Consider the following 57,671-nt stretch of genomic DNA (forward strand, 5'->3'; position numbering starts at 1 on the left):
CCGCTTCTCTGCTTTAAGCCATTGCGGAATAGGGAACTGAGGGGAACGCCGTTGGCGGTGGCCCCACAGGGAGTCTCAGGGTGAGATAAATACTGTAGGCACTGCCAGGTATCCAAACAAGTAGAAAGCCCCGTGCGTCAGCATGGGGCTTTTTGCTGTGTATGATAAAACAGTTATCGCTTCTCTGCTTCAAGCCATTGCGGAATAGGGAACTGAGGGTAATGCCGTTGACGGTGGCCCACAGGAAGTCTCAGGATGAGACGAATACAGTCAGGTATCCAAATAAGTAGAAAGCCCCGTACATAAGCATGGGGCTTTTTGTTATGAACAACTGTTATGCACAACAATGTTAGTGAGGTCTGCCCTGTAAAATGCCTACTCCGGTTTGTGATCGTACAAACTGAGAACGGAAACGCTCGCGCTCTTGCTTGCCGGTGACAGAATTATCAGTGACAGAGAACAACCAAGTGCCAATAAATGCAATGAAGATAGAGAATAGTGCAGGATATTCATAAGGATAGATTGGCTTAGCATGACCGAGGATTTGCACCCAAATCGTCGGGCCTAAAATCATCAGGATAACTGCCGTTAACAAACCTAGCCACCCACCAATCATTGCCCCTCGAGTAGTCAGACGTGACCAATACATGGAAAGAATGATGATAGGGAAATTACAGCTAGCAGCAATAGAGAAAGCGAGTCCTACCATGAAGGCAATATTCTGTTTCTCAAATAGGATCCCTAGCATAATGGCAATGATCCCAAGTAGGAGGACCGTGATTTTGGATACTTTAAGCTCATTACGTTCGGTTGCTTTACCGTCTTTAATCACGCAGGCATACAGATCATGAGAGACCGCTGAAGCCCCTGCCAACGTTAAGCCAGCGACTACCGCCAGAATAGTGGCAAATGCCACCGCTGAGATAAAGCCGAGGAAGAAACTTCCGCCGACGGCATCAGCCAGATGCACGGCTGCCATATTATTTCCACCAAGTAACGCTCCTGCCGCATCCTTGAATGTAGGATTTACACTGACGAGTAGGATGGCACCAAATCCGATAATAAACGTCAGAATATAGAAATAACCAATAAATCCAGTGGCATAAAACACGCTCTTGCGTGCCTCTTTGGCATCACTAACGGTAAAGAATCGCATCAGGATATGCGGCAATCCAGCGGTACCAAACATTAACGCCAGACCTAAAGAGAGTGCGGAGATCGGGTCGGATACCAAGCCCCCCGGGCTCATGATGGCAATCCCTTTGGGATGTACCTTTACGGCTTCAGCGAATAGAGTGTTAAAATCGAAATTCACCGTTTTCATGACCATAAGCGCCATAAAGCTGGCACCTGACAACAATAGTACGGCTTTAATGATTTGTACCCAAGTGGTCGCCAGCATGCCCCCGAATAACACATATAGAACCATCAATATACCAACCAATATTACGGCGACATGGTAATTGAGGCCAAAAAGCAACTGAATCAGTTTACCAGCCCCGACCATCTGGGCGATGAGATAGAGAGCGACTACCACTAAGGAGCCACAGGCGGAAAGGATACGAATGGGTTTTTGTTTTAATCGGTAAGAGGCTACGTCAGCGAAAGTATAGCGCCCGAGGTTACGTAACCGTTCGGCAATAAGAAAAAGGATGATTGGCCAGCCGATCAGGAAGCCAATAGAGTAAATCAGACCGTCATAACCCGAGGTATAGACCAATGCGGAGATACCGAGGAATGAAGCCGCAGACATAAAGTCACCAGCAATAGCCAAACCATTTTGTAACCCAGTAATACGCCCACCTGCCGTATAGTAATCGCCACGGGAACGTGTACGTTTGGAAGCCCAATAAGTAATGTAAAGCGTGGCTCCTACGAACAGGACAAACATGATGATGGCTTGAACATTCAGTGGCTGGCGTTGGACAGCCCCACCAATGGCATCGGCATAGGTTAGCGTGGGCAACATGAGCAGCGTGCTGAGTGATAACAATTTTTTCATTGCTGCACCTCGTTTAAAATCTCAGCATTGAGGCGATCAAATTCGGTGTTAGCACGGTAAGTGTAAATGCCGGTTAATATAAAAGAGAGCACAATTAAACCCATCCCGATGGGAATACCTCGGGTAATGGTTAAGCCAGCATAAAGGGGAGTTCCAAGCCATTGAGGGTCGAAAGCAATCAAAAAGATAAAACTGACATAGATAGTCAGTGTTATGACTGATAATAACCAGGCAAAGTGGCTACGTTTTTTCACCAATAATTTAAAGCGCGGATTATCTTCGATTTTTTGATAAAGCTCTTCATTCATCAGATGTTCTCCTCTGGGTATTAAATAATGGCATCGCTAATTACTTTTTTTCTATTGCCTCATTTGTTGAATTGTAGGCAGCCATTACCTACCCCAGCAGAATTCTCTGGGATGGATGATGGCTACTTTAGGAAACAATTAGCTCCACTTGGCGTTTTTTAAGCGACAAATGTTACTACGTGTCGTTATTCCGTTTGTGTCTGGTAAGCGCTAGTTTATATGCAGGCTGTTCAGCGGATAAAGACCAATGAACAGCCTGCTACGGCAAAAATCAGGATGGAACGCTCATGGATTGTTTCTCTTCTAGCAGCTTGTCTACGACAGCCGGATCTGCCAGTGTTGAGGTATCCCCCAAGTTACTGGTATCACCGGTGGCAATTTTGCGTAGAATGCGGCGCATGATTTTACCGGAACGTGTTTTCGGCAAAGAGTCAGTCCAATGAAGCACGTCAGGTGTGGCAATGGCTCCGATTTCTTTACGTACCCAATCACGCACCTCAGCATACAGTTCTGGCGTCGGCTCTTCCCCATGATTCAGCGTAATGTAGGCGTAAATGGCCTGACCTTTGATGCTATGTGGGATGCCCACCACAGCGGCTTCGGCAATTTTAGGATGGGCAACCAGGGCGGATTCAATTTCGGCGGTTCCCAAACGGTGTCCGGAAACGTTCAATACATCATCAACACGGCCAGTAATCCAATAATAGCCATCTTCGTCACGGCGTGCACCGTCACCACTGAAATACATCCCTTTAAAGGTGGAAAAGTAGGTTTGCTCGAAACGGTCATGATCACCAAATAGAGTACGAGCTTGTCCTGGCCAGGAGTCGGTAATGACCAGATTCCCTTCACAAATCCCCTCTTGCGGTGTTCCCATATTGTCCACCAGGGCGGGCTGTACCCCAAAGAACGGGCGCGTTGCCGAGCCAGCTTTTAACTCGGTAGCACCTGGCAGCGGGGTGATCAGGAAACCACCCGTTTCAGTTTGCCACCAAGTATCGACGATAGGGCACTTGGCGTTACCAATCTTGTTGTAGTACCACTCCCAGGCTTCCGGGTTGATGGGTTCACCCACCGAGCCCATGATGCGCAGTGAATCCCGCTTGGTATTTTCAATCGCCTTATCCCCTTCAGCCATCAAGGCACGTATAGCGGTGGGGGCGGTATACAGGATATTAACCTGATGTTTATCGACGACTTGTGATAAGCGGTTGACGCCTGGGTAGTTCGGCACCCCTTCGAACATCAGCGTGGTGGCACCACAAGCCAATGGGCCATATAACAGGTAGCTGTGACCCGTCACCCAGCCTACATCTGCGGTGCACCAATAAATATCCCCTTCATGATAATCGAAGACATATTTAAAGGTCAGAGCAGCATAGACCAGATAGCCCCCAGTGGTATGCAAGACGCCTTTGGGTTTACCGGTGGAACCCGAGGTATACAGGATAAACAGCGGATCTTCCGCATTAATCTCTTCCGCTGGGCAATCAGCAGTGACATCTTTAATCAGTTCGTGCCACCAAAGGTCGCGGCCTGCTTGCCAGGGACCTGCTTTACCCGTGCGTTGGAAAACCACCACATTGTTGATACTTTTCACCCCAGGATTTTTTAGTGCATCATCGACATTTTTTTTCAGGGGCACAGTGCGACCAGCACGCAGACCTTCATCAGCGGTGATCACCAGTTTTGCGTTGCAATCAATGATACGGCCTGCGATGGCTTCAGGGGAGAAACCGCCAAAGATCACGGAATGTATGGCACCAATGCGAGCACAAGCCAACATGGCGACTGCCGCTTCTGGCACCATTGGCATATAGATAGCGACCACATCGCCTTTTTTTACACCCAGTTTTTTTAATACATTAGCGAACTGGCAGACATCATGATGCAGTTGTTTATAACTCACTTTTTTCGACTGAGTGGGATCATCCCCTTCCCAAATAATGGCGGTCTGATCGCCACGCTCAGCCAAATGACGATCCAAACAGTTGGCAGAGAGGTTCAGAGTACCATCTTCAAACCAGCGGATACTGATATGACCAGGGTCGAAGGAGGTGTTCTTAACCACCGTATAGGGTTTGATCCAATCCAGGATCTTGCCTTGCTCACCCCAAAATGCTGCCGGGTCTTGTACTGATTGTTGATAATATTGTTGATATCGTGCTGGATTAATCAGGGCACGTTCTGCAATTGCAGACGGAATGGGGTGTTTATGCACTTGGCTCATGTTTTTCTCCTTATGTGTGTTAATGATATGTCAACAAATGGTTAATTGATCTTCTACCATGATGTTTTGTTTCTTTTTTGTGTGGCATATCACGTAATGAATGAGCTGATTTGCAGTAGCGATACCTAAATTCGTTCAGCTACTCTCTATCTGAAGTTTGAATTGATTTAAGTATCGGTTGCCAGTTTGTCAATCCGCGAGTTTTGACAGTGGTTATTGATGGGGAGGATGCTGCAGTAATTTTTGATATTCTTCTTGAGTATCAATGTCATAATGAATACCGTTTTCCTGCACCTCAAGAAATCGATAATCCCCCAGCTCAATGACCTGCTTCATTGATAATTTAGGGTCAGCCACATTAATGCGCTCAATGATGGAAGCTGGCAGCAGTACTGGGTGCCCTCTCTCTTTATGATAGCGGGGGACTAGCGCAAAGGGCCCTTTTTCTTGCCATAATGCGGCGTAAATCCCATGTCTGATGCAAGGTAGATCGCCTAAAGTCAGAAAGAAGTAGGGGCTACGTACCTGTTGGACACCAGTACGAATGGAAGATAACATTCCCTGCTGGTAATTGGCGTTATGCACCACCTCAATCTGTGGATGTTGGTGATAGTAAGCTGCTAACTCCTCACCACGAAAGCCGCTGACGACAATGACTCGTTGGCAAAACGCCAACGCATTGGCGATTGCGGTATCAAGAATAGTCCCGTTACCGTAAGGCAGCATCATTTTCCACTGCCCCATGCGTGTTGACATCCCGGCGGCTAGCATTACGCAATCAATATGGGTCATCGTTTACCTACCTGCTGGTACCCATTCATTACTGAATGTAAGGAATTGGAATTATTGACTGATACCCGTTGTCATTCAAGCAGCAGGGGTGCTTTCTTCGATTCTGTTGAAGCCGAGCACAGAGTTCGCATTATGTGGCACAGCCAGATGCGTCTTTGCCCTGCTGATAGGTATAATTCATACTTTTGCTCATTGGCCATTAACATTAAGGAACACTATGCCCTCCCCTGAGTTGAAGGAAAGCACCGCTCGCCAAATAGTTCAGCGTGCGATGAGCATCTTGAAACACTCCGTCAATGTGATGAACAACCGTGGCGTCATCGTTGCATCTGGGGATGCATCACGTTTGCACCAGCTTCACGAAGGTGCATTACTGGCGCTGGCCGAGAATCGCGTGGTGGAAATTAACGAAGCCTCGGCATTGCTATTAAAAGGGGTTCGTCCGGGAATCAATGTCCCCATCTTGTTTCGCCAGGAGCTGGTAGGGGTGATTGGGATATCAGGCCCACCGGATGAAGTCAGAGCTTATGCTGAATTGGTGGGAATGGCGGCAGAATTGGTTATCGAACAGGCTGAAATGTTAGAGCAGTCGCAGTGGGAGAAACGTTATCGCGAGGATTTAGTCCAACTCTTGATCCAGCCCGCCAGTGATCCGGTGATGGTCAGTTCAATTGCGACCTATCTCGGGTTGGATATGACACTCCCCCGTATTGCGGTGATTATTTCGTTAGATGAACGGGCTCATGATCAGTCACCGGCTCTGATTAATCGTCTGACGAGTTTAGGTAAAGAAAGCCTGGTTGCCATGAATGAGTTACATCGTTTCGTGTTGTTGCAACCGCTCAAACTCTCCCACAATACCGAGGTGAACAAGGCGATTGACCGGGTAATGCGGCGGATAAAACAGAATATTAGTGATGAGTTCGCAGTACGTATTGCGGTGGGTGGCTATTTCACCAGTGAGGATGGCCTTTATCGCTCCTATTTAAGTGCCAAGGCCATGTTTGAAACGGCGACGCTAATTCAGTCACGCAAAAGTATTACCAGTTATCAGGAACACTGGTTCCCCGTGCTTTTTAATCATTTTTCCCAAAGTTGGCAGGCTGAAGAGTTAAGTCGATCATGGTTGATACTCAAAGCCGCTGACCGTAAATCGGTATTATGTTCGACATTGCGCAGTTATTTTGATCAAAACTGTGATGTTACGCATACCGCTGAACACCTCAAAATTCATGTCAACACCTTGCGTTACCGACTGCAAAAAATAGGCCAAATTACCAATTTAAATATCAATGAGTTAAATAGCATTGTTCAATTGTTTATCGGCATGAAAATGCACCCATAAATTGTTCTTTACTCCAAATTACTCTCTGCCATAGCCCCTCTTTTTTGGTGGTTTCTCTCAAGATTTTTCGTCATTTCTTTGAATAATGGCGCAAGGTAATCAACTTTTAATCAAAACAACACTTCCAGGAGACCAAGATGGTGACTGTTCCCGTGTCTGCAACAGGCGCATTGATAGCACTTATTGTCGCTATTGTATTAATTTTGCGAAAAGTGCCTCCTGTTTACGGCATGATGGCCGGTGCTTTGGTCGGGGGACTGATTGGCGGCGCAGACCTGATAGAAACCATCAAGCTCATGGTGACAGGTGCGCAAGGTATTACCAACGCCGTATTACGCATTTTGGCCGCGGGGGTGCTGGCTGGCGTACTGATTGAATCTGGTGCAGCCAATACCATCGCCGAAACCATTGTGCGTAAAGTGGGTGAGCATCGGGCACTGCTGGCGCTGGCAGTGGCTACCATGCTACTGACTGCGGTCGGTGTATTTGTGGACGTGGCTGTTATTACCGTTTCCCCCATTGCGTTAGCGATAGCCCACCGTGCTGACCTATCCAAAACAGCTATCCTGTTGGCGATGATTGGTGGGGGCAAAGCCGGTAACGTGATGTCACCGAATCCAAACACCATTGCCGCTGCAGACAACTTCCACGTTCCACTAACATCCGTCATGGCGGCGGGCATTATCCCTGGTCTGTGTGGCCTGGTGATTGCCTATCTATTGGCTCGTCGTCTGGTGACTCGCGGCAGCAAAGTGACAGCCGCAGAACTGGTTGAACACAAGCAGGGTGAAATGCCGGGATTCTTGGCCTCCATTACGGCCCCTTTTGTCGCCATTGTGTTGTTGGCTCTGCGTCCGATCACCGGTATTGCCATTGACCCGCTGATTGCGCTGCCAGTAGGCGGACTGGCGGGTGTATTGGTGATGGGGCGGCTACGTAATACTAATCAGTACATTACTTCCGGCCTGGCACGTATGGCCCCGGTGGCGATTATGCTGTTAGGTACCGGGACGCTGGCAGGTATTATCGCCAATTCCGGTTTGAAAGATGTCTTAATCAGCGGCCTGACGGCTTCGGGCATGCCATCTTATCTATTGGCACCGTTCTCCGGGGCATTAATGTCGATGGCTACCGCCTCAACCACGGCGGGTACTGCTGTCGCTTCCGCGGTATTCAGTTCAACCCTGATGGATATGGGTATCACTGCCCTGGCAGGAGCCGCCATGATCCATGCGGGTGCGACGGTCTTTGATCATATGCCTCACGGTAGTTTTTTCCATGCTACGGGTGGTTGTGTCTACATGCCAGTACATGAGCGCCTGAAATTGCTGCCTTATGAAACGTTGGTCGGCCTGACCATTGCCTTCGTTTCTACGCTGATGTTTGGTGTATTTAATCTTGCTGGTTAATGGAGTGAAAAATGAAAATTGTTATTGCCCCTGACTCATTTAAAGAAAGTTTGAGTGCGATGGATGTAGCAAACGCAATTGAACAAGGATTTAGAGAAATATACCCGCAGGCGGAATACATCAAACTACCGATGGCGGATGGTGGCGAAGGTACTGTTGAGTCAATGGTTGCTGCCACTGGCGGTAAACGTGTCGAACTGTCGGTTACCGGTCCATTAGGTCAGCCCGTGGAGGCTTTTTACGGCTGGCTAGGGGATGGAAAAACTGCGGTCATTGAAATGGCAGCCGCTTCAGGCCTGCATTTGGTGGCAAATGAACAGCGGAATCCCTGCCTGACGACGACATTTGGTACGGGTGAATTGATACTGGCAGCCCTGGATCAGGGTGCGCGTAATATTATTCTCGGTATTGGCGGCAGCGCGACCAATGATGGTGGCGCAGGCATGATGCAAGCCCTCGGTGCACGTCTACTCGACATACAGGGTAACGAATTGGCGCGTGGCGGTGCCGCCCTGTCTCAGATCGCCAAGATTGATTTGTCACACCTTGACCCGCGTTTAGCGGGTGTCGATTTACGGGTAGCTTGTGATGTTGATAACCCGTTATGCGGTCCTAAGGGCGCTTCTGCGGTGTTTGGCCCACAAAAAGGTGCGACGCCTGACAGGGTTGCTCAGCTTGATGCTGCCTTAAAGGTATGGGGAGAGCATATTGAGCAGACAACGGGACGACAGGTGATTGATCTTCCTGGTGCTGGGGCTGCAGGTGGAATGGGTTCTGCACTATCTGGATTATTAATGGGTCGTCTGGAGCCGGGTATCAGTATCGTCACTGATGCCTTGAATCTGGCTGCAGCTGTACAAGGGGCTGATCTGGTTATTACGGGTGAAGGGCGTATCGATAGCCAGACCGTGCGGGGTAAAACCCCAATGGGTGTGGCAAAAGTGGCACAACGTTTTGCGGTACCGACTATCGCCTTGGCGGGTGGCATGACCAAAGATTATGCGGTAGTTCATGAGCATGGCCTGGATGCCGTATTCTCTGTGGTAAACCGCATTGTTACGTTGCCGGAAGCGATGGGTGAAGCGGATGAAAACTTGCGTGTCACTGCGCGCAATGTTGCCGCCGTATGGCAAATGGCTGAGCGTAATAAAGCGGCAAAACAGACCGCTTAATACGTTGTTTGGGGCTAGCGCCAAGAGTTCGTCCAAGTTGTAGCAGTGATACCCATGTGCCCGGTCACAATGTTAATTTGTGGCCGGGTAATCTTTAATCTTATCCCTAAGATTCATCCATCAAAGCCAGTCTACCTCTGGTACAAATCTTATGGCGACTGCCCTGCCATCTTACTGAGTTCGAGTGTCTACTTGCCGTTATCTTGGCGAGCATGATTGCGCTGATGCCTGGACTTATTACAGTAGAAGAGTATTCAGGCAAGTGGGCAGATTATCCTTTTCCCTTTGAGGATGGTTGTACGCAGCCCTTTCGCTTATTCACCAGGCGTTGCTTGGCCTTTTTTACCGAGATGAGTGTACGGTCTGGGAAATAAGCCGCTAACTCTGTTAGGGGCAGATGGAGGTGTTTTTCCAGTTTTTTTAATTCTTCCGGTTGCCACATTCGCTGCTTGCCCGGCCCACTGCAACCAAAGAAACGTAGCCCCATATCATTGGCTTTGATTTTCACCGCGTCGATGGTGCGCCCCACGAGCTTATCTACCGTCGCGGTGCCAAGAAGTGGGTAATATTTTTTCAATATTTTACACTCTTGAGCACTCCAGTTGCGTGCACTAACCACCCCGATGGTGTACGCCATCATAAAAATAGTTTTACGGGTTCGCCCTGGCAGCAGTTGCATAACACGGGTGATACCTTCACCGTTGGCATAATGTGTGCGTATGATGTCTTTTTCTGCTTCACTCCAGAGGGTGGAGGCAGCTTTGCTGCAGCCCAACTTGTTGGCACACATTCTGACGGCAGTGGCGGTTCTGCCAAGGTGCTCGGCAATTTTGCTGGTAGGGGTTTTGCCATAATGCGCTTCTACATAACGCATTTCAGACAATAGCCAGGGTTGCCGGTGGTTTGGACAGTGTGAACTGTCGTTGCGTATCATTGGAATTTCTCCGTATTAGACATACGGTAGCAATTTTAGGATTTTTCTCGTTACCGGTAAACCATCGCAAGAGATTTCGGTAAAAGTGACTGTTCCTGTCAGCCTAGAGGGTGGGGATAACGCTTATGCCATTTAGGGCTGTTTCGCGGCAATTAACGTTATTACCTGTTCATCATCAAAAAAATATTTCCCCTGCACTACTTTCCCCTTCCGCCAACCACGGCCCAGCTCTTTTTGCAATTCAATGGCAAACTCGCCCTCTTTCAGGGCCACCAAAGACAGGTCGGTGAAATCCAAATGGGTATGGACTTGTGGATAGATAAACTTATAAAAAGCCTCTTTGGCCGAGAATAGCAATGTTGCCGCCTGGCATACGGTTAATCCCGGCGAGGTTTTAACCCACTCTCGCTCTGGTACAGTGAAGACCAGATGCTCCAGCGATGGCAGCATCTCTTGCGGTACCGTTTTTTCGATGTCGATCCCGACGCCAGCGTATTCTGACTGCCAAACTGCACAGGCAATGACTCGGTTATCTGTGTGTGACAAGCTACCGTAAGTGCCCGCAGGCCAACGAGGTGAGCGGTCGGCATTCCGTCCCACCCGTGGTGCCGCCATTCCCAACCCGTAGAGAGCTTGGACGGCACAATAACGGCCCGCCAGATATTCAATGCGCCGCGATTCAATGCTGAGTTGGATCTCTTTAGGTAACGTCATGCAATAAGGCAATAGTTGCCGCACATCAATAGACGGCTTATCCAACAGGTAATAGCAGATGCTGATCGCGTCTACAGTGAAATGCGTAGCAAACTCAAGACGGGTGAGCCCATTCACACCACAACTCCATCTGCATGATAAGTAAAAAGGCAGCGGACGTTCTCCGCTGCCCATCTGTTGCCCTTACCTTGTCTGCGGGCAGATCACCTTGCTGATCTCATCACCATATTCCAGGATATCGTGGTGGTGGCAGGCCAGCGGGATCACTCGCAGATGTTCACAGACCGTTTTCAGCCCGTTGTCTGGCACGGCAATCAGCGGTTTCATCACGTCATCCGGCAAATCAGGGTTTGCTCGCATTGCTTTGAACAGCGTAACCTGAGTGGTTTGCAGTTTGTGGCTGAGCTTCGCCTGCGAAAGCCGATCCTCTACCTCTGCCACCGCCTGAGCACGTTCGGCGGTTTCTCCTGTGAGCCCCAGCGTAGCTAGTAGGGTGTCAAGTGAGGTTTTTTCCGTTGTCTGCTGATAAAAACTGTCTAACAGATAGAGTGAAACCTCCTGTATGCCGCGAGCTTCTAGTTGGGCTGCAATTTCCAGTGCGATTAGCCCCCCCAGCGACCACCCCAGGATCTGTATGGGTCCGGCCAGCAAACCATGCGTTATCATCTCCTCCAGATAACGATCCGCCAGTGTAGCCAGTGAAGAAATGGTAGGGCGGTGATAAAGATTGTAATTATCGACACCATAACCATTCATTTTGCCCTGCAAAGTCTGGGCGAAGGGATAGAAGGCTTCCGCACCGACCAGCGCCGGGTGAATCATCCACAAAGCAGGCAAACCCTGGGTTATCTGAGTCAGTGGCAGCACCAGATGGTTTTCACAGGTGGCAAGCAGGTTTTTCAAAGTACGGCATTGGAACAGCCTGACAACAGGGACCGCCGTTTTCAGCAACTCGGATAATTTCATACATACCGAAATCGCCATAAGCGATGTTCCCCCTGAGCGGAAGAAATCATCCGTCATGCCGATTTGCTCACGTTTCAGTGTTTTCTGCCACAGCGCACACAGTTGTTGTTCGAGTGGATTACTCGGCGCAACATAGACATTCTGCTCGACTATTTGCGGTGCAGGCAGTGCCTTACGATCCAGCTTACCGCTAGAATTATAAGGTAGTGCCTGTAGTTGGATTAACGCCGTCGGGATCATATACAGCGGTAACCGCTGGCTGAGAAACTCGAGTAATTCAGCTTCGATCAGGGGTTCATCACACACATAGTAGAGCGCCAAACGCTCCTGTTGCTGATCTTTCCAAACGATAGCGCAGCAAGATTTGATGGTGCCGAAGGCCAGGGCGCTGCTTTCAACTTCCCCCAGTTCAACGCGATAACCATTGATCTTGACCTGAAAATCCATCCGCCCCATAAACTCGAGATTGCCGTCTGGCAGATAACGGCCTGCGTCACCGGTGCGGTAAAGCCGTTCACCCAGTTCAGGATGGTAGATAAACCGCTCCTGAGTGACCGCTTCATTGCGGAAGTAACCCCGGGCCACCCCAGCCCCCCCGATATACTGTTCACCGGGCAGACAAGGTGGCAACACGCGCAGATGGCTGTCCAGAACATAAAACCGCTGATGCGCCATCGCTTTGCCATAAGGCACACTGGGGGTCAGGATCGGTGCATCTGGGATATCGTAGAGGATTGACCAGATGGAACTTTCTGTGGCACCACCGGTGCTGACCACGCGGCAACCTTCACGCCACTGCCGGATACGTGCCGGTAACTGCTTGGCGATCACTTCCCCAACCAGTACCACGGTACGCAACATCGGCCAGCCTTCGCCAGCGGTTTCCCTTGACTCAAGGTACTCCACCAGCAATGTGATTACCGAAGGCGCAGAGTTCCAGAAGGTGACGCCGTGATTGACCATCAGTCGATGCCAGGCATCCGGTTGATAACGTTCTACCTCGGACGGCATCACCATGGTGCCCCCTACCGATAGAATGCCAAAAATATCGAACGCCGAGATATCAAAACTTAGCGCACTGAGGGCTAAGCCACGATCCTGCTTATCAAGGCCCAGTTGTTGAATGGTATCAACGATACTGTTCACCGCGCCGCGATGTTCAACTGCAACGCCTTTGGGGATGCCTGTCGATCCCGATGTGAAGATGACATAGGCGAGGTCATGGGGTGCGGGTAATACCGGCTCCCCAGGCTGTGGTGGTGGTAGCTCGGCCACGATGCCATGGGGGTCGATCAGCAATAGCCTGGCCTGTTCGATGTTCTGCCAAGGCTGGCTGCTGAGGATCACCGGGGTTTGTGATTGCGCGATAACCTCCAAGCGTCGGCGTTCCGGCCAGGATCCATCCAGCGGTAGATAAGCCTTGCCAGCCATGACGATCGCCAACACGGCGATAATCTGTGCCCGCCCTTTATCCACCATCACCGCAATGGTTTCGCTCTGCCTATCCGTGTACTGGCGCAGTTGCAATGACAGCGTCAATGCTGCCTGATAAAGCTCGCCATAACTCAGTTCACCCAAGCTGTCGATAATGGCCACTGCTTGCGGTTGCAGTCGTGCTTGCTGGATAAAATCATGGTGGACTGCACGCTCAAAATCATAGGCTGGTGGGCTGGTTTGCCAACTTGCACGCATTGAGGTTACCTCTGCCGGAGGAACGAGCGTCAATTGGTTAATTCGCCAGCTTCCTTGCTCGACAATCTGTTCCAGGATAGTCAGATAATACTGAGACAGGCAGGTGAGGGTTTCTGGTGTAAACAGTGCCGTGGCATAGTTGAAGACCGCTTGGGTACACCCAACGTCTTTTTGGATACTCAGCATCAGATCAAACTTGGCCGCCTGATACTGTTCTACCAGGCTTTGTGGTACCAGCCACGCGGGTAACGCCGTATTTTGCGTCGCATCTTCCAGAACAAACAGCACCTGGAACAACGGATGACGTGAGATATCGCGTGGTACCTGGAGGTGATCAATCAACTGTTCCAGCGGTAAGCTTTGGTATTTTTGTGCCGCTAGTGACGTGTTGAAAACCTCATGGACATAGTCAGATAACGCCATGTTGTCATCAATTTGTGTACGCAACGGTAGCGTATTGACAAAAAAGCCGATAACCGCACGGGTTTCTGCCGTTGGACGGTTGGCGACTGGGGTGCCCACCAGAATATCCTGCTGACCACTGAAGGCGTTTAGCAATAGATTGAACGCCGACAGGAAAAGGGCAAACGGGGTCACCCCTTCGCGCTGTACAAAGCGTTCTGTTTGCGCGACCAAGGCATCAGGCAAGGTGACACAATGGTTGGCACCACGATGATCAAACTGCGCGGGCCGCACATAGTCGAGCGGCATTTCAAGCATTTGCCAGCCCTGAAGATGTTGTTGCCAGAAGGCTTTCAATCGGTCGGCGTTTGCCGAACTCAGATACGTCTGTTGCCAACTGGCGTAATCACCATACTGCAGGCTTGGTTCGGGCAACGCTGGGTGCAGCCCGGTTCGATAGGCTTGATATAATGCCGCCCACTCTTGCAGGAAAAGAGTTTGCGACCAGCCATCGAAAGCCAGATGATGAACGACGATCAGGCAGTAATGCTGGTGGGTGTTATCCGGTTGTTTGACCTGGTAAATACTGGCTCTAATCGGAATTTCTGCCTCAAGCCTGAATGGTTGGTCGATATCCTGAAGCAACTGTTGCTGCCAAGTGTCGGCATCCAGCACCAAACGCGTAATTTCCAGTTCGCTATCCACTAACCGGGAGAGGGCGGTTAGCGCCTGTTGTTGGCAAATAACGCTACGTAATACGTGATGGCGGGCAACGATAGCCCGTAGACTCTGGCAGTATGCTATCGGGTCAAGGTCTTCATTGAGACGGAACAACATCGGCACATGGTAAAGATGACTGCCACCATTGAGGTTCTCGATAAACCAGAGCTGCATTTGCGAGGATGACAGCGGGTAAGTATCAAGCTGCAACGCGGGTATGACTAAGGGTTGCGCTTCATCATCACCGGTTTTTTTCAGGTAATTGCAGAGATTACGGATCGTCGGGTGTTGCCCCAGATCGCTGAGGGTGACATCCCGTTGCAGCCGGTGGCTGATTTGATAACATGCCTGGATCGCCAGAATCGAGTTCCCCCCGAGTGAGAAGAAGTTATCTTCCACGCTCACTTGCTGGCGTTTTAACAATTCGCACCAAATCTCGCAGCACTCACGTTCCCAGTCACTGTCAGCCACAACAAAATCACGCTGCTCATACTGCGGCACCGGCAAGGCCTTCCTGGCAATTTTACCGTTCTCCGTCAGTGGCATACTCTCGATCTGAACAAACGCCTTGGGCATCATGTATTGTGGCAATTGACTACGCAGGTATTGGCTCAGTGCCGGGATATCTACCGGTTCATTGGCCACGATATAAGCCGCCAGATAGGGCTGTGGATGCGGGATCAGCATGACACAGCAGGCTGTCAGGATGGGATACGACAGGGCAATATTTTCAATTTCCCCTAACTCGATGCGGTAACCGTTGATTTTGACCTGTTGGTCAATCCGCCCCATAAACTCAATATTTCCGTCATGCAGAAAACGACCAGCATCGCCGGTGCGGTAAACCCGTTCTTGCAGTAACTCATGCCAGAAGAAACTGTCGGCGGTCCGCTGGTTATCACCATAATAGCCACGGGCCAAGCCAACACCGGCGATGTAAATCTCCCCTTTCACGCCTTCTGGCACCAGGCGTAGCCAGGCATCCAGAATGTAGAAACGTTGATGCGGCAGTGGCTTGCCATAAGGAATACTGACCGATAACATCGGTTGGTGTGGCACTTCGTAAAGTATGGAGAAGACGGCGGCCTCGGTGGCTCCACCAACGCTACAGAACCGGCTATGGGGTGCCCATTGGCGGCAACGTTCCGGTAGTGAAGTTGCAATCCAATCCCCGCCGACCATCACTGCACGTAAAGCGGGCTCCGGCCCTGAAACTCCGCCGATACTGTTAACATAATCCAACAACAGTTCCAGCAAAGCTGGGGCGCTGAGCCAAGTGGTGACGCGATGAGCAATCATCAGTTGATACCAGGCTTCCGGGTTACTCCGATCGCTTTCGGCGGGCATAACTACGGCTCCCCCGGCTGAAAGTACGCTAAAAATGTCATGAATGGCCAGGTCAAAACTCAGCGCACTGAGTGCAATACTGCGATCGTTCTGGTCAATGGCAAAGTAGCGGTTGGTTCCTTCGATCATATTGACGACGCTGCGGTGCTCAATCGCCACTCCCTTTGGCGTCCCGGTAGAACCGGAGGTGAAAATGATATAGGCAAGGTTGTCTGGAGTGGCATCAATAGGGGGCAAAAGCCATTCAGGTTGCGGCAGGGTTGGTGCATGACCCGCACTGTCCAGCACCACTACGTTAATGTCTGGCGTTACCCAAGCTTCATTGCTCAACAGAGTATTGATGCCGGCTTGTGCCATCACGCCTAAACGCCGTTGCAGTGGCCACCCTTTATCCATCGGGAGAAAGGCTTTGCCACACATCAGTGCCGCCAACATGGCAACCGGCTGCTGACGCCCCTTATCCGCCAATATGGCGATGGCATCCCCCAGTATTTCTCCCTGTAAACGCAATTGGGTCGCCAAGGTTGATGCCGCTTGATACAACGCGCTGTAGGTCATCTCCCCGAACGTGTCGATCACGGCGACCGCTTGAGGATATTGTTGAGCATTGCGCATAAAATCATGGTGTAAAGTACGCTCGAATGAATATCCAAACCGCTGTTCACGATGGGTGGATAGCCATTGTGGTATTTTCTCGGCTGGGAACAGGCTGAGTGTTTTCAGCGGTTCATCGCGGTATTGCACCATCTGCTGCAGGATAGAAACAAAGTAACCGGCGAGTTGACGGATTGATGATTTTTTAAATAACGCTGTTGCAAAGTTGAAACGCGCGGACATCTGATTTTCAGTTGGCGTCAGCGTTAGGGTTAAGTCGAATTTAGCCGTCTGCTCATAGCGACTTAAATCTTCCACCGAGAGCCAGGACGGGTAATCGGCGTTATTGACATCGTCCTCTAGCGCGAACATCACCTGAAACAACGGATGGCGCGAAAAGTCACGGGGCAGTGCCAGGCTATCAACCAATTGCTCCAACGATAGGCTCTGATGCTGTTGTACCTGCAACGTGTTAGTGGCGACCTGATGGATAAATGCTGAGACTGAAATCTCGTTATTCACCCGATTGCGCAACGGTAAGGTATTTACAAAGAAACCGATCAGGTCTTCCAGCTCCGGCTGGCCGCGGTTCGCCAGTGGCGTCCCCACCATGACATCATCTTGGCCGGTATACCTTGCCAACAGCAATGTGAATGCACTTAACATCACCCCATGCAGACTGACTCTTTCTTCACGGGCCAACTGGTTGAGTGATGCCAACAGGTCGGCTGGCAGCATGACATCACAGTTATCGCCACGAGTATCAAACGCAGCAGGACGAACGTAGTCCGGTGGTATGTCCAATTGCTGACAATCCGCCAGGGTTCGGTGCCAGAATGCCAAATCTTCCGCCTTGATTTCTACCTCCCTTTGTTGATGCTGCCAGAGGGCATAATCGAGGTATTGCAGGGGAAGGGCGGCTGGTGGCGGTGCGGTGGGCTGCATGAAATGATGATAAAATATCGCCAGCTCTTTCATCAGGACATCCATTGACCAGCCATCAAAGACGATGTGGTGGAAGACTAATAGGCTTGCGGTATTCGCGTTCCCCGTTGCATCCTGATACTGATAGATGGCCGCGCGTAGCGGTAGTTCGCGCGTTAAATCGATGGGCTGCTGTAAGGCCTGTTGCAGGCAGGTGGCATAGCCTTCTGCCGTCACAACATGTACTGGTACCGCCAACACCTGATCGGTAACCACTTGCCAAGCTTCCCCCGCCTTATCCTGTTTTATCAGGCTGCGCAATACCTGATGTCGTGCCACTATCGCCTGCAGACTTTTGATAAAAGCCGCACAATCCACATCGGCAGAAAGTTGCAGCAAAACTGGCGACAGGTAATGTGTGGCCTCAGTTGACAGTTGTTGCATAAACCACAGGCGCGATTGTTGGAAAGACAAGGGGGCGGTTTGGCACCCGGTTGCCAGGATGGTCTCTTCCTGTACGGGCGGCTCTTGTTGAGCAATATAGCTGCTGAGTGTTGCTACCGTTGGGTATTGATGCAGAGTGAGTGCGGAAACGTTGACCCCAAGTTGTTTATTGATTTCATGGCAAAGTTTAATCGCCAGAATAGAGTTACCCCCCAGGCGGTAAAAATGGTCGTCTATACCCGCATTGCTGTTTAACAACCGGTTAAACAGCACCAGTAATTGACTTTCTAACGGGGTGCTCGGTGTGCGGAAAGGGGTGTTCTGCTCAATAAGTGCGGGTTCGGGTAACGCACGATAATCTACCTTTCGGCTTACCGTCAGCGGGATCGCAGGAATCGCCATCATTGCGCCAGGCACCATATAATGTGGCAGTTGTTCAGCCAGTTGCTGATTGACCTCTTCCGGCGTCAGGTTGCTGCCGGGGGCTAAAACGAACCAGGCCAAAAGCTGCGGCGAGGGTTGTTTACGGGCAATGACTACCGCTTCCGCGATGCCAGGCAGATTGCGCATCACCGATTCGATTTCACCCAACTCAATACGGTAACCGTTGATTTTCACCTGTTGGTCTTTACGGCCACAATATTCCAGACTGCCATCCGGCAAACGACGAACCCGATCGCCGGTGCGATAAAGACGGCGATAGTCCATTTCTTGGTGAAACGGATTATCAATAAATAGGCTGGCCGTCAGTTCAGGCTGGCCAAGATAGCCACGAGCCAAACCAGCACCCGCAAGGTACAGTTCACCTTCGACACCCAGTGGCAACAGGTGGAAGTTTTCATCCACCACATAGCCCCGCATATTGGTGATCATGTGACCGATATTGCGGGCGCCGTTGTTGCGATACAGATTAACACTGGCGCTGACCGATGCCTCGGTAGGACCATACATATTGGCAACCTGTAAACCACAAGCCAGATAGTGATCAAGCACATCCTGCGACGTTGCTTCACCGCCAACGCCCAGATAACGTACCGAGTCTGGAAATGTGGGTTTGGTGCTGAGCAGTGCAGGGGGAAGGAAACAGAAGTTGATCTGCCATTCGGCCATTTGCTTGGTGAGTAATGGCAGATCCAAGCGCTGAGCTTCATTGGCAATACACAGACAGTGGCCATTATCAAGGGCGATAAAAACTTCAAACACATGCGCATCGAAGGCGAATGTAGCAAACTGCATGCAGTTCAGTACATGATGATCGTTGGCTAAGAGCCGCTGGGTATGGCCCTGGATCATATTGACGGCACCACGGTGTTCACACAGCGTCCCTTTGGGTCGCCCTGTGGTACCGGAAGTATAAATGACATAAGCCAGTTGTCGGCTATCAAGCTCAGGCAACGGTATATTGTCAATTAACGCCGTGTGTTCCTGCTGATCAATCAGCAAGCAGTGGCTGTCGGGTGCGTTTTGTAAAATGGTATCTTGCAGTTTTGCTTGCGTCAGTACCAACGGACTGTTCACATCCTGTAAAATATAGGCCAGCCGCTGTGCGGGAGCGTGAGGATCCAACGGCACATAGGCCGCCCCTGCCTTCATGATCGCTAATATACCCACCACTGCGTCAACGCTCCGTTGAAGGTAGAGCGGGATCAGCGTATCGGTGGGCATTTCCTGACCGCAAATACGCAGATATTCTGCACGTATATGCTGCGCCAACCGGGTGCTACGTTGTTCAAGCTCACGGTAACTGAGCGCCTCCCTCTCATCCTTGAGCGCCATACGCTCAGGGTAAAGGTGGCTATGTTTCTCAAACCCGCTAAGCAAGGTCGTCTGCGAGGGGGATAGAGGAGCAGCGCTATGATAGTGATCCTGCAGACGCTGCTCCTGCTGCGGAGTCAGATAGGAGAAGGTGGATATCAATCGTTCGGGTTCATTTAATACCGAACGCAACAAATAGAGATATTGCTCCGCCAGTTCGAGCATTTGGGTCTCATCGAATAGATCAGATTTGTATCTCAGCCTGAAATTAAAAGCGTTTTCGGATTGCTGATATTCGAGCAGAAGTTCAGAGCCGGCCAGATCAACATTCAAACGGTGATCCACACTGATCTGGCAACCGTTAAACACCAGCGGTGAGTCTTTCAGATAGGCTTGGGTAAAATTCACATTCAGTTGCTGGATCTGGCTTTGGCTTAGTATGTCGTAAGTGGGTAATTTTGTGTGTCGCAGCTTGCCAGATGCCTTGAGCTTTTTTGTATAATCTAACGTATCCCGATACAAGCTGGCGAAAGTGGCCTGAGGCAATAATCGTAGTGGGAAAATAGCAGTGTTTACTTGCGCGCCATAATAAAGCTCTTTTCCCCCTTCGGCAGCCACGGGATAACCAATATGTACCGTTTTCTGTTCAGATTGGCAGGCGATTAATAGTGCCCAGAGTGTTTTGAAAATCAGAAAAGGGTTCGCATACTTCACGCCGTCTTTCAGACGATGCCATTCTGAAAGTGATAAGCTAAACCTGACTCCCCCAGATGAGTCCGAACCTGAGGACTCAGTACGAATATAAGGTAAATCAACACGGGGAGGGCAGTCTGCCAGTAACTCGCGCCAAAAAGCCAAAGAATTAAAGTCTTGTTTTAAGCGTGATACATCATGGTCATACTGTTTATAAAGTTGCTGCATCTGTGCCAGGTTAGGCGTATTGGGCAGTGCCTGCTGGCCCTGATTATAGTAATAAGACAGAACATCATAAAATTCTTGCCCAGAAAGGCCATCGATTAGAACATGATGTAACACAGCAATAAAATCATATCTCTGCGACCCCATCTCAATTAAATAAAAACGGCAAAGCGGCCCTTCGGTGAGATCAAATGGTGTACAGATCAGAGAGGCAAGATCACAAGAGGAATCAAGCAATTCAAGCGTTATGCTTTTTTCTGTTTTTACCCAGTGGAGTTGCCCATCCTTTTCACTCAAAATATGGTGAAATAAGATATAATCACGTACTACACCTTGTATTGCATGACGTAGTCTATTGATATCAAAATCACCATCAATGGTTTGGATGGATACCATATTATATTCGAATGATTGCGGGTTAATAATATATTCATTCCAGAACATCTTGGTATAGGGCGAGATGGCAATCAGCTCCATTGAGTTAATCCTCTTATATAATGATTTCTTTGTGCTTTTAAAGATAAAAGCCATTGCCTCTCAACAGTGTGTATAGGCAATTTATCTCTAAGGAATGGGCACAAATTGTTGAAATGTAGGTGTACAAAAACGAATCAGGATGTTCACATGAGTGGACGATATTTAATCACCTGCACTAATACTTAACTCGCGTTCACTTGGTTAAGCCTGGAATCTGTGTTTAATGCTTCAAGATAACCATGATAGGCAAACTATTATTGTTGGAACATTATTCACATACTGCCCAGAACAGCAGACCATCACTCTTTTCTCTCTGCTATACCCTTCAGCCCGGCACAAGTGTTGTTCAAAACGCTCAGCGTTTTGTCTGGCAACTCGAATTATTTTGGCTATAAGCCTATATGAGGTCTGCGCATTCTTGTTCGCCTAGTAGTGTAATCATAAGATTATAAAATGCAAATCATTATTAGTTCGTGTAATGCGTTATCGTAATTATTTGATTTTATTTATAAAAATAAATAGTGAGACGGATTGTTTTGTAATTTAAAGTTAATTATTAAATCTATCTTCATTTTATTGTGTCCTATTAGGTGAAAAAGCGAGATACAAGGTCCAGGCATGCCCTTTTTTGGTGATTTGGGCCAGTTATTTATTCTTATTTAAATAAAAAGGGAACATTTCATCTGCCATTAGTCTGATTACGGTTAAATGAGATTTAATTTTTATTTAAGTTAATTTTTAATCTAATATTCTGTTTTTTGTTTCAGTGATTAATTCCATGGACTTTTCTTTTTTTTATTCGTTTTTTGTATTGGATTATTCGTGGGCTGTAGTTAGTGGGGCAAGAACAGTTAGTGGGGCAAGAACAGTTGGCGGGTCAAGATCAAGTTGAGTAAGATGGTGGCGTTTTGAGCGGTTTGTGAAATCGGTAGTGTATATCCCTTGTGTGCTAGACCTGCCAGCACCGTTCGCCGTCTACCCAAATTTATTGTTGCTGCCCGCTGCCCGGCTGGTGGGGCTGGCAATATCGGTGACGATGGGGCTTAAGAAATATTTTTGAGAGCAATACGAGTGTTAATTATATATTAAAAACAATGTGTTATTTGAATTTGAATAAATTGAAAATTTCACCAATTTCTGTCAAAAATTCGTTGTCAGAATGGATATTGACCTATTGTGCGACCAACAGGTCAGGCATTATGGGTATTCCTGACGGGCGTGTAGAACATCAAGTACTTCAATACAATCGAACAGTACCCGATACACAACGATATAGTTGGGGTGAGCGATGATTTCTCGTGTGCCAGGAACTCGACCAGGGCGAAAAATATAAGGGTGCTCCGTTGCTGGAAGCGTTGAGTCTTGAATACGATGTAACAAAGACTCGGCAGCGAAAGGGTTTTGTTCAGCAATAAAACCGATTAGTGTGTAAAGTGCAGTTCTGGCATCGTCAGTCCACTTGACTGGTAACATCAAGCTGGTTTCCTTTTCATTTTAGCTTCTTCAATAATCTTCCAAGCGCCAGCCATCACTTCATCGTGAGGTATACGGGGCTTGGTACTGTTCATCGCTGCTTCTACTCTGGCACGGAACCAGCGGTCATAGCTGTCGGCCTGCTCCTGAGTTTCAAACTCGGATACGATGGGGGACAGTTTGGTTACCATATTGACTTACTCCTTTCTTTGCTGCTCTTTTGACCAGTATAGCCTGTTACGCTGTTCGGACCAAGTGGATGACAAAGGCCTGCTGTTGTTCCTTACCAAAATTTTCAAAATCTCCCTTCTCGTTGTTTGCTGGTACCTAGTGGAGTGGGTTGCCAGCTCTCGTCGAAGCCAGTTCAGGGCAGCGAGAAAGACGAGTTGGCGCTGGCCCTTAAAGTATTTGAGCGGAGCCTGGAGCAGTCGAGAGGTGGGGTTCAGGGGTAAAGCTGTGGTATAGGTGGTAACAACGACCAGCAATCTAGCGGAGCGCCACAAAGCAAAAACCCAGCCATAGGCTGGGTTCTCTGAATAAGCTGTCAGCCAGTAATGCGGTAAATGGTACGTCAGTATCCAGACGGAATACGACGTCACTGAACCAGCTCATACCTCAACGTCGATGGTGGGTCTTGATGCGGGTGTGGCAAAGCTCGTTACGCTATCAAATGACACCATTTTTGAGCCTGTAAACAGTTTTAAATCCAACCAGAATAAACTTGCCAGACTCCAGCGTGACACGCAACCAGCGGTCATCGCTTTCCATAAGGGGAACTCATCAAGATGTGGGTACAAAGCTCATCGAGCTATTACCGAAGAAAAATCTGTTTCATGTTTTAACAATATGTTATTCCACTACCGGGCGAATAGACAACGCATTACTGGATGCAAGAGCATGTAGAGTTGAATGATTGCCAGCAATCATCAAGCAGACGGCAGCTTTTGATGCAAGACTATTGTTGGTATTGCTCCAATAATAACCGATTGAGCCCACCTTGTGGAGTGTGCTAAATGAACTGTCACGTAAACCTACCGCTGGTAGGAAAATGCTATTGCCATTCTCTTTGTCGGTAAATTTTGTGCCGTCTATTCCGTTTTGGGTCGCTTGCTGGTAACTGACTTTTTCTTTATCAAATAAAGACATCATTTCATTCATCGTAGGTACTCGCCAACCTGGAGGGCTAGGGTCGTTATCCTTTTCCCATTCGGTACCTTCGGGGTCAGTATCATTCCAATCGGTCACTTTATTATCAGTGGTATTCCATGCCTTTTTTCTGTTCCATTGGTAAAATTTTCCTGCATTTTCTGGGGATTGGGCAAAAGTACCTACTTCGTCTACATTTCGGGTTGCCCACGTAACACCATTAATGACTACGCGGTCATCTGCTGACGCGAATCCAGTAATAATCATTATAAAGCATAGGGTTAAAAAGGTTATTACTTTTTTCATGGTGTCATTCCTTCTAAAAAACAGTGAATCTTATCTGCCCCTTGTTGAAATTTTTGCACATATTCAGGTTTTTCAATTTTATCGTATTATCAGCACGTACACGAAAAAGCCCACCTGCGCTAACAGGTGGGCTTTTCAAGAACCGAGTTTTAACAACCGCTATACAAGTAGTCGAGCTGCCTGATAGATTACAGTGTGTTAACAAGGTCTTATTTCGTACCCGTCATTTTTTCATCCTGAAAGAATGACAAGCGCTTCTGAATAAGTGGTGCCCGGACTCGGAATCGAACCAAGGACACGGGGATTTTCAATCCCCTGCTCTACCGACTGAGCTATCCGGGCAACGGGGCGCATTAAACCGTATTGCTGATGTGGCGTCAACGGGTTTATGGAAAAAAAACTGAAAACAGAGCTGATTGCTGGCTTTTCAGTCAAGGTGTTCAAAATGCTATCTTTATCCTGCATGCCATAAAACCTCGGCTTGCAGTCCGGGGATATCAGGCACGGTTTTCCACCTAACGGGGTGTTTGCTGTTGCTTAACTTAATGCACCGAATTTACGGCACTGAGCAATCTGTAGAATATCTGCTGCTAGACGTTTAGCGACAGCGACATCCTGCAACTGCCGGTTGACGAGCAATTTACTGAGACATCCCTCTTGCACCAGTTCCATTTGTTGGGCAACCAAATCGGCATCATCGACATCCATCTCTCGCAATAGCTCACGGGTGAAATGGAAAGAAGCTAATTTCTGTTGCTCAGCTAACTGGTGAATAGGGTGGTCGCTGGCGGGGAACAAACTACAGGCAGCAATAAACAGACAACCAGGATAACGCTCATTGAGAACATGTGCGGTCAACACATCATAACGTGCCAACAGCTTTTGCTGTACGCTAAAAGCTTCATCAAGTTGCAACTGGCGGCGCCAAGTATCAATTTGTTGGCCATGATAGCGTAAGCAGTCATACAGCAAAGCTTCGCGATCTGGCCAGAATGGCTGTATATCATGGATTGAAACACCCAACTTGGTGGCCAGCATATCGAGTGTGGTGATCGCCAGCCCCTGCTTTTCCAACAGCTTCAGCGCGGTATTTAAAACTTGTTCACGTTGCACTTGTGCTTCCTCTCAGAAGAATGTTGAACCACTGCACCTGTTATTGATTAATGTGTTTCTGCAAATGTGCGTTGAATGCCGCAGCATCCATAAACCCGGTGACACGAGCGGCGGGTAACTCTTGTCCCGCAGAGTCAAAAAAAAGAATGGTGGGTAGCCCAAGCACCTGCAAGTGTTTTAGCAAGGCCACCTGTTCGGCGCTATTGGCAGTAACATCAACCTGCAATAGCACTGAATTCGTTAGTTGACCTTGTACTGCAGGATCACTGAACGTGTATTTTTCAAATTCTTTGCAGGCGACGCACCAATCAGCATACAGATCCAACATCACCGATTTACCCTGCGCCTGTTGTAGTGCCAAATTCAGTTGTTCAAGGTTATGAACCTGGGTGAAACCTAGCTGGTTTTGCGCTTGCTTTTGAGGGGCGCTGCTGTGGCCAAATGCCCAGTCTTGCAAGGGGCGCCCGGCGATCACCAACATCACCAATAATATAACCTGCACAAGTCGCACCCAACCATGGGATGATTTCAAGCTGAGAACGAATGCCCAACCCAAGAATGCCAGCCCCAGTAGACTCCAAAGACGTAGCCCCCAAACATCGCCTATCACTCGTTCAAGGAGAAATACCGGTAGCGCCAAGATAACAAAACCGAAAGCTTCTTTAACATATTGCATCCAAGGGCCACTGCGTGGCAGCAGGCGGTTACCGAACAGGGTGACTATCACCAGTGGGATCCCCATCCCCAGTGCATACAGATATAACGTACCACCACCTACCCACATATTGCCGCTTTGAGCAATGTAGAGCAGGATGGCACTGAGAGGGGCGGTGGTGCAGGGGGAACAGATCAACCCGGCCAACGCACCCATAACAAATACGCCGAGCAGTGAGCCCCCCTGTTGAGTATTGCTCCAGTTCGCCAGCCGGGTTTGTAGGCCGGCGGGCAGTTGTAAGGAGAAGCAACCAAACATGGATAAGGCCAAGGCAATAAACAGTACAGACAACCCGATCAACACATAAGGGTGTTGCAGTGCAGCCTGAAATTGTAGCCCGAGAGCGGCAACTACCAGGCCAAGCAAGGTATAGGTTAATGCCATACCTTGTACATAAACCAAGGCCAACACCAGGATGCGTCTATTACTCTGTGGTCGTTCTCGGCCAAGAATAATGCCGGAAATCAACGGGTACATGGGTAGCACGCAAGGTGTGAATGCAATGCCGATACCAATCAATAGTGCCCAGAGTGGGGAAAAGGGCAGTCCGGTTGGTTCTGCGGCGGCAGGTGCTGTAGCCGGCGGCTCTGTGGTTGCGGCTGCAGCGACGGCACGTAAAGGAATGATCCGTGTCTCGGGTGGATAACAGAACCCCGCTTCGGCACACCCTTGATAGGTGACACTCAGGCTGGCGTTACTGCCGGCTTGCAACAGCGGAATGGTCAGGGTCAACGGCTGCTTGAAAATGGCCACATCACCAAAGAACTCATCTTTATGATTCAACCCGGCCGGTAACTCAAATTGGCCCAGAGTTGCATGCTGTGGCACCAGTTTGATTTGATGGCGATACAGGTAATAGCCCGGGCGAATTTCCCAACTCAGTGTCAGTTGGTGGTCCTGCTGTTTAAAATCAAAAGCAAAGGCTTGATCGACAAGCATAAACTGGTTACCGCTGTTTTGGTTAAACAGCGAGGCCTGAACGGCTTGCGGCAAGAAAAACAGGCTGCAAAGCAGTAATATCAGTTTAATGAGGCGTTGATCCATGACAGGTAATCTTTATCTCCAGCTAACACCGGTAGCACCAATAGTTCGGGTGTTTGATATGGGTGATGTTGTTTCAGGTAGGTAAGCAGCGCTTGCTGATGATGTTGGTCACTCTTGAACAGCATTTGTACTTCGTATTCCTGCTCTAATTTGCCTTCCCAGTAATATAACGAGGAGGCACCGGGCAACAGTGTGGCACAGGCGGCCAGTTTTTCAGCCAGTACTCTCGCGGCCAACTCTTGCGCTGTCGCTTCATCGGGGACGGTACAAAGTATGACAATAGCTTCGCAATCAGACATATTCAGCCCTCTTAGCCAGGTTATCTGCAGGATAGCATACCCTGAGGCTATACTCTTTAATCTTCAGGTTGCCAAGATGAGGACAATGAACATTAACGCTGTCCATGAGTAGCGTTCAAAACTGTGTATTGTAGATAAAATTCAATTAGTTGGTTTCATTACCAAAAAGTGTAACACCCAACACCAATCAGCCAGCATTGGGTGTTAATACGATTATTCCGCAAATCCCTTTTTATCACTCAGATTGATAACCTCACGCTGCTCGAGATTAATCATAAAGTGGTCACTGGGTGGCAATGAAGTTCCTAATTTACGCAAAATGGCAAATAGGGCGCCAAAGCGGTTCTGAAATACTTGGCTGACACTATTGTCATCCAGCACTTTCTTATCAGAGAAATGAACGGTGGCTTGGGTATTCGCCAAGGCATCAGCCAGCACGCTGTATTGACCAATCCGCTCAGGAGTGATGTCATCCAGCGCCAGATCGCCAGCGTTAGCCAAGCGATAAAAATCGGTGGCCAGATCAAACCCGCTCCATGCAGCAAAATCATCTAGCTTGAGGTTATTTGCCTGCGCCAGTGATGCTGCCTTAGCTTGGGCACGCTCCCAGTCTGCGGTTATTGTCTCTGGCGTTACGCTTACAGGTACCTGAGGCGAAGCCGCAGTGCACTTGGCTAGCGTGGTTAGCGGCGACAAAGACGGATTAGCCTGTAACTGGGCCAACGTCACAGCGGTGTCCAACTGCGAGAGGATCAGCATATCGCGCCCACTCATGCTGAACAGCATCTCGCGCATTTCACAGGGCCATTCGCTGGGTAAAAACCGCAGGCGGGTCAGCTCCGAGAGATACAGGTTATTGAACTCATGGTAATCCTTACTGGCGAGGATATCGGCATTCCATAATTTTGCCGAACCCTGAGCCGCTAGATGTTGGTGTTCCATCTGATAATGTTCAAACAGTTCGTCGAAACGCGGAACCTGATTCAATCGAACGGTTTCCACCTCGATGGTACTTTTGTTATTGAGAGTGAGCAATTTATAGGCAGGGACGTAAGCCGCCATCGAAGGTGCCTGAATGTTGACCAGAAAACCATCGTCGTACTTGCGAATACCGGTGTCATTAAAGTGCATATGGCCCCCGACGTGGATCTCGATCCCTGCTTTAGCCAATGCGTGTACAGTATCTTCTGCAGGCCGACGAGCCATTTGGAAACTGCCGGTGCCAAACAGCGCTTCAATATCGTCAGATGCCCCGTTATAAAATTCGGTCATCGGGAAATGGCTGAAGGTGATCAACTGTTTATTCTGCTCTTTGGCACGCTGCGCCACGGTTTTGATCCATTCAATCACGTGAGTTTTATGCGTCAGCATACGGTTATATCCCGCATTGCCTGAGCCATTAAAGTTTTTAGGGTTGGCAGGGTCTGCGTCATCGGCGGAAGACTTGGGGATATAGACATTGGCATCAATCGCCAGCAACCAGACCCCAGAAATGGGCTCGACCAGATAGCTGGCGTCCGGCACCTGCAAGCAATGGGTGTAATCACTTTGCTTGTAGCGGCCACCGGTTCCTTCGGCACAAATCTCATAATGGCGGTACTGCCAATCGGCCTGCTGGCGCGCGGTATCAAATGTGTAGCTGGTGGTTGAATAGGTGCTGTATGGGGTTTCCCAATAAAGATAGGAGGCTTTGGGCATAAAACCGTGTTCGGCAAGAGCCGTGGTCACCCCTTCATAGCCCAACTCACGGATATCTTCCGTACAGACGGTGGGTAATTCATATCCTGCGTCAATAATCGCCCAGGCATCGCTGTAACCATTGCATTCAGCAGCGCCCTTGCTATAGATACGCTGTTCTTTCCCCTCCTCACCGAGAAAATCGCTTTTCCCACCCGGGCGTTCAAACGGCACATTAGGATCATGATTGCCGGGAGCGGCGAAAAACTGAATACCATAGCGCTGGGAGTATTCATCCAGAATTTTTTTCAGCCCACGCATATGGATTGGCTGGCCATCATCACTGAAATCACCGGGTAACGCGACCAACTTGATCCCACGCTGTGCCGCATCGTCCAACGCCGCCAGAAAAGCGAAGTAGTTCTCATTGAATAACCGGGTCGATGTCAGTTGCGCATACATGGTGCGGATCATGGCTGACTGGCCGCTTTTACTGTTCATCAGGCCAGCGAAGGCGTTGCCTTCGAAGGAACCATAAACATCATGAAAATGGACATCTGGCATAAACGCCACGGTTACCGGGCTCTTATCTATTGGAGGTTCTGTTATTGGTTTTTCTTCCGTCGGAGTAGGTGACAGTACCTGCTTGCTGTCGGTATCGCCACATCCCACCAGAAAAGCGGCGGAGATAAAGAGAGCGCCAATTGGCCAAACTGTTTTCATAAAAAACTCCATTTACAATAAAAAATTTTTTGAGCAATAGTAGATTCTCCTTGTGTCATAAATATGATGGATACAGCATCGACGTTAAAAAAAGCAGTAAGTTAAAGCGCTCTCCGGCAACAAACCGGATATACCCGTTATCCTTCAAGTTGCTTAGGTGTTGGCTGCTCTCATTCACCCGAATCACTTACTAATGTAAGCTCATCGGGATTCTCTCTATTGCCGCCTACAAGCAACTCGAATTATTTAGGGTATAGCGTTATTGAGGATGGGCACTTATTTTTTGGTAAAGAGAGAGCCCCTTCCACCAAGATGAATTTATTGCGCAGGGTCGAATATATTTTGCCCATGATCATCACGGCTGCCACAAGGAACAGGGTGATAAATATCACCACCTTCCAGTGCCACAACCGCATATTTTTGGCATAAACCTCTGGCACCGACAAAAACAGCATCGCAGCAGAACGAATATTGGCTTCAATCAGGGACAGACTCAGCGCCAGATAGGCGGTATAGGCAGTAATTGAGGGGATTGCAGAAAAGCGGGGCCGAAACCCCGCCAATCAATTACAAAATCATGCCACCTATCAGGAAGCCAAAGATTACCGCAAATACCACACCCATGGTGCCAGGGATAAAGAATGGGTGGTTAAATACGAAACGCCCAATGCGTGTGGTGCCGGTATCGTCCATTTGTACTGCCGCCACCAGTGTTGGGTAAGTTGGCAGAATGAACAGGCCGGAAACCGCAGCAAAGGAAGCGATAGCAGTCAGTGGGGTAACGTTGAGTGCCAGAGCCATTGGCATCAGAGCTCTAGCGGTAGCAGCCTGAGAATAAAGCAGTGCAGAACAGAAGAAGAAAATGACTGCCAGCAACCAAGGGTGTGATTGGATCACGGTACCTGCAGTGGCTTTGATCCAATCAAGGTTAGCCTGCACAAAGGTATCACCCAGCCAGGCAACACCCAGAATACAAACACAGGCACTCATGCCGGCTTTGAAAGTGCTGGAATTCAATATCAGGTCGGTATCAACGCGGCACAGAATAGTGGTTAGGGTGGCCACACTCAACATGATGATCAAAATGGCATTAGTGGTATTCATTAGTGGTGTTGCCACCAAACCCATGCTTGGGCTGTTGATAATGGCATAAGCCACCACACATAGCACGCCAGCCAGGAACATCAGTACCGACATTTTTGCTTTGGGTTTGATCTCCAGAACGCGGTCACCGCGCAGGGCAATCAGGCCCTCTTCAAAGCGTTTTTGGTAGACTGGATCGTCAGACAATTTGGAGTCAAACAGCCAGGTGACCAACAGCGCCATCAACAACACCGCGAGGAAAGTGGATGGGATTACCACCATCAGCAAATGCAAATAGCTGACACCGTGCCCTTCCATCACCGAAGACATATACACCACGGCAGCAGAGATGGGGGATGCGGTAATAGCAATCTGGGCGGAAACAACGGCGGTAGACAGTGGGCGGCAAGGTTTGATGCCTTGCTCTTTGGCTACTTCGGCAATCACTGGCAGCGCAGAAAGCGAGATATTACCAGTACCGGCGAAGATGGTCAGAAAATAGGTGACGATCGGGGCCAGAATGGTGATGTATTTCGGGTTTTTACGTAGCAGTTTTTCCGTTTGCTGTACCAGATAATCCATCCCACCAGCGACTTGCATGGCGGCGATAGCGGCAATAACGGCCATGATGATTGAAATAACATCGAACGGTATGCTGCCTGGCTTTACGCCAATCATTGCCAGCACCAACACCCCAAGACCCCCAGCAAAACCTATTCCAATACCGCCCAGCCTAGCCCCTAGGAATATGGCCAGTAGAACGATGATTAATTCCACGACTAACATAATATTTACCCCATTCAAAATGATTTTTTATGAAAATAAAAGGTTAAAAAACTGTGACGCAAGAAAGAAAAAAGGCACGCGATCCAATGGATTTGCGTGCCTTTCGGGCTACCGGATGAGTCTATTATTGGTCATTTTCATCAGTATAGCGTTTCGCTTTATAGGCCGGGTGCATCAAGTTCTCCACAGAGAAGATATCATCCAGCTCAGCTTCGCTCAGTAACCCGCGTTCCAGCACGACTTCACGCACACTCTTACCAGTTTCGGCGCAGATCTTGCCAACAATGTCACCATTGTGGTGACCAATGAATGGGTTCAGATAAGTGACGATGCCGATAGAGTTGAAGACATAGTGCTCGCACACTTCCTTGTTGGCAGTAATGCCATTAATGCATTTTTCCAGCAGGTTATAACAGGCGTTGGTCAGAATGTGTATGGACTCAAACATCGCTTGACCAATGACTGGCTCCATTACGTTGAGTTGTAACTGTCCTGCTTCGGCTGCCATAGTAACGCAAGTGTCGTTGCCGATCACTTTAAAACACACTTGGTTGACGACTTCTGGGACTACCGGATTCACTTTGGCTGGCATAATAGAAGAACCCGCCTGTAACTCTGGTAGGTTGATTTCGTTCAGACCAGCGCGTGGGCCGGAAGAAAGTAACCGTAGATCGTTACAAATTTTGGAAAGTTTCACCGCCAGGCGCTTCAGCGCGCTGTGTACCATCACGTAGGCACCGCAGTCTGAGGTGGCTTCGATCAGGTCTTCCGCTGGAACGACGGCCAGGTTACTGACTTCCGCCAGCTTCTGCACTGCCAGATGCTGGTAGCCTTCTGGGGTGTTCAGTGCAGTACCGATGGCGGTAGCACCCAGGTTGACTTCCAGCAACAACTCGGCAGTACGGTGCAGGTTGCGCGTCTCTTCTTGCAGCAGGATGCTGAAAGCACGGAACTCCTGACCCAGCGTCATCGGTACGGCATCTTGCAACTGGGTACGGCCCATTTTCAAAATGGTGGCGAACTCTTGGGCCTTACGGTCGAAGCCTTCTCGCAGTTGGTTAATGGCATCGATCAATTTCTGGTTGGAGGCGTAGACCGCGATACGGAAGCCAGTTGGGTAGGCATCGTTGGTGGACTGGCACTTGTTGAGATGGTCGTTAGGGTTCAGGTACTGATATTCCCCCTTCTGGTGTCCCATCAACTCCAGACCGATGTTAGCCAACACTTCGTTGGTATTCATGTTCAGTGAGGTGCCTGCTCCCCCTTGAAACACATCCACGGGGAATTGGTCCATGCACTTGCCTTTATCCAGCATCTGGTCACAGGCTTGGATGATGGTGTCAGCAATTTGACGAGGAATGGTTTTCAGCTCTTTGTTGGCCATTGCTGCGGCTTTCTTCACCATAACCATGCCGCGAATAAACTCAGGAACATCGCTGATTTTACTGTTGCTGATATAGAAATTTTCAATCGCACGCAAAGTATGAATACCATAATAGGCTTCTGCGGGTACTTCACGTGTTCCTAACAGGTCTTCTTCGATACGAATGTTGTTTGACATGAGAACCTTCTCTAAATATCGCTGCCGAATAATTATATGTGTGATAACAAAATAATGTTGCCGATAGCATCAAGTATGGAAGTATTAACCACACTGATTGTTGCTGCCCAGATCATATGCTGCTTGGTAATAAATGAGTGGGCGCAGATCACTATCTGATGTTTCAAAAATGGCGGCGTGTTGTTTCTGTGGTTCACTTCACATTTTTTAACGGGGTAATAAAAATATCCGTCAGATTGAAATGACTCTATGATGTCCCCATTGTAGTAAAATAGATCTGTTGTAGAACTTATTCGTGGTGTATGCGCTATTGTGCGGATACGCCGACTCTATCGAGAGGAGAAGCCGGTGCGCTGGTTACCGTTATTTCTGATATTTCTGTTGGTTTATATAGAAATATCCTTATTTATCAAAGTTGCTGCGGTATTAGGCGTACTAACAACGCTCTTGTTGGTGCTTTTTACCTCTTGTGTTGGCGTCTCCCTGGTGCGTAATCAGGGGGTGAAAACCTTTGTGCAGATGCAACAGAAACTGGCTGTGGGGGAAAGTCCTGCAGCAGAGATGGTAAAAAGTGTTTCCTTGGTGTTGGCGGGGGTCCTGCTATTGATCCCAGGTTTTTTTACCGATTTTCTTGGCCTGCTGCTGTTGTTGCCACCCGTGCAGAAATTGCTGACATTAAAATTGATGCCACACCTTTCCATTTATCGCACAGGTGGGGGGAGCCAGAATGGGGGGGCGGCCAGTGGCAATACCTTCGACGGGGAGTTCCAGCGTAAAAATGATGAGCGTTACACGCTGGATCATCAACCGGATGATCATGATAAACCTAAAGATCGATGATTTTTTCTCGAATGCGGCTAACAGGCCGCATTTTTGTCTCTATCCTCATCATAATGTCAACCTTAGGAGCATTGCAGGACTAACAAACCTGAATAGAGAGCCGATAATTGGCAGTAATTAAAATTTTTTTTGATTTTGCCCCTTGAAGGGAAATGGAACGCCCCCATTTCAAATCCCACGGAGCCGGTATCAATAATCCGGTGAACAACCCTAAATCTGATAGAAACTTTCTTACAGGAGAGCGTTCAATGAGTATTCGTCCATTACATGACCGCGTTATCGTCAAGCGCAAAGAAGTTGAATCAAAATCTGCTGGCGGCATCGTTCTGACTGGCTCTGCAGCGGGTAAATCCACGCGTGGTGAAGTTGTAGCCGTTGGTAAAGGACGCGTTCTGGAAAGTGGTCACGTCCAGCCGCTGGATGTGAAGGTGGGTGACATCGTAATTTTCAACGACGGTTACGGCGTGAAAGCAGAGAAGATCGACAGTGAAGAAGTGTTGATCATGTCTGAAAGCGACATTTTGGCGATTGTTGAAGCCTAATTACGCTTTATATCTTCTAATAACCTGAACAAGTTGAAGGGAAATACTAATGGCAGCTAAAGACGTAAAATTTGGTAATGACGCTCGCGTGAAGATGCTCCGTGGCGTGAATGTACTCGCTGATGCAGTGAAAGTGACCTTGGGCCCTAAAGGGCGCAACGTCATACTGGATAAATCTTTCGGTGCACCTTCCATCACTAAAGATGGCGTATCTGTTGCTCGTGAAATCGAACTGGAAGACAAGTTTGAGAACATGGGTGCTCAAATGGTGAAAGAGGTTGCCTCTAAAGCCAATGATGCTGCAGGTGACGGCACCACCACTGCCACTGTTCTGGCTCAATCCATCATCACCGAAGGCCTGAAAGCTGTAGCTGCAGGTATGAACCCGATGGACCTGAAGCGTGGTATCGACAAGGCCGTTATTGCGGCGGTTGAAGAGCTGAAAAAGCAGTCTGTACCTTGCTCTGATTCTAAAGCTATCGCTCAAGTAGGCACCATCTCTGCAAACTCCGATGACACCGTGGGTAAATTGATTGCAGAAGCGATGGAAAAAGTGACTCAAGAAGGTGTTATCACCGTTGAAGAAGGCACTGGTCTGCAAGATGAGCTGGATGTAGTAGAAGGTATGCAGTTCGACCGTGGCTACCTGTCTCCTTACTTCATCAACAAGCCAGAAACCGGTTCTATTGAACTGGAAAGCCCTTATATCCTGCTGGCTGATAAGAAAATTTCCAACATCCGTGAAATGCTGCCAGTACTGGAAGCGGTTGCCAAAGCAGGTAAGCCACTGTTGATCATCGCAGAAGATGTTGAAGGTGAAGCGCTGGCGACCCTGGTGGTTAACACCATGCGTGGTATCGTCAAAGTGGCAGCGGTTAAAGCACCGGGCTTTGGTGATCGCCGTAAAGCCATGCTGCAAGATATTGCTATCCTGACTGCCGGTACCGTCATTTCTGAAGAGATTGGCCTGGAGCTGGAAAAAGCGACTCTGGAAGATCTGGGTCAGGCAAAACGCGTGGTTATCAACAAAGACACCACCACGATTATTGATGGTGTGGGTGATGAGGTTGCCATTAAAGGCCGCGTTACTCAGATCCGTCAGCAAATTGAAGAAGCGACTTCTGACTATGATCGCGAAAAACTGCAGGAACGCGCCGCTAAACTGGGCGGTGGTGTGGCAGTTATCAAAGTCGGTGCCGCAACTGAAATTGAAATGAAAGAGAAGAAAGCCCGTGTTGAAGATGCCTTGCATGCGACCCGTGCAGCGGTAGAAGAAGGCGTGGTTGCTGGTGGTGGTGTGGCCTTGATTCGTGTAGCAGGCAAGATTGCTGGCCTGAAAGGCGATAACGAAGACCAGAATGTGGGTATCAAAGTGGCTCTGCGTGCCATGGAGTCTCCACTGCGTCAAATCGTGATCAATGCGGGTGAAGAAGCCTCTGTGATTGCCAATAAAGTGAAAGCAGGCGAAGGCAGCTTCGGCTATAACGCTTACACTGAAGAATACGGCGATATGATCGCTATGGGTATTCTGGATCCAACCAAAGTGACCCGTTCTGCACTGCAGTATGCGGCTTCTGTCGCTGGTCTGATGATCACCACCGAATGTATGGTGACTGATCTGCCGAAAGACGATAAAGCTGATATGGGTGCTGGTGGTATGGGTGGCATGGGCGGTATGGGTGGTATGGGCGGTATGATGTAATCCCCCCAAGCACCGATGTGTATTGAGACCCGGCTTCGTGCCGGGTTTTTTTATGGCTATGTCCCAATAGTGTGACGGGTGAGCAGAAATTGCTTCGCGATGGGGGATAAATGCCGCTGTTGCACATATTTTTGCAGATCATGTTGATTTAGTGTGTAAACTGATAGCTCATCAACTGTCGCTCAAGGTGTTGATCAGGCTCCAGTGGCCGCTGGCAATGGATGCTAGAAACATAGCAGCGTTCTTTGATAAGTTTTGCGTCATTCTCAATATTAGATGGGGGAAAAAATGCGGATTAAAACCTTACTGGGTCTATCGGCAGCATTGTTGCTGGCGGGTTGTAGCACTAGCAACGAACTGAGTACTGCAGGGGAGCAAGTTAAATTTACTGAGACCAAACCTGCCGCAGAATGCCAATTTATCGGTGAAGTAACCGGTTCTCAAAGTAACTGGTTGGCAGGCAATGACGGTGAAAGTGGTTCCATGCGGGGTGCAGCCAATGATTTGCGTAACAAGGCCGCCGCAATGGGGGGCAATCTCCTTTATGGCGTGAGCAGCCCAAGCCAGACGTTTCTCTCCAGCTTTGTGCCCGGAGAAAGCAAAATGATTGGCCAAGTGTATAAGTGTCCCTAACACCAGAATGACTACTTAGTACGACTTAGGTAGGTTCAAAGAGGAGTGTGCTGGCATTCCTCTTTCGTATAACAAGCCATTATTTTTCCATCAGATGCAGATCCAGCGGTGTTTTGCTGGCTTCCCCACCGACTTCGCGGGTTAAGCGTGGTACCAGGTAACCTGAAACCTGGCTTAACAAGCCTTTCATAATCACTCTAGCTTTATCATCACTGACCATAAAATGAGCGGCGCCTTGTACTTTATCGAGCAGATGAAGGTAGTAGGGCAAGATACCTGCATCGAACAGGGCGTGGCTGAGTGCAGCTAGCGTATCGGGACAATCATTGATGCCTCGCAGTAAAACGCTTTGATTGAGTAATGTCACACCAGCGTGGCGTAACTGCGTCATCTTGGCGCACAGTTCCTGGTCAATTTCATTGGCATGATTGATATGTGTCACCATCAATACTTGCAAGCGCGATGCTGATAGACGCTGGCAAAGCGTGGTGGTGATGCGGGCGGGGATCACCACTGGTAAACGGGTATGGATGCGTAGCCGCTTGAGATGCGCAATGTTCTCCAGTTCACCTATCAGCCAATCAAGCTCCTGGTCTTTGGCCATCAATGGATCGCCACCGGAGAAAATAATTTCATCCAGTTCTGGGTGTTGGCGGATATAATCCAACGCTTGTAGCCAGTTTGCTTTGTTACCCTGATTATCCTGATAAGGGAAATGGCGGCGGAAGCAGTAGCGGCAGTTGACGGCACAACCCCCTTTGACCAACAGAAGGGCGCGATTACGATATTTATGGAGTAAACCCGGTACTACGCTGCGTTGTTCATCTAACGGGTCGACAGTAAAGCCGGGGGTGTTGATAAACTCAGCACTGCTGGTTAAAACTTGTCGCAGTAATGGGTCGTTGGCATCGCCATGGCGCATACGGGCGGCAAAGGTACGGGGTACGCGCAGGGCAAATAGGCGGCGAGCGTCACCCCCCTGCAGTAGTTCGGGGTGATTATTCAGCGATAAAAGCTGCAGCAATTCATTGGGATCGGTAATAACATCGGCAAGTTGATGTAACCAATCTTCTCTATGCGGTGTATTTCGGGTTATAATGTGTGCCATTTTTTTGGCTAAGCTACCAGTTTAATTATTCAGAGGGCCATCATGGCGACTTATTCTAGCAACGATTTCCGTCCGGGTCTTAAAATCATGTTCGAAGGCGAACCTTACGCTGTCGAATCCAGCGAGTTCGTCAAGCCCGGCAAAGGTCAGGCGTTTGCACGTGTTAAAATGCGCCGTTTATTGACCGGTACCCGTGTTGAGAAAACGTTTAAATCTACCGACTCTGCCGAAGGTGCCGATGTTGTTGATATGAACCTCACCTACTTGTACAACGATGGTGAGTTCTACCACTTCATGAACAACGAAACTTTTGAACAGTTGGCTGCGGATGAAAAAGCGATTGGTGATAGTGCCAAGTGGATGCTGGATCAAGCAGAGTGTATTGTGACGTTATGGAATGGTCAGCCAATTGCGGTGACACCACCAAACTTTGTAGAACTGGAGATCGTTGATACTGATCCTGGTTTGAAAGGTGATACCGCGGGGACAGGTGGCAAACCCGCTACGCTGAGCACCGGTGCTGTTGTTAAGGTCCCACTATTCGTGCAGATTGGCGAAGTGATCAAGGTTGACACCCGCTCTGGCGAATACGTTTCTCGCGTTAAATAAGCCGTTGTTGAAAGAGGTCACCGCCTGTGGCCTCTGCAAATTATCCCCATGGTCATTCAAACCCTAGGGGATAATTATCTACTCAGCCAGATGGGACGACCCACCTGCGCTTCTTTTATCCGGGGACGACCCTATTTGTTTGGGAGCCGTTTCATGGCGTGGATTATCCTCATTTTTGCCGGGCTGTTAGAGGTCGTTTGGGCTATTGGCTTGAAGTACACCCACGGTTTTAGCCGCTTAATGCCCAGTTTGATTACGCTTGCCGCTATGGCTGCCAGTATGATATTGCTGGCCAATGCGATGAAAACATTACCAGCAGGTACCGCTTATGCCGTGTGGACCGGTATTGGGGCGGTGGGGGCGGCGATAATGGGCATGATACTACTTGGCGAATCTGCCAGTATGATGCGTATTCTTAGCCTGTGCTTAATTATCGCCGGCATTTTAGGGCTGAAATTTAGCAGTTAGTGGGTCAGTGGTTATTGGCTGGGGCGCTGCTCGACCCAGAGCAGGGCTTCAGTGTTAAAACCATATCCTTTGGCAATATGAACCAATCTTTCCCGCGTAGCGCTATCGAGTGTCGGTGTACGCGCCAGGATCCACAGGTAATCTTTACTTGGCCCAGAAACCAGAGCGTAACGGTATTCAGGATCCAGTTCGATCACATGGTAGCCCCCGTAAAAAGGGCCGAAGAAAGAGACCTTTAATGAGGCGGTCTGTGGTGAGCCAATGAAATAAGCTTTACCTTCGCTGGCTTTCCATTGTTGTTTTTTAACGTCAAAACCGCGGTTAATCACCTTTATACCCCCATCTTCTCGTGGGCTGTAATTGGCGCTGACTTGCTGTAAACCCCGTTCAAACCGATGGTCCAGGCGAGCGATTTCATACCAAGTACCAAGATAACGTGTGCTGTCGAAGTTATCGACAACCTTGACATCCTTTGGCGGGCTGACGCTACAGGCCACCGCAAGCAGGGCAGATAATATGACAGAAAGCTTTGACCAGAAGTTCATGGCTTATTCCTATTTATCGGTACAGATAAACAGTATAGATCCGCAATCAACTAAACAGCAGAAGAGAAAAATTCAGGTAGGGCTGTAGGGAGAATTGGCGGCCAACGAAAGTTGACCGCCAGAGAGGTTACAGAGTAGCAACCCCGATCAGGGTAACCACACTCAGGATGGCTGCCAGACCATAAAAGACCCACTTGCCAGCAGGCACATGGATTTTCAGGTCATGCATGGCGTGGTGGATGCGGTGCAGCCCACACCATAGTGGCAGAATAATCATCAGCAGCAGGAACAGGCGGCCAATCCAGCTTTGGCAAAATGCCAATACGCGGTCATAGCTCAAGGCATCGCCAGGGAACAGGCCTAGCGGTAGCAAGATCCCGACTAGCAGCACGATTGCAGGGGCAACAATCGCTCCCCACATACCACCTGCGCCAAATAATCCCCAGAAAACCGGCTCATCAGAGCGTTTAGGTGATTGATTTATCATGTTTCCTCCGGATTACAGTAACGCTACGGCGAGAATGACTACCGTAACGACAATTGTCACCGCCCACAGGGCTTTAACAATTGGCTCCGGCCCCATTTTCTCGTCTTTTACGATGATATTGGCTGCCTTGGGTGCTAAATCGAACCAGGTTTTAGTGTGCAGTGCTGCAGCCAACAGAGCCACGATATTAATCAATAGCACGATTGGGTTTTGCAGAAAACCGACAAACCCAGCCCAGCCTTCAGGGCCACCTTTAAGCGCAAATACGCCGTAGAGCAGCACGATACTGAACCACACGGCCATGAATGATGTGCTTTCACGCAGCATATAGAAACGGTAGAAACCCAACTGTTTCCACCAGGTCGGCGTCATGGTACGTACATAGGGTTTACGTTGTGTTGTCATTGCTGTCTCCCCTCCCTTATTGCGGTTTCAGCATTGCTATCATGAAGTCTTTGGCACTATCCACCTTGCCCTGCTGTACGGCAGCGGCGGGGTCGACATGCTTCGGACAGACTTCAGAGCAGTAGCCAACAAACGTACAGGCCCAAACACCATTTTGCCCATTGAGTTGCGGCATACGTTCTTTCTTGCCGTGGTCACGGCTGTCGAGATTATAACGGTGTGCCAGGGTAATGGCGGCTGGTCCGATAAATTCCGGATTGAGTCCAAACTGTGGGCAGGCGGCATAGCATAAGCCACAGTTGATACAACCGGAGAACTGGTGATACTTGGCCATTTGCGCAGGCGTTTGCAGGTTGGTCCCTTCTGCTGGTTTGCGATCATTGCCGATGATGTAGGGTTTAATCGCTTCCAGGCTTTCGATAAAGTGGGTCATATCGACCACTAGATCGCGCTCAATCGGGAAATTGCCTAACGCTTCTACCTTCATGCCCGCAGTGTATTCACGCAGGAAGGTTTTACATGCCAGTTTCGGCACGCTATTGACCATCATGCCGCAGGAGCCGCAGATAGCCATACGGCATGACCAGCGGTAGGACAGGTCCGGTGCCAGGTTATCTTTAATATAGCCCAGTGCATCCAGCAGCGAAGTCTGCTCATCGTAAGGTACGCTAAACGTTTCGAAATGCGGCTCAGCGTCGCTTTCCGGGTTATAGCGCATGACTTCGATTTTTATGGTTTTCATCTCAGCCATTCGCTTGCTCCTTATCCTTTTTCTCCTGTGCTTCAGCTTCTGCGCCATAAACACGCTTCGCTGGTGGCAATTTGGTAATTTTCACGTCGCTATACTCCAGGCGTGGTGCGCCATCCGGGTTATGGAACGTCAGCGTATGCTTCAGGAAGTTCACATCGTCTCGCTCGGTACAGCCTTCATCAAGACGCTGGTGTGCACCGCGTGATTCTCTACGGTTCAACGCGGAGTGGGCCATACATTCGGCAACATCCAAGCCGTAACCCAATTCGATGGTATACAGCAAATCGGTGTTGAACACATTGGTGGAGTCAGTGATCTTGACGCGCTTGAAGCGCTCTTTCAATTCAGCCAACTTATCGACGGTCTTTTGCATCAGTTCAGGTGTACGGTAGATCCCGCAACCTTCTTCCATTGACAGACCCATTTCATCGCGGATTTTAGCCCAGTTCTCATTACCTTCTTGCTTCATCAGGTTGCTGAGACGTGTTTCAACATCGCGACCTTGTGCGTCGAGAGCACTGTCGTTAGCAGGGGTGGCTTCCAGTGCGCGACGAGCTGCATTTTCACCCGCTACACGGCCAAAGACCACCAGTTCAGCCAGTGAGTTGGAGCCCAGGCGGTTGGCACCGTGCAGGCCGACGGAAGAACATTCACCGACAGCGAACAACCCTTTAATACGCGTTTCACAGTTTTGATCAGTTTCGATCCCACCCATGGTGTAGTGCGCGGTTGGACGAACCGGGATCGGCTCTTTAACTGGGTCAACGCCAACATAAGCTTTTGCCAATTCACAGATAAATGGCAAACGTTCCAGCAGCTTTTTCTCACCCAGATGACGGAGATCCAGGTAGACCACATCGCCGCGTGGCGTAGGGATGGTGCGACCAGCACGCCATTCGTGCCAGAAAGCCTGCGAAACTTTGTCACGCGGGCCCAGTTCCATATATTTGTTCTTTGGCTCGCCCAATGGGGTTTCTGGGCCCATACCGTAGTCTTGCAGGTAACGGTAGCCATCTTTGTTGACCAGAATACCGCCTTCACCACGGCAGCCTTCGGTCATCAGAATACCGGAACCTGGTAGACCTGTTGGGTGATACTGAACAAACTCCATATCACGCAAAGGAACACCGTGGTGGAATGCCATCCCCATACCGTCACCGGTGACGATGCCGCCGTTGGTGTTATAACGATACACACGGCCTGCACCCCCGGTCGCCATAATAACCGCATTGGCGCGGATCAGGACGCGGGTACCTTCCATCATGTTCAGGGCGACTACGCCACGAGCCTGGCCATCATCCACCAGCACATCCAGTACAAAGTGCTCATCAAAGCGTTGGATTTGTGGGTATTTCAGTGAGGTCTGGAACAGGGTATGCAGCATATGGAAGCCGGTTTTATCGGCGGCGAACCAGGTACGTTCGATCTTCATGCCACCAAAGCGACGAACGTTAACTGAACCATCCGGTTTACGGCTCCAAGGGCAGCCCCATAGTTCAAGCTGGGTCATTTCCTGTGGGCAACTGTGGACAAAATGATCAACCACATCTTGTTCACACAACCAGTCGCCACCAGCAACGGTGTCCTGGAAGTGATAGTCGAAGCTGTCGTGGGGCTGAGTGACTGCTGCAGATCCTCCTTCGGCGGCCACGGTGTGGCTACGCATTGGGTAAACTTTTGATATAAGAGCAATTTTTAGCTGGGGATTGGCTTCTGCGGCGGCGATTGCTGCCCGTAAACCTGCTCCCCCTGCGCCAATAATGGCTAGGTCGGCGTTAAAGGTTTGCACTGCACTCCTCCAAAGTTCTTGTTAATACTATCAATTTCATATCTATACTTAATATTTATAACATAATTCGCCTGCTAATCTATTTAGGCGATTCATTAATATGGCAACTTAAAAACTAAGGATAGATAACCCTTACCGGATATGAGGACGTAATTATAACTAATCTTAAGTAGGATAAATTTGATGTGATCGATTATTTTGCCTTTTAACCATAAAACGAAAGGCATTTGGGCAAAAAATAATAAGATATCTTGGCGTTGCTTTCGAGCGAGGTTATTACCTGTGATTTGTATAGTTAATATGTTCTTTATGATTTTAATTAGGCGCCCAACGCTCGCTTTCTTATGATTTGTTTGCTTGGCTGGATACGAGTAGACTGCACCCCTGTTTTATTTCGGAGTAATAATCATGAGCGAAACGGCAAGCTGGCAACCCAGTGCCCCAATTGCCAATTTGTTGAAGCGTGCGGCGATATTGGCAGAAATCCGGCGTTTTTTTGCTGATCGTGGCGTGTTAGAAGTGGAAACACCGACAATGAGTCAAGCAACAGTGACTGACCTCCATCTGGTCCCCTTCCAAACACGTTTCGTTGGCCCAGGTGTGCCAGATGGCCTGACGTTATACATGATGACCAGTCCGGAATATCACATGAAACGCCTGCTGGCTGCCGGGAGCGGGCCGATTTATCAGTTGTGCCGCAGTTTCCGTAATGAAGAAGCGGGTCGGTATCACAATCCTGAATTCACTATGTTGGAATGGTATCGTCCGCATTTCGATATGTACCGTCTGATGAATGAGGTGGATGATCTGTTACAGCAGGTATTGGACTGCAGCAGTGCAGAAACACTCTCTTATCAGCAGGCTTTCCAGCGCCATTTGGCGATAGACCCCTTGTCGGCCGAGAAAGCGCAATTGCGTGAGGCTGCCGCGAAGCTTGATTTGAGTAATATCGCTGACACGGAAGAAGATCGCGATACGTTATTGCAACTGCTGTTCACCGTGGGGGTAGAGCCCTACATTGGCCAGGATAAACCGGCATTCGTTTATCATTTTCCTGCTTCTCAGGCGGCTTTGGCCGAGATCAGTACCGAGGATCACCGCGTAGCGGAACGATTTGAGGTCTATTTCAAAGGTATTGAACTGGCGAATGGTTTTCGTGAACTGACAGATGGTAATGAACAGCGTCAGCGATTTGAGCAGGAAAACCGTAAGCGCGTGGCGCGCGGTTTGACGGCTCAGCCGATTGATAATAACTTGCTGGACGCGTTGCAAAAGGGCATGCCTGAGTGTGCAGGGGTCGCGGTGGGTGTTGACCGCCTGGTGATGTTGGCCTTAGGGGCGGAAAAGTTAAGTGATGTGATCGCGTTTCCGGTTGATCGAGCATAAGCGTGAGTGGGTATTGTCACTTGTGTTATCAGGGTTCAGTTGACTGAACCCTGATTGTTTTATAGCTCACCAGGTTCGCGGCCAGGGTTTCCTTGCGCGGGGCGGCCATTATTGTTCAGGCGTGAGAGGGTTTCGCGACGAACCTGGAAGGGCGGGTACGGCAAGGTGATACCGTGCTCACGGTAACCGCTGAGGATCAACTGGTGGAGCTCGTGACGCAGCGGCATACGATGCACCATTTCGGCGGCATAAATACGCAGCTCGAAAATTTGAATACCCTGTTGCAGATCCACCAGATAGGCTTCCGGTGCCGGGTTATCCAGCACCAACGCGCAGCGTTCTGCTGCCGTCATCAGGATCCTGGTGACCTCTTCACTGTCAGCCTCTGCGGGGGCCGGGACGGTCAACACCACACGAGAGATGGAGTCAGACAGCGACCAGTTGATAAACTGCTCGGTGATAAATGCCTTGTTGGGCACGATGATCTCTTTGCGGTCCCAATCTGAAATGGTGGTCGCCCGGGTGTTGATTTTAGTGATATTCCCCGTCAGGTTGCGGATGGTCACTGTATCGCCGATACGAATCGGCTTTTCAAACAAAATAATCAGGCCCGAGATAAAGTTGGAGAAGATCTCTTGCATACCAAAGCCCAAGCCCACACTGAGTGCGGTAACTACCCATTGCAACTTTGACCATTCAATACCAATCCAAGAGAAACTGAGAATTGCGCCAAATAGCAGCAGCAAATATTTTGTGATGGTGGTGATGGCGTAGCCAGTGCCAGGGGTCAGATCCAAATGCTGCAACACCACCAATTCCAGCAGTGCAGGCAAGTTACGCACCAGTTGCATGGTAACGGTGATGACCAGAATGGCGATCAACACGGCACCCATGGTGATGGGTAGGGCGGTCTCGACTCCATTGACGGTAGACATCACATCCCAGAGCTTAATATTTTCCAGAAAAGCGAATGCGGAATGTATTTCGGACCATAAAACAATCACTGAAACCAGGGCAATCATGGTCAGGATTGAGCGTACCAACTGCAGTGACTGTGCACTGATGGTATCAAGATCAATTTCTGTCTCATCAACTTCAATTGCCCCCTCTGTGCTGCTGGGCGCCTGTGTTGACTCACCCTCACCTTTGGCTCGTTGGGCCAGAATATCAGCACGGCGCTGCTTGGCTCGTTCAAATGCAATGCGGCGCCGCTGGATCAACATCCAACGGCGGATAATATGATAAACCACTAATAGCAGGAACCAGATGGCCACCGAGGTTTCTAAACGTGCCAGTAGTTTCTGGGCGGTAGTCAGGTAGCCGATGGCCGAAGCAAATGCGGCAATCAGTGGGGCTGAGAGTAATAATCCCCACAATGCGCTATTGACGATATTCTCACCACTCCCTTTTTTATCCAGGTACAACGGAATACCGGCGCGTTTCAGGCTGTTAGTAAGTAGTGCCAGCGCCAGGCATAACAAGATAAAACACAGGCGTCCGAGGGTGCTGGCAAATTCACGATCATTAAAATTGTCAAAAGTAATCAATGCCATAATCAGCGGCACAATCAGCCAGATCGACATCTTGTAATAACGCATGGCGAGGGAGATCTGTTTCACTGGCCAACCGAAATGAGCGATAAACAGCCCCTGCGGATGGGCAAAGGCTGCGCTGATCATACACACCCATAACACGGGCAGTGTCGCGGTGACGCCATCCCCTATTGCGACAGCGACGGGATACGGCCAAGCATTTTGCAGGCCAAAACCCATTGCCGCCCATAATACCGGTAGGGGTAAGGCCACCAGAATTGACCAGAAGACAGTACGTAACGTTAGCGAAAATTCGTCTTGTGTCACCTTACCCACTTTACTGCTGGCCCGCGCGAGAAATGCGTGGTAGTGCCTGCGTGAACTGATGCTCAAGATCACCAATAAGACGGCCCCAAAAAGGGGGATTATTGTTTCCCGGCTGGTCACCATCATCATAAAGGCGCCGCTGAGCTGGGTGAGGGTATCCAGTGACAGCAGTCGGGTCAGGTCAGAGGCGACATTAAGTGGGTAAGCGAGTGTTATCGGGCTGACATCCGCGACCCAAAACAGGTAGCGATGCGTCGCATCACGGATGTCATTAAGTGCATCCACCAACTGAGTGTTGGCAACTTTTAGCTTGGTCAGCTCAAGAATTTGGGTATCACAGCCAGACAGGAGTGAATTCAGCAGTTCACGTTGTGTTCGTATCTGGGCATCAACAATGCGTTGTTGGGCATCGGTCAGTGGAGAACCATCATCCTGTTTCAGATTTCTCGCCTGCTGGGGTAACTTTTCCAACTGACTTTCAAACTGTAAACGTTGTACCCGCAGATTGGCCATGGTGCGATCCAACTGCTGTGGTTTGGGCGCATCTGGCAACGTAGCTACTTGTGCACGCAGTGTCTCGCCCAATGCCGTAGAGGCTCCAAGCCATTGTGCTTGTTCCCTGATTGAGGTGAGCGCCTGACGGACCTGCAGTGTCTGAGCCGCGGCTTGGCGTTGTTGGGAAGAGATCAACTCCATCTGCTGAGCCTGATTGTTCAGGGCGGTAGACAGCTCGCGGTTGATTTGTAACTGCTGGCTGATGCTTTTGGGCAGATCGTTATTCTGCTCTGCTAATTGCTCGGTTTTCTCTAGTGCGAGCTCAGCTTCACGCTGGCGTTGGCTATTAAGGCTATTGCGCAAGGCCTGCAGTTGTATATCTGTTTTTTCATGGCGTTTTTTATGGATTTCGGCACGGACACGTGCCAATTCCTGACGGTTATTAGCGGAAAGTTGAGCCAGTTCCAGTTCATCGACTCTCGCTTTTCTGGCTGCCAATTCAGCTTGTGATTGTGCCAACTGCGCCAGTGCCAGTGGCGTAGTTTGGTTTTTCCCTTGGGATTGTAGCCGCTGTTGCACTTCTGCTAATAAGCGTCTCGCCTCACTTTGCTGGTGTGGCAATTGGTTGAGAGAGTCGCTGATATCCCGTGAGCGTTCCTGCTCTTGTTGTAACAGACGTGCCTGCTCTAATAACTGACTGCTGGTTTGCAGGATCAGTTGTTCCAGTTCGCTGGTTGGCAGATTGTCGCCATTGGACGGGGTTTTGCTTTCTTCTTCGGCGAGTTGCTTATGCAACTCTTGTATCATCTTCGGAAAGCCGTCGATCACCCGCTGGAACTGTTCAGCGTCGCTTTGTGACTCTTTACGCTCATTAAGCCAGTTTAGCGCACTTTGCAACGCCTCAATGGTTTCCGCCTGATTAGGGGCATTTTTGTTACTCTCAACCTGTTTTAATTCCTGCTGTAATTGCGATTCGTTGGGGACCGTCGCCCCCAGAACCGGTTGAACGAATAACAGGCTGAACAGTAATGAAATAATCAGGCGCACAGCGTCAGCTCCTTAGCTTGGCGAAGTGATGTTAGCGTCTGGCATGGACACGATTTGTGCGAAAGCCTGGCCCATACGGGTCACGGTGCCATTGTTCAGATGAGGGGCGAACTCCACGCTGCCGGCAGTGAACAGATTGATCACGGTAGACCCCAGTTTGAAACGGCCCATCTCGTCACCTTTAACCAACGAGATGGCACCTTCCATCCCTTCCGCAGGATAGGTCCAGCGTTTGATAATGCCTTCACGTGGTGGTGTGACAGTACCTGCCCAGACGGTTTCGATACTGCCAACAATGGTTGCACCTACCAGGATCTGCACCATTGGGCCAACGACGGTATCAAACACGCAGACCACGCGTTCATTACGGGCAAACAGGTTTGGCACGTTGGCGGCAGTTAATGGGTTCACGGAGAACAGATCCCCTGGCACGTAAATCATTTCACGCAATGTGCCATCACAAGGCATATGAACACGGTGATAGTCACGGGGGGCGAGATAGGTGGTAGCAAACAGGCCATTGCGGAATGATTCCGCGAGCAAGTAGTTGCCTGCCAATAAGGCTTCTAGCCCATAGTGGTGGCCTTTAGCCTGGAAAATCTGATCATCAAGGATCGGGCCTAATTGGCTGATAGCGCCATCGGCAGGCAGGGTTAGCACATCAGGTTCTGCAACGATGGGGCGCGCACCCTCGCGCAATGGACGCACGAAAAAGTCATTGAAGGTGGCGTAGGAATTCAGGTCAGGGTTCTGTGCTTCCTGCATATCCACACGATAATAGCGGGCGAAGAGTTTCACCACCTGTTGCGTCAGCCAACCAGCTTCTTTTTCTGCTCCCCAACCCGCAAGACGGGTCAGTGCCAGTTTTGGCAGCCAATACTGTAATTTAATTTTGAGACTATCTAGCACGTTAACCTCGTGAAAACGTATAAAAATGCACATAATCATGATGTCGAAAACACAACACCATTGTGTTGCTGGTTTTACCAGCGAATTGCCTTTTAGTGGTCGCTTGCGTGAACCTGTGTTCCAGACCAGCAGATCAGTTATCGCTATCTGGGAAGTGTTTGCGAGTTTTAACTTGCTCCATGCTTTCCAGAATACGGTGATAATTATCAAAACGTTCTTGCGCTATGGCTCCATTCTCGACGGCTTGGCGAATAGCGCAGCCCGGATCGGTATCGTGGCGGCAATCGCGGAATTTGCACCCGCCTAAATAGTCGCGGAATTCCACATAGGCACGCGTGATTTGTTCAGGTTCCAGATGCCACAGACCAAACTCACGCACGCCAGGGGAGTCGATAACATCCCCGCCATGTTGAAAGTGATACAGTCGTGCCGCTGTGGTGGTATGTTGCCCCAGGCCGGATACCTCGGAAACCTCATTTACCAGAATTTGCTTTTCTGTCGATGGTAGCAAGGCATTCAGTAAACTGGATTTTCCAACGCCGGATTGCCCGGCGAAGATGCTGATACGCCCAACCAGTGCCTGCTCAAAAACGTCCATACCTTCACGGGGCTGGCTGGAGACTTCTAGAACGCGATAACCGAGATGACGGTAGATCCCCATCATGTTATTGACCCGCTTGCGCCCACCATCATCCAACAGATCGATTTTGTTCAGCACAATCAATGGTTCCACAGCCAGTGTTTCACAGGCAACCAAGTAACGATCAATCATGTTGAGTGAAAGTTCCGGTAGAATCGCTGAGACGATGACGATCTGATCAATGTTGGCGGCGATGGGTTTGACACCATCGTAGAAATCTGGGCGATTGAGCACTGAAGTGCGTTCATGTACCGCTTCGACGATGCCTTTGACACCTTCGAGCGGCCCCACCCCTGGGCGCCATACTACACGATCACCGGTGACCAGTGAACGAATGGTACGGCGGATATTACAACGATGTTGTTTGCCATCGGCTGCTTCCACGTCGGCATGCATGCCGAAACGGCTGATGACGATACCATCCTGCGGTTCACCGAGTTGGTTGTCATCCAGCTCAGGTTTATTGTCACTGCGGAGGCGGCGCTGATGATTCGCCTGCACTCGACGCTGTTGGCCTTTGGACAGTTTGTTCTTAGTCACTACGCCTCACTTGAGTCTTGGGCTTTTATCGCTCGGGGTGAGCAAAAAGGCTATGATACACACTATTTTATACCCAAGTTCACTCAAGTTGCAGTCAGAGGGTAAATTACCTGTCCCGATGAGCTTGAAAGGACAATCTATACTCAAAATAATCCGAGTTACTTGTAAGTGGGGAAGCATCATGGCAGGAAAAGAGAATAACCTGATTTGGATCGATCTGGAGATGACAGGGCTGGATCCTGAACGTGACCGTATTATCGAGATTGCGACCCTCGTGACGGATGCAGATTTGAATATCTTGGCTGAAGGCCCGGTGATCGCTGTACACCAATCTGATGAGCAACTGGCGTTGATGGATGATTGGAATGTTCGCACTCATACCGGGAGTGGGTTAGTGGAACGGGTCAAAGCCAGCCAGTTTGATGATCGTGCCGCTGAACTGGCGACGATTGCTTTCTTGCAAGAGTGGGTTCCTGCGGGTAAATCCCCCATTTGTGGTAACAGCGTTGGTCAGGATCGACGTTTCCTTTTCCGTTATATGCCGCTATTAGAAGCCTATTTCCACTACCGTTATCTTGACGTCAGTACCTTGAAAGAACTGGCTCGCCGCTGGAAACCGCAAATATTGCCCGGTTTTCAGAAACAGGGGACTCACCAGGCACTGGATGATATCCGTGAGTCAGTGGCAGAACTGGCTTATTATCGCGAACATTTTATTCAGTTGTAATGCGTAAAATCCCCCTGCAATGCCTTGCTGTGGAGATTAATTATTCACCTTGGCGCTTAAAACAGCGATTAAACAAAATTCGCGATTTTTTTGCTTTCGGGGGCTTGCGGCGAAAAAGATTTCTCGTATAATGCGCACCCCGTACCGATGAACAATTATGACATTGCCACCATCGATACGCCGGGCGGGAATAGCTCAGTTGGTAGAGCACGACCTTGCCAAGGTCGGGGTCGCGAGTTCGAGTCTCGTTTCCCGCTCCAATTTTCCGGTTTTAGACTTCCATTGATGTCTAAAACCGTTTGAAAATTAAAGTGATGAGTCATTTTTAAATTCAGGGTTATCCCCTAAAAGCCATGTGCAAGAAGTCACTATTCAAGTACATCGGCCTGTTGCAATAACATCGTCCGTACTTTTCTCTATTGCCAGTCTAAGCACAGAATGTCGCCCTGTGGTTTGCTGTAACCAACGTCAAAATACGCGGTGCCAAACCTCAACTCACCCCTTGAGCCTCAAAGAATAACAACAGCAAGATCTTCGCGGTTAACGAAGACCTTACTCTGTGAGGAAGGGTCAAGACTCGGATTGTAATAGTCGGCGAGTGATTTTTTGCACTGTCGGGGCAAATAAAGCAACGACAGTGAAACCGACTGGCCATGCCAGCAGAAAAGCGTGCATCCATTGCCGGAAAAAACCGGGGTGATAACCGAGGTTGATAAAAGTCACCCAGGCAGGGATTAAAAAAGTCATTAAACCTGACATTAATAATGAAAACAGCAAACGGTACCGTAATGCTTCAGACATTTTTTTCTCCTGTAAGACGTCATTCGTCAGCCTGAATAAGAATGTTATTGTTGACTTGATTAATGGTGAGCAGATACCGATCACCACGCAAGTGACAGAGGGATTAACTGCAACTTGAAACATATCCAGATAAAATGTTGTGAACAGAGTTATCCACAACTTGTGTACATTCCGTCTGTCGCTAAAAAATACAACGCAATCTAAGTGAATTCTATATCTCATTGATAAATATTTAGTTTTATTTATCAAAAAATGTTATCCAGATCACTTGTTCTTTTTGTGACGGTTGAAAGACAACACATTTTTATTTTTATGCACAAATCCACAAAGGGCATTGCGAGGTGGGAATGATAGGCCTGCCATTGGCCTTAAGCATCCCTTGGTAATCCTTTTTCTATGGTGCGAACTAAACGTTTTTGCTGTGTGGTTTGTACCTCAATCCCTAATGTTTCACGTCGCGTCAGTTGTTGTGTCACTGCCCAGGTGATGTGTTCATCCAACATCGGATTTTCACCCAGTCGGGAGCGTAATGCGATGACAATAATATCCTGATAAGGGGCGTTACCGAGAGCCACTGCGATATTACGCAACCAGCGCAGATGTCCGATACGGCGGATGGCGGAACCTTCGGTGATGCGCAGGAATTTTTCTTCGTTCCAACTGAATAACTCGATGAGAGGTGGGGCATGTAACGCCGCCCGTGGGCTAAAATCCGCTTCATCGCTGAGTGGTGAAAAGCGATTCCATGGGCAAATCAGCTGGCAATCGTCGCAGCCATAGATACGGTTACCTATCAATGGACGGAATTCTTCAGGGATTGTGCCTTCCAGCTCGATGGTCAGGTAAGAAATACAGCGGCGGGCATCAACAGTGTAAGGTGCGACAATCGCCCCTGTGGGGCAAGTGGTGATACAGGCGACACAACGGCCACAGTGATCTTCCACTGGCTTATCCACTGGCAAGGGCAGATCAATCAGCAATTCCCCGAGAAAGAACCATGAACCCACCTCACGGTTGAGGAGTAGTGAGTGTTTACCCACCCAGCCAATACCGGCCTTGGCGGCCAGAGGGCGCTCCATGATGGGGGCCGAATCAACAAACGGGCGGAAATTTAATTCACCGCAATAGGCCTGGATCTGCTCTCCCAGCTTTTTTAGTCGTTGGCGTAATAGCTTGTGGTAATCACGCCCCAGGGCATAGCGGCTGATATAACCCAACTCGCTGTTTTTCAACGTACTGGCGAATCGTGCGTTGGCAGGCAGGTAATTCATACGTACTGTGATAACCCGCAGTGTACCGGGTAATAACTCGTGTGGTCGCGCACGTAACATGCCATGCCGTGCCATCCAGGCCATTTCACCGTGGTACTGCTGATCCAGCCAGGCCTGCAATTTAGGTTCTTCAGCAGTCAGATCGGTATCGCAGATCCCGACTTGTTGGAATCCTAGCGATTGCCCCCATTGCTTGATATGTTGGGCAAGTTGATTGAGATCGAAGGGGTGTGTCATGACGAGCCATAGTAAGGAACAGTACAGCTCCAGTTTACCACACTCTGTCTGGTCTGCAGATTGGATCAGGCAGGCGGAGCCGCTAGCGGCAGCAGCACAGGGTATTTCACTCTATTCATTGATGCAGCGAGCAGGTGCTGCGGCTTATGCGCTGGCCCATGAGCGCTACCCGCATAGTAACCATTGGTTGGTTTTGTGTGGGCACGGTAACAATGGGGGTGATGGCTATGTTGTCGCTCGTTTGGCTGCAGCAGTAGGTACTCAGGTCACGGTTATTGCGGTACAAAGCGCTCACTCCCTACCGCCGGAAGCTGCGGCTGCACGGCAAGCCTGGCTTGAGTGCGGTGGCGAAATTCAGTCGGCCAATAGCCACTGGCCAGAGAATATTGACCTGATTATTGATGGTTTGTTGGGGACCGGATTAGCGGCTGCGCCAAGAGCACCTTATGATGGGTTGATCGAAACGGCTAATAAAGTGGGTGTACCGATTATTTCATTGGATATCCCTTCTGGCTTGCTGGCTGAAAGTGGTGCCACACCAGGAGCCGTGGTTCGCGCGACACAGACATTAACGTTTATTGCGCTCAAACCGGGGTTACTTACCGGGCAAGCCCGCGATTGGGTGGGGCAATTGCACTGTAATACGCTAGGATTAGCAGACTGGTTGGTAACACAACCGCTACAAATTCAGCGGATTACCGCGGACAACCTGGGGCAGTGGCTGAAACCGCGTCGTCCATGTTCCCATAAAGGGGATCATGGGCGCTTGCTGCTGGTGGGGGGCGATCATGGTTTGGGTGGTGCGATACGCATGGCCGCCGAAGCCGCACTGCGTAGCGGTGCAGGTTTAGTGCGAGTACTTACTCACCATGAACATGTCGCGCCGTTATTAACCGCTCGCCCAGAACTGATGGTGCAGCCGTTAACGGATGATAGCTTGCACCAGGCTATCGAGTGGGCGGATGTGATCGTGGTGGGGCCAGGGCTAGGCCAAGGTGATTGGGGCAGGAATGCGTTACAGCGGTTGCAATCCAGTGATAAACCAGCGTTATGGGATGCCGATGCACTTAACATGCTGGCATTAGCGCCAGAGAAGCGTCAGAATCGTGTTATTACCCCACACCCAGGTGAAGCCGCGCGTTTATTAGGCTGTAGCACCGCTGATATTGAGAGTGACCGCTTACTAGCAGTACGCAAACTGGCTGTGCAATATGGCGGTGTGGCGGTGTGGCGGTGCTGAAAGGGGCTGGTACATTGATTGCCGGGCCGCAAGGGGAAATGGCGATTGCCGATGTGGGCAATGCAGGTATGGCGTCCGGTGGTATGGGCGATGTGCTGTCGGGTATTATCGGTGGTTTGCTGGCACAAAAGCTCTCACTGTATGATGCCGCCTGTGCAGGTTGTGTGGTTCATGGCGCAGTGGCAGACAACATTGCGGCGAAGCAAGGAACAAGAGGATTATTGGCAACCGATTTGTTGCCGATGATTCCCCATTACGTTAACCCTGAATGGGTAAAATAGACATTAATCGAATGAAAGAGCTTGTTTTACCTCTGCCGGATGAGGCAGCGACAGTGGCATTAGGGGCCACTTTGGCCAAGGCATGTGATCGTGCCAGTGTTATTTATCTTTATGGCGACTTAGGTGCCGGTAAAACCACCTTTAGCCGGGGTTTTCTGCAGGCATTGGGGCACCAAGGTAAGGTGAAGAGCCCCACTTATACCTTAGTTGAGCCTTATACCTTGCAGCCGCTACCCGTCTATCACTTTGATTTGTATCGTCTGGCCTCACCAGAAGAGCTTGAATTTATGGGGGTTCGTGATTATTTCGCCCAAGATGCCATTTGTTTGGTTGAATGGCCGCAGCAGGGGGCTGGTGTACTCCCTACTCCAGACCTGGAGTTACATCTTGCTTATCATGACCAAGGTCGACAAGCGCAGATCCAGGCTGTTTCCTCCTATGGTGGGCAGTTGCTAGAACGAATTCACCGACAGCAAGGATGACAGGGCAATGATGCATAGATTAAGAACATTTGCTGTCATCGCCTTGCTTGCACTGTGTTGGCCAATGGGGGCCTGGGCAGCGTCTTCTTTAGCTGATATCAAAGTGACCAATGCGCAACGCGAGGCCGTCGTATCGGTAAGCTTTACCGGCCCACCAGAGTATACGTTTTCTTCGGCGCATAGCCCGGAGCGCGTCCTGCTGGATGTGAAACAGAGTGGGAAAGTGGGTGGTCTACCCTTAAATTTTAGTGGCAAGAATCTGGTCAAAGGCATTCGTAGCGCTAAGGCGCCGGATGCTCAGAAGGTACGCTTGGTGTTTGATCTCACCCAACGGGCGAAAACCCAGGCGGTTATGCGTCAGGAGGGGAACACCTATATTGTGGTCTTCACCATTACTGCCGAAGAGAGCCCGAAGCAGGACATAGCTGGTAAGGAAACAGTTGGTAAGGACATCGTACGTCGAGTGCCGACGTCAACTTCGACAGTCAGCGATGCTGGGCGTAAAGCACCTGCAGGGGTTAACCCCTTTACCAATAAGCCAGCAGTAACATCCACGTCCACATCGACTACCACGGCAACGCAACCGACAGCGCGCAGTAGCCGCTCTTCTGGCGGCTCTGGCGATCGTGTGGTGGTAGCTATTGACGCGGGTCATGGTGGGCAAGACCCAGGCGCCATCGGGCCTAATGGTCTCAAAGAGAAAAACGTGACCATCGCTATTGCCCAGCGTCTACGAGCCCTGCTGGAGGCTGATCCGGTGTTCAAACCGGTAATGACACGTAATGGCGATTATTTTATCTCGGTGATGGGGCGCTCCGATGTGGCGCGCCAGCAGGCGGCTAATGTCTTGGTGTCCATCCATGCCGATGCGGCACCTAATCGTAGTGCCAGTGGCGCTTCGGTTTGGGTTCTGTCTAATCGCCGGGCGAACAGTGAAATGGCGGGTTGGTTGGAACAACACGAGAAACAATCTGAGCTATTGGGGGGAGCGGGTGATTTGCTGGCAAATAGCAAAGCAGACCCTTATCTTAGCCAGGCGGTGCTCGACCTGCAATTTGGTCATTCACAACGCGTCGGTTACGACGTCGCAGTGAGGGTGCTGAACCAATTGCAAACTGTGGGTGCAATACACAAACGCCGCCCTGAGCATGCCAGTCTGGGGGTGCTGCGTTCACCAGATATCCCATCGCTGTTGGTAGAAACCGGTTTTATCAGTAATAGCAGAGAGGAGCGACTGCTGGGCAGTGGCGCTTATCAGGATAAAATTGCGCGGGCAATCCATAACGGTTTGCGCAATTATTTCCTGGCGCATCCGCTACAAGCCGACCCAAAGGTGGAAGACCGTCCGCTGGGCGTCACAGCGGCGGTTAATCCAAGGACGCAAGATTTAAGACAACCTCAGCCTGTGGGCCGCGCCAGCAGTGCGAAAGTGAGTGTCGGGAAAACGCAAATCCATGTGGTAAAACCTGCAGAGACACTTTCTGGTATTGCCGAAAGTTACGGTACTAGCATGGCGACGCTACGCGAGCTGAATAAATTGAAGAAAGAGGGAGTCTGGGTAGGCCAACGTTTGAAAGTGCCCGCTGGGAATAAAACAGCCGCACCAGCGCAAACCAAGGCAAAAAGTACCAAGGCGACTAAACACAAAGTGACGCGTGGCGATACGTTATCATCCATCGCGACGCGCTATGGTGTTAGTGTGAGTGAGCTTAAACGGGTTAACAAATTAAAATCGGACGTAGCGCCGCTCGATCGCACGCTCATTATTCCGCAGGATTGATGCCAAAAACAGAGGGGTCCGTATGCCTATCCAGGTATTACCGCCACAATTAGCCAACCAGATTGCTGCCGGGGAAGTGGTTGAACGCCCGGCATCGGTAGTGAAAGAACTGGTCGAGAACAGCCTGGATGCAGGGGCGACGCGTATTGATATCGATATTGAACGTGGTGGTGCCAAGCTGATTCGTATCCGTGATAATGGCTGTGGAATTGGTAAAACGGATTTGGCTTTGGCGCTGGCCCGTCATGCAACCAGCAAAATCAGCACGTTGGATGACCTTGAAGCGATCATCAGCCTGGGTTTTCGTGGTGAGGCGCTCGCCAGTATCAGTTCAGTATCACGTTTGGTATTAACTTCACGGACCGCCGAGCAAGGGGAAGCCTGGCAGGCGTATGCGGAAGGGCGAGATCAGCAAGTGACCGTCAAACCGGCCGCACACCCAGTGGGTTGTACGGTTGAAGTGCTGGACCTGTTTTACAACACACCCGCCAGGCGTAAGTTTATGCGCACGGAAAAAACCGAATTTGGTCATATCGATGAAGTGGTGCGGCGTATCGCTCTGGCTCGTTTGGATGTGACCCTCAATTTGAGTCACAACGGCAAACTGATACGCCAATATCGAGCTGCCAAAGATCAGAGCCAGCATGAGCGACGTTTGGCAAGCATTTGTGGCCCGGCTTTTTTACAACATGCGTTAGCGGTGTCCTGGCAGCATGGTGAGCTCAGTATCCGTGGTTGGGTTGCCGATCCACAAGGGTCGGCCCAACTGGGTGAAATGCAGTATTGCTATGTTAATAGCCGAATGATGCGTGATCGACTGATCAATCATGCCATTCGTCAGGCGTATCAGGACCAGTTGAAAGACGAGCAGCAACCTGCCTATGTACTCTATCTGGAGGTGGACCCTCACCAGGTGGATGTCAATGTTCATCCAGCCAAGCATGAAGTGCGCTTTCACCAAGCACGGTTGGTGCATGATTTTATTTACCAGGCGGTAACAACGGTGCTTCAGCAGGCGGCCCATAT

General features: G+C 49.7%; 42 protein-coding genes, 2 tRNA genes and 3 pseudogenes (1 of these 47 running past the window's edge). 18 read left to right on the forward strand and 29 right to left on the reverse strand.

What is annotated here, in order from left to right; translation table 11 throughout:
- Window positions 1–349 precede the first annotated feature (349 nt).
- The 4 genes from actP to AC2A06_RS09235 form a co-directional block, all read right to left on the reverse strand.
- Entirely contained in the window at window positions 350–2,002 is a 1,653-nt protein-coding gene (actP, locus tag AC2A06_RS09220) for a cation/acetate symporter ActP (RefSeq protein ID WP_484380081.1), read from the reverse strand.
- Window positions 1,999–2,310 (reverse strand): DUF485 domain-containing protein, encoded by a 312-nt coding sequence (locus AC2A06_RS09225; RefSeq protein WP_023489798.1) that lies wholly within the window; start codon window positions 2,308–2,310, stop codon window positions 1,999–2,001. Before AC2A06_RS09225 ends, actP begins: the two co-directional genes overlap by 4 nt.
- A gap of 271 nt (window positions 2,311–2,581) precedes the next feature.
- On the reverse strand, window positions 2,582–4,540 hold the full coding sequence (gene acs, locus AC2A06_RS09230) for an acetate--CoA ligase (protein ID WP_037387139.1): 1,959 nt from the start codon (window positions 4,538–4,540) through the stop codon (window positions 2,582–2,584).
- Between the two features lie 213 nt (window positions 4,541–4,753).
- Window positions 4,754–5,332 carry an NTP transferase domain-containing protein gene (locus tag AC2A06_RS09235; protein WP_484380082.1) on the reverse strand — a complete coding sequence of 193 codons (579 nt, stop codon included), beginning with the start codon at window positions 5,330–5,332 and terminating at the stop codon, window positions 4,754–4,756.
- 217 nt (window positions 5,333–5,549) lie between these two features.
- Between AC2A06_RS09235 and AC2A06_RS09240 the strand changes: the two genes are divergently transcribed.
- The 3 genes from AC2A06_RS09240 (at window position 5,550) to AC2A06_RS09250 (ending at window position 9,258) form a co-directional block, all read left to right on the forward strand.
- On the forward strand, window positions 5,550–6,677 hold the full coding sequence (locus AC2A06_RS09240; protein ID WP_023489883.1) for a sugar diacid recognition domain-containing protein: 1,128 nt from the start codon (window positions 5,550–5,552) through the stop codon (window positions 6,675–6,677).
- Between the two features lie 137 nt (window positions 6,678–6,814).
- Complete coding sequence (locus tag AC2A06_RS09245; protein WP_484380083.1) at window positions 6,815–8,086, forward strand: GntP family permease; 1,272 nt, start codon at window positions 6,815–6,817, stop codon at window positions 8,084–8,086.
- An 11-nt stretch (window positions 8,087–8,097) separates the two neighbouring features.
- Complete coding sequence (locus AC2A06_RS09250; protein ID WP_484380084.1) at window positions 8,098–9,258, forward strand: glycerate kinase; 1,161 nt, start codon at window positions 8,098–8,100, stop codon at window positions 9,256–9,258.
- 271 nt (window positions 9,259–9,529) lie between these two features.
- Here the strand turns inward: AC2A06_RS09250 and AC2A06_RS09255 are convergent, their stop codons facing one another.
- From AC2A06_RS09255 to AC2A06_RS09265, 3 genes are all read right to left on the reverse strand, one after another.
- Window positions 9,530–10,192, reverse strand: a complete 663-nt coding sequence (locus AC2A06_RS09255; RefSeq protein WP_484380085.1) for a hypothetical protein — start codon at window positions 10,190–10,192, stop codon at window positions 9,530–9,532.
- Between the two features lie 132 nt (window positions 10,193–10,324).
- The gene (locus tag AC2A06_RS09260) at window positions 10,325–11,023 is read right to left on the reverse strand and encodes a 4'-phosphopantetheinyl transferase family protein (RefSeq protein WP_484380086.1); all 699 of its coding nucleotides are present in this window, start codon (window positions 11,021–11,023) and stop codon (window positions 10,325–10,327) included.
- Between the two features lie 66 nt (window positions 11,024–11,089).
- Window positions 11,090–21,145 (reverse strand): non-ribosomal peptide synthetase, encoded by a 10,056-nt coding sequence (locus AC2A06_RS09265; RefSeq protein ID WP_484380087.1) that lies wholly within the window; start codon window positions 21,143–21,145, stop codon window positions 11,090–11,092.
- Window positions 21,146–22,055: 910 nt separating this feature from the next.
- On the opposite strand from AC2A06_RS09265, the pseudogene AC2A06_RS09270 reads away from it, so the two are divergent.
- Window positions 22,056–22,205: pseudogene (locus AC2A06_RS09270) on the forward strand (IncC plasmid conjugative DNA transfer DtrJ family protein); the annotation flags it as partial.
- A gap of 137 nt (window positions 22,206–22,342) precedes the next feature.
- Here the strand turns inward: AC2A06_RS09270 and AC2A06_RS09275 are convergent.
- Window positions 22,343–22,618 carry a type II toxin-antitoxin system RelE/ParE family toxin gene (locus tag AC2A06_RS09275; RefSeq protein WP_484380088.1) on the reverse strand — a complete coding sequence of 92 codons (276 nt, stop codon included), beginning with the start codon at window positions 22,616–22,618 and terminating at the stop codon, window positions 22,343–22,345.
- Complete coding sequence (gene relB, locus AC2A06_RS09280; RefSeq protein WP_037384417.1) at window positions 22,618–22,809, reverse strand: type II toxin-antitoxin system RelB family antitoxin; 192 nt, start codon at window positions 22,807–22,809, stop codon at window positions 22,618–22,620. Before relB ends, AC2A06_RS09275 begins: the two co-directional genes overlap by 1 nt.
- A 364-nt stretch (window positions 22,810–23,173) precedes the next feature.
- On the opposite strand from relB, the pseudogene AC2A06_RS09285 reads away from it, so the two are divergent.
- Window positions 23,174–23,356, forward strand: a pseudogene (locus AC2A06_RS09285) (transposase); the annotation flags it as partial.
- Window positions 23,357–23,467: 111 nt separating this feature from the next.
- On the opposite strand, the gene AC2A06_RS09290 reads toward AC2A06_RS09285, so the two are convergent.
- The 9 genes from AC2A06_RS09290 to aspA form a co-directional block, all read right to left on the reverse strand.
- Window positions 23,468–24,070, reverse strand: a complete 603-nt coding sequence (locus AC2A06_RS09290) for a fibrobacter succinogenes major paralogous domain-containing protein (RefSeq protein ID WP_484380089.1) — start codon at window positions 24,068–24,070, stop codon at window positions 23,468–23,470.
- A gap of 266 nt (window positions 24,071–24,336) precedes the next feature.
- A tRNA-Phe gene (locus AC2A06_RS09295) sits at window positions 24,337–24,412 on the reverse strand.
- Between the two features lie 195 nt (window positions 24,413–24,607).
- Window positions 24,608–25,183, reverse strand: a complete 576-nt coding sequence (locus AC2A06_RS09300) for a transcriptional regulator (protein ID WP_484380090.1) — start codon at window positions 25,181–25,183, stop codon at window positions 24,608–24,610.
- Window positions 25,184–25,223: 40 nt separating this feature from the next.
- Entirely contained in the window at window positions 25,224–26,942 is a 1,719-nt protein-coding gene (locus AC2A06_RS09305; protein ID WP_484380091.1) for a protein-disulfide reductase DsbD, read from the reverse strand.
- Window positions 26,918–27,241, reverse strand: a complete 324-nt coding sequence (cutA, locus tag AC2A06_RS09310; RefSeq protein WP_473196197.1) for a divalent cation tolerance protein CutA — start codon at window positions 27,239–27,241, stop codon at window positions 26,918–26,920. Before cutA ends, AC2A06_RS09305 begins: the two co-directional genes overlap by 25 nt.
- Window positions 27,242–27,454: 213 nt before the next feature.
- Window positions 27,455–29,641 carry a metallophosphoesterase gene (locus tag AC2A06_RS09315; protein ID WP_484380092.1) on the reverse strand — a complete coding sequence of 729 codons (2,187 nt, stop codon included), beginning with the start codon at window positions 29,639–29,641 and terminating at the stop codon, window positions 27,455–27,457.
- Window positions 29,642–29,883: 242 nt separating this feature from the next.
- Window positions 29,884–30,204, reverse strand: coding sequence for a hypothetical protein (locus tag AC2A06_RS09320; RefSeq protein ID WP_484380093.1), 321 nt, complete (start codon window positions 30,202–30,204; stop codon window positions 29,884–29,886).
- 4 nt (window positions 30,205–30,208) lie between these two features.
- Window positions 30,209–31,510 (reverse strand): anaerobic C4-dicarboxylate transporter, encoded by a 1,302-nt coding sequence (locus AC2A06_RS09325; RefSeq protein ID WP_484380094.1) that lies wholly within the window; start codon window positions 31,508–31,510, stop codon window positions 30,209–30,211.
- A 124-nt stretch (window positions 31,511–31,634) separates the two neighbouring features.
- The gene (gene aspA, locus AC2A06_RS09330) at window positions 31,635–33,071 is read right to left on the reverse strand and encodes an aspartate ammonia-lyase (protein ID WP_484380095.1); all 1,437 of its coding nucleotides are present in this window, start codon (window positions 33,069–33,071) and stop codon (window positions 31,635–31,637) included.
- Window positions 33,072–33,419: 348 nt separating this feature from the next.
- Here aspA and AC2A06_RS09335 point away from each other — a divergent pair, with 348 nt between their 5' ends.
- The 4 genes from AC2A06_RS09335 to AC2A06_RS09350 all read left to right on the forward strand — a co-directional run bounded on the left by AC2A06_RS09335 (window position 33,420) and on the right by AC2A06_RS09350 (window position 36,788).
- Window positions 33,420–33,911 (forward strand): FxsA family protein, encoded by a 492-nt coding sequence (locus AC2A06_RS09335; protein ID WP_484380096.1) that lies wholly within the window; start codon window positions 33,420–33,422, stop codon window positions 33,909–33,911.
- Window positions 33,912–34,159: 248 nt separating this feature from the next.
- Window positions 34,160–34,453 (forward strand): co-chaperone GroES, encoded by a 294-nt coding sequence (locus AC2A06_RS09340; RefSeq protein WP_023489035.1) that lies wholly within the window; start codon window positions 34,160–34,162, stop codon window positions 34,451–34,453.
- Window positions 34,454–34,502: 49 nt separating this feature from the next.
- Window positions 34,503–36,155, forward strand: coding sequence for a chaperonin GroEL (gene groL, locus AC2A06_RS09345; protein WP_023489036.1), 1,653 nt, complete (start codon window positions 34,503–34,505; stop codon window positions 36,153–36,155).
- 288 nt (window positions 36,156–36,443) lie between these two features.
- Window positions 36,444–36,788: a DUF4156 domain-containing protein gene (locus tag AC2A06_RS09350; protein WP_484380097.1), complete on the forward strand. Its 345-nt coding sequence runs from the start codon at window positions 36,444–36,446 to the stop codon at window positions 36,786–36,788.
- Window positions 36,789–36,867: 79 nt separating this feature from the next.
- On the opposite strand, the gene epmB is transcribed toward AC2A06_RS09350, so the two are convergent.
- On the reverse strand, window positions 36,868–37,896 hold the full coding sequence (gene epmB / locus AC2A06_RS09355; RefSeq protein ID WP_473196193.1) for an EF-P beta-lysylation protein EpmB: 1,029 nt from the start codon (window positions 37,894–37,896) through the stop codon (window positions 36,868–36,870).
- A gap of 42 nt (window positions 37,897–37,938) precedes the next feature.
- On the opposite strand from epmB, the gene efp reads away from it, so the two are divergent.
- The gene (efp, locus tag AC2A06_RS09360; protein WP_037384432.1) at window positions 37,939–38,505 is read left to right on the forward strand and encodes an elongation factor P; all 567 of its coding nucleotides are present in this window, start codon (window positions 37,939–37,941) and stop codon (window positions 38,503–38,505) included.
- Between the two features lie 153 nt (window positions 38,506–38,658).
- Window positions 38,659–38,973, forward strand: coding sequence for a quaternary ammonium compound efflux SMR transporter SugE (gene sugE / locus AC2A06_RS09365; protein ID WP_023489434.1), 315 nt, complete (start codon window positions 38,659–38,661; stop codon window positions 38,971–38,973).
- Between the two features lie 11 nt (window positions 38,974–38,984).
- Here sugE and blc read toward each other — a convergent pair whose 3' ends face one another.
- From blc to frdA, 5 genes are all read right to left on the reverse strand, one after another.
- Window positions 38,985–39,518: an outer membrane lipoprotein Blc gene (gene blc, locus AC2A06_RS09370; protein WP_484380098.1), complete on the reverse strand. Its 534-nt coding sequence runs from the start codon at window positions 39,516–39,518 to the stop codon at window positions 38,985–38,987.
- A 127-nt stretch (window positions 39,519–39,645) separates the two neighbouring features.
- A complete protein-coding gene (frdD, locus tag AC2A06_RS09375; protein WP_023489436.1) occupies window positions 39,646–40,005 on the reverse strand; it encodes a fumarate reductase subunit FrdD in 360 nt (119 codons plus the stop codon).
- A gap of 12 nt (window positions 40,006–40,017) precedes the next feature.
- The gene (gene frdC, locus AC2A06_RS09380) at window positions 40,018–40,410 is read right to left on the reverse strand and encodes a fumarate reductase subunit FrdC (protein WP_023489437.1); all 393 of its coding nucleotides are present in this window, start codon (window positions 40,408–40,410) and stop codon (window positions 40,018–40,020) included.
- Window positions 40,411–40,426: 16 nt separating this feature from the next.
- Entirely contained in the window at window positions 40,427–41,161 is a 735-nt protein-coding gene (locus tag AC2A06_RS09385; RefSeq protein WP_023489438.1) for a succinate dehydrogenase/fumarate reductase iron-sulfur subunit, read from the reverse strand.
- Window positions 41,154–42,950, reverse strand: coding sequence for a fumarate reductase (quinol) flavoprotein subunit (frdA, locus tag AC2A06_RS09390; RefSeq protein WP_484380099.1), 1,797 nt, complete (start codon window positions 42,948–42,950; stop codon window positions 41,154–41,156). The genes AC2A06_RS09385 and frdA overlap by 8 nt, the downstream gene beginning before the upstream one ends.
- 408 nt (window positions 42,951–43,358) lie before the next feature.
- Between frdA and epmA the strand changes: the two genes are divergently transcribed.
- Entirely contained in the window at window positions 43,359–44,336 is a 978-nt protein-coding gene (gene epmA, locus AC2A06_RS09395; protein WP_023489440.1) for an elongation factor P--(R)-beta-lysine ligase, read from the forward strand.
- Window positions 44,337–44,395: 59 nt separating this feature from the next.
- Here the strand turns inward: epmA and mscM are convergent, their stop codons facing one another.
- From mscM to rsgA, 3 genes are all read right to left on the reverse strand, one after another.
- The gene (gene mscM / locus AC2A06_RS09400) at window positions 44,396–47,737 is read right to left on the reverse strand and encodes a miniconductance mechanosensitive channel MscM (protein WP_484380100.1); all 3,342 of its coding nucleotides are present in this window, start codon (window positions 47,735–47,737) and stop codon (window positions 44,396–44,398) included.
- Window positions 47,738–47,749: 12 nt separating this feature from the next.
- A complete protein-coding gene (gene asd / locus AC2A06_RS09405; RefSeq protein WP_484380101.1) occupies window positions 47,750–48,646 on the reverse strand; it encodes an archaetidylserine decarboxylase in 897 nt (298 codons plus the stop codon).
- 133 nt (window positions 48,647–48,779) lie between these two features.
- Window positions 48,780–49,826: a small ribosomal subunit biogenesis GTPase RsgA gene (rsgA, locus tag AC2A06_RS09410; RefSeq protein WP_484380102.1), complete on the reverse strand. Its 1,047-nt coding sequence runs from the start codon at window positions 49,824–49,826 to the stop codon at window positions 48,780–48,782.
- 181 nt (window positions 49,827–50,007) lie between these two features.
- Here rsgA and orn point away from each other — a divergent pair, with 181 nt between their 5' ends.
- Entirely contained in the window at window positions 50,008–50,553 is a 546-nt protein-coding gene (gene orn, locus AC2A06_RS09415; protein ID WP_023489444.1) for an oligoribonuclease, read from the forward strand.
- A gap of 184 nt (window positions 50,554–50,737) precedes the next feature.
- A tRNA-Gly gene (locus AC2A06_RS09420) sits at window positions 50,738–50,813 on the forward strand.
- Between the two features lie 310 nt (window positions 50,814–51,123).
- On the opposite strand, the gene AC2A06_RS09425 is transcribed toward AC2A06_RS09420, so the two are convergent.
- Entirely contained in the window at window positions 51,124–51,354 is a 231-nt protein-coding gene (locus AC2A06_RS09425; RefSeq protein ID WP_023489445.1) for a DUF2798 domain-containing protein, read from the reverse strand.
- A 368-nt stretch (window positions 51,355–51,722) separates the two neighbouring features.
- Window positions 51,723–52,862 (reverse strand): tRNA epoxyqueuosine(34) reductase QueG, encoded by a 1,140-nt coding sequence (gene queG, locus AC2A06_RS09430; RefSeq protein WP_484380103.1) that lies wholly within the window; start codon window positions 52,860–52,862, stop codon window positions 51,723–51,725.
- Here queG and nnr point away from each other — a divergent pair.
- From nnr to mutL, 4 genes and pseudogenes are all read left to right on the forward strand, one after another.
- Window positions 52,861–54,383, forward strand: a pseudogene (gene nnr / locus AC2A06_RS09435) (bifunctional ADP-dependent NAD(P)H-hydrate dehydratase/NAD(P)H-hydrate epimerase). The gene queG and the pseudogene nnr sit on opposite strands and share 2 nt — an antisense overlap.
- Window positions 54,384–54,394: 11 nt before the next feature.
- Entirely contained in the window at window positions 54,395–54,865 is a 471-nt protein-coding gene (gene tsaE, locus AC2A06_RS09440; RefSeq protein ID WP_473196183.1) for a tRNA (adenosine(37)-N6)-threonylcarbamoyltransferase complex ATPase subunit type 1 TsaE, read from the forward strand.
- A gap of 7 nt (window positions 54,866–54,872) precedes the next feature.
- Window positions 54,873–56,645: an N-acetylmuramoyl-L-alanine amidase AmiB gene (amiB, locus tag AC2A06_RS09445; protein ID WP_484380104.1), complete on the forward strand. Its 1,773-nt coding sequence runs from the start codon at window positions 54,873–54,875 to the stop codon at window positions 56,643–56,645.
- A gap of 22 nt (window positions 56,646–56,667) precedes the next feature.
- A protein-coding gene (gene mutL, locus AC2A06_RS09450; protein WP_484380105.1) for a DNA mismatch repair endonuclease MutL crosses the window boundary here: on the forward strand, window positions 56,668–57,671 show its 5' portion. 874 nt of this gene lie beyond the right edge of the window; 1,004 of the gene's 1,878 nt are visible here — the first part of the coding sequence; the start codon lies at window positions 56,668–56,670; its stop codon lies off the right edge, out of view.

Source organism: Serratia sp. HNCC26DJ244 (assembly GCF_057180565.1).

Excerpts from the sequence above, each read along its gene's own strand:
- AC2A06_RS09290 (WP_484380089.1), bottom strand. The coding sequence starts at position 24,070 with ATGAAAAAAGTAATAACCTTTTTAACCCTATGCTTTATAATGATTATT.
- frdD (WP_023489436.1), bottom strand. The coding sequence starts at position 40,005 with ATGATAAATCAATCACCTAAACGCTCTGATGAGCCGGTTTTCTGGGGA.
- epmB (WP_473196193.1), bottom strand. The coding sequence starts at position 37,896 with ATGGCACACATTATAACCCGAAATACACCGCATAGAGAAGATTGGTTA.
- AC2A06_RS09340 (WP_023489035.1), top strand. The coding sequence starts at position 34,160 with ATGAGTATTCGTCCATTACATGACCGCGTTATCGTCAAGCGCAAAGAA.
- AC2A06_RS09235 (WP_484380082.1), bottom strand. The coding sequence starts at position 5,332 with ATGACCCATATTGATTGCGTAATGCTAGCCGCCGGGATGTCAACACGC.
- aspA (WP_484380095.1), bottom strand. The coding sequence starts at position 33,071 with ATGTCAAACAACATTCGTATCGAAGAAGACCTGTTAGGAACACGTGAA.
- efp (WP_037384432.1), top strand. The coding sequence starts at position 37,939 with ATGGCGACTTATTCTAGCAACGATTTCCGTCCGGGTCTTAAAATCATG.
- relB (WP_037384417.1), bottom strand. The coding sequence starts at position 22,809 with ATGGTAACCAAACTGTCCCCCATCGTATCCGAGTTTGAAACTCAGGAG.
- AC2A06_RS09250 (WP_484380084.1), top strand. The coding sequence starts at position 8,098 with ATGAAAATTGTTATTGCCCCTGACTCATTTAAAGAAAGTTTGAGTGCG.
- orn (WP_023489444.1), top strand. The coding sequence starts at position 50,008 with ATGGCAGGAAAAGAGAATAACCTGATTTGGATCGATCTGGAGATGACA.
- AC2A06_RS09245 (WP_484380083.1), top strand. The coding sequence starts at position 6,815 with ATGGTGACTGTTCCCGTGTCTGCAACAGGCGCATTGATAGCACTTATT.
- AC2A06_RS09425 (WP_023489445.1), bottom strand. The coding sequence starts at position 51,354 with ATGTCTGAAGCATTACGGTACCGTTTGCTGTTTTCATTATTAATGTCA.
- AC2A06_RS09240 (WP_023489883.1), top strand. The coding sequence starts at position 5,550 with ATGCCCTCCCCTGAGTTGAAGGAAAGCACCGCTCGCCAAATAGTTCAG.
- tsaE (WP_473196183.1), top strand. The coding sequence starts at position 54,395 with ATGAAAGAGCTTGTTTTACCTCTGCCGGATGAGGCAGCGACAGTGGCA.
- AC2A06_RS09385 (WP_023489438.1), bottom strand. The coding sequence starts at position 41,161 with ATGGCTGAGATGAAAACCATAAAAATCGAAGTCATGCGCTATAACCCG.
- groL (WP_023489036.1), top strand. The coding sequence starts at position 34,503 with ATGGCAGCTAAAGACGTAAAATTTGGTAATGACGCTCGCGTGAAGATG.
- sugE (WP_023489434.1), top strand. The coding sequence starts at position 38,659 with ATGGCGTGGATTATCCTCATTTTTGCCGGGCTGTTAGAGGTCGTTTGG.
- AC2A06_RS09325 (WP_484380094.1), bottom strand. The coding sequence starts at position 31,510 with ATGTTAGTCGTGGAATTAATCATCGTTCTACTGGCCATATTCCTAGGG.
- blc (WP_484380098.1), bottom strand. The coding sequence starts at position 39,518 with ATGAACTTCTGGTCAAAGCTTTCTGTCATATTATCTGCCCTGCTTGCG.
- AC2A06_RS09315 (WP_484380092.1), bottom strand. The coding sequence starts at position 29,641 with ATGAAAACAGTTTGGCCAATTGGCGCTCTCTTTATCTCCGCCGCTTTT.
- AC2A06_RS09275 (WP_484380088.1), bottom strand. The coding sequence starts at position 22,618 with ATGTTACCAGTCAAGTGGACTGACGATGCCAGAACTGCACTTTACACA.
- AC2A06_RS09225 (WP_023489798.1), bottom strand. The coding sequence starts at position 2,310 with ATGAATGAAGAGCTTTATCAAAAAATCGAAGATAATCCGCGCTTTAAA.
- epmA (WP_023489440.1), top strand. The coding sequence starts at position 43,359 with ATGAGCGAAACGGCAAGCTGGCAACCCAGTGCCCCAATTGCCAATTTG.
- actP (WP_484380081.1), bottom strand. The coding sequence starts at position 2,002 with ATGAAAAAATTGTTATCACTCAGCACGCTGCTCATGTTGCCCACGCTA.
- frdC (WP_023489437.1), bottom strand. The coding sequence starts at position 40,410 with ATGACAACACAACGTAAACCCTATGTACGTACCATGACGCCGACCTGG.
- AC2A06_RS09265 (WP_484380087.1), bottom strand. The coding sequence starts at position 21,145 with ATGGAGCTGATTGCCATCTCGCCCTATACCAAGATGTTCTGGAATGAA.
- amiB (WP_484380104.1), top strand. The coding sequence starts at position 54,873 with ATGATGCATAGATTAAGAACATTTGCTGTCATCGCCTTGCTTGCACTG.
- acs (WP_037387139.1), bottom strand. The coding sequence starts at position 4,540 with ATGAGCCAAGTGCATAAACACCCCATTCCGTCTGCAATTGCAGAACGT.
- AC2A06_RS09350 (WP_484380097.1), top strand. The coding sequence starts at position 36,444 with ATGCGGATTAAAACCTTACTGGGTCTATCGGCAGCATTGTTGCTGGCG.
- queG (WP_484380103.1), bottom strand. The coding sequence starts at position 52,862 with ATGACACACCCCTTCGATCTCAATCAACTTGCCCAACATATCAAGCAA.
- AC2A06_RS09255 (WP_484380085.1), bottom strand. The coding sequence starts at position 10,192 with ATGATACGCAACGACAGTTCACACTGTCCAAACCACCGGCAACCCTGG.
- AC2A06_RS09305 (WP_484380091.1), bottom strand. The coding sequence starts at position 26,942 with ATGGATCAACGCCTCATTAAACTGATATTACTGCTTTGCAGCCTGTTT.
- cutA (WP_473196197.1), bottom strand. The coding sequence starts at position 27,241 with ATGTCTGATTGCGAAGCTATTGTCATACTTTGTACCGTCCCCGATGAA.